50 protein-coding genes, 1 tRNA gene and 1 pseudogene (1 of these 52 cut by a window edge) are annotated in these 57,166 nt (G+C 69.9%); 23 read left to right on the top strand and 29 right to left on the bottom strand.

Going from position 1 to position 57,166, the window contains the following annotated elements:
* A protein-coding gene (locus H5411_RS25960) for an MFS transporter (protein WP_183125303.1) crosses the window boundary here: on the top strand, positions 1-192 show its end. It extends 987 nt beyond the left edge of the window; 192 of the gene's 1,179 nt are visible here — the last part of the coding sequence; its start codon lies beyond the left edge, outside the window; it ends in the stop codon at positions 190-192.
* Between the two features lie 88 nt (positions 193-280).
* On the opposite strand, the gene H5411_RS25955 is transcribed toward H5411_RS25960, so the two are convergent.
* Together H5411_RS25955 and H5411_RS25950 are read right to left on the bottom strand one after the other, a co-directional pair.
* Positions 281-778 carry a GNAT family N-acetyltransferase gene (locus H5411_RS25955; RefSeq protein ID WP_183125302.1) on the bottom strand — a complete coding sequence of 166 codons (498 nt, stop codon included), beginning with the start codon at positions 776-778 and terminating at the stop codon, positions 281-283.
* 44 nt (positions 779-822) lie between these two features.
* Positions 823-2,190, bottom strand: a complete 1,368-nt coding sequence (locus H5411_RS25950; RefSeq protein WP_183125301.1) for an aspartate aminotransferase family protein — start codon at positions 2,188-2,190, stop codon at positions 823-825.
* A gap of 1,366 nt (positions 2,191-3,556) precedes the next feature.
* Between H5411_RS25950 and H5411_RS25945 the strand changes: the two genes are divergently transcribed.
* A complete protein-coding gene (locus H5411_RS25945) occupies positions 3,557-4,234 on the top strand; it encodes a LysM peptidoglycan-binding domain-containing protein (protein WP_183125300.1) in 678 nt (225 codons plus the stop codon).
* A gap of 598 nt (positions 4,235-4,832) precedes the next feature.
* Here H5411_RS25945 and H5411_RS25940 read toward each other — a convergent pair.
* Positions 4,833-5,645 (bottom strand): helix-turn-helix transcriptional regulator, encoded by an 813-nt coding sequence (locus tag H5411_RS25940; protein WP_183125299.1) that lies wholly within the window; start codon positions 5,643-5,645, stop codon positions 4,833-4,835.
* Between the two features lie 78 nt (positions 5,646-5,723).
* Between H5411_RS25940 and H5411_RS25935 the strand changes: the two genes are divergently transcribed.
* The 7 genes and pseudogenes from H5411_RS25935 to H5411_RS25910 all read left to right on the top strand — a co-directional run bounded on the left by H5411_RS25935 (position 5,724) and on the right by H5411_RS25910 (position 10,877).
* The gene (locus H5411_RS25935) at positions 5,724-6,467 is read left to right on the top strand and encodes an SDR family NAD(P)-dependent oxidoreductase (RefSeq protein WP_183125298.1); all 744 of its coding nucleotides are present in this window, start codon (positions 5,724-5,726) and stop codon (positions 6,465-6,467) included.
* Positions 6,468-6,493: 26 nt separating this feature from the next.
* Positions 6,494-7,234 (top strand): SDR family NAD(P)-dependent oxidoreductase, encoded by a 741-nt coding sequence (locus H5411_RS25930; RefSeq protein ID WP_183125297.1) that lies wholly within the window; start codon positions 6,494-6,496, stop codon positions 7,232-7,234.
* Between the two features lie 60 nt (positions 7,235-7,294).
* Positions 7,295-7,552: pseudogene (locus tag H5411_RS49375) on the top strand (M23 family metallopeptidase); the annotation flags it as partial.
* Between the two features lie 129 nt (positions 7,553-7,681).
* On the top strand, positions 7,682-8,629 hold the full coding sequence (locus tag H5411_RS25925; RefSeq protein WP_312878612.1) for a cation diffusion facilitator family transporter: 948 nt from the start codon (positions 7,682-7,684) through the stop codon (positions 8,627-8,629).
* Between the two features lie 29 nt (positions 8,630-8,658).
* Positions 8,659-9,006: a BlaI/MecI/CopY family transcriptional regulator gene (locus H5411_RS25920; protein WP_208637509.1), complete on the top strand. Its 348-nt coding sequence runs from the start codon at positions 8,659-8,661 to the stop codon at positions 9,004-9,006.
* On the top strand, positions 9,003-9,662 hold the full coding sequence (locus H5411_RS25915) for a M48 family metalloprotease (protein ID WP_101439222.1): 660 nt from the start codon (positions 9,003-9,005) through the stop codon (positions 9,660-9,662). Before H5411_RS25920 ends, H5411_RS25915 begins: the two co-directional genes overlap by 4 nt.
* A 33-nt stretch (positions 9,663-9,695) precedes the next feature.
* The gene (locus H5411_RS25910) at positions 9,696-10,877 is read left to right on the top strand and encodes a L,D-transpeptidase (protein WP_101439223.1); all 1,182 of its coding nucleotides are present in this window, start codon (positions 9,696-9,698) and stop codon (positions 10,875-10,877) included.
* A 52-nt stretch (positions 10,878-10,929) separates the two neighbouring features.
* On the opposite strand, the gene sbnA is transcribed toward H5411_RS25910, so the two are convergent.
* The 8 genes from sbnA to H5411_RS25870 form a co-directional block, all read right to left on the bottom strand.
* The gene (sbnA, locus tag H5411_RS25905; protein WP_183125295.1) at positions 10,930-11,904 is read right to left on the bottom strand and encodes a 2,3-diaminopropionate biosynthesis protein SbnA; all 975 of its coding nucleotides are present in this window, start codon (positions 11,902-11,904) and stop codon (positions 10,930-10,932) included.
* A gap of 41 nt (positions 11,905-11,945) precedes the next feature.
* Entirely contained in the window at positions 11,946-13,013 is a 1,068-nt protein-coding gene (sbnB, locus tag H5411_RS25900; protein WP_101439225.1) for a 2,3-diaminopropionate biosynthesis protein SbnB, read from the bottom strand.
* Entirely contained in the window at positions 13,010-14,023 is a 1,014-nt protein-coding gene (locus tag H5411_RS25895; RefSeq protein ID WP_183125294.1) for a TauD/TfdA family dioxygenase, read from the bottom strand. The genes sbnB and H5411_RS25895 overlap by 4 nt, the downstream gene beginning before the upstream one ends.
* 35 nt (positions 14,024-14,058) lie before the next feature.
* Positions 14,059-16,533: a non-ribosomal peptide synthetase gene (locus H5411_RS25890; RefSeq protein WP_183125293.1), complete on the bottom strand. Its 2,475-nt coding sequence runs from the start codon at positions 16,531-16,533 to the stop codon at positions 14,059-14,061.
* Between the two features lie 32 nt (positions 16,534-16,565).
* Positions 16,566-19,067, bottom strand: a complete 2,502-nt coding sequence (locus H5411_RS25885) for a Pls/PosA family non-ribosomal peptide synthetase (RefSeq protein ID WP_220817460.1) — start codon at positions 19,065-19,067, stop codon at positions 16,566-16,568.
* A 1,172-nt stretch (positions 19,068-20,239) separates the two neighbouring features.
* A complete protein-coding gene (locus tag H5411_RS25880) occupies positions 20,240-20,827 on the bottom strand; it encodes a nitroreductase family protein (RefSeq protein ID WP_101439229.1) in 588 nt (195 codons plus the stop codon).
* A gap of 992 nt (positions 20,828-21,819) precedes the next feature.
* Positions 21,820-22,203 (bottom strand): histone-like nucleoid-structuring protein Lsr2, encoded by a 384-nt coding sequence (locus H5411_RS25875; RefSeq protein ID WP_101439230.1) that lies wholly within the window; start codon positions 22,201-22,203, stop codon positions 21,820-21,822.
* A 511-nt stretch (positions 22,204-22,714) separates the two neighbouring features.
* Positions 22,715-22,927 (bottom strand): hypothetical protein, encoded by a 213-nt coding sequence (locus H5411_RS25870; RefSeq protein WP_183125291.1) that lies wholly within the window; start codon positions 22,925-22,927, stop codon positions 22,715-22,717.
* Positions 22,928-23,001: 74 nt separating this feature from the next.
* On the opposite strand from H5411_RS25870, the gene H5411_RS25865 reads away from it, so the two are divergent.
* A complete protein-coding gene (locus H5411_RS25865) occupies positions 23,002-23,193 on the top strand; it encodes a DUF2795 domain-containing protein (protein ID WP_101439231.1) in 192 nt (63 codons plus the stop codon).
* A 3-nt stretch (positions 23,194-23,196) separates the two neighbouring features.
* Here the strand turns inward: H5411_RS25865 and H5411_RS25860 are convergent, their stop codons facing one another.
* From H5411_RS25860 to selD, 11 genes are all read right to left on the bottom strand, one after another.
* Positions 23,197-24,252: an acetate/propionate family kinase gene (locus H5411_RS25860; protein WP_312878611.1), complete on the bottom strand. Its 1,056-nt coding sequence runs from the start codon at positions 24,250-24,252 to the stop codon at positions 23,197-23,199.
* The gene (locus tag H5411_RS25855; RefSeq protein WP_183125289.1) at positions 24,249-26,504 is read right to left on the bottom strand and encodes a phosphoketolase family protein; all 2,256 of its coding nucleotides are present in this window, start codon (positions 26,502-26,504) and stop codon (positions 24,249-24,251) included. Before H5411_RS25855 ends, H5411_RS25860 begins: the two co-directional genes overlap by 4 nt.
* Positions 26,504-26,941, bottom strand: coding sequence for a TIGR03618 family F420-dependent PPOX class oxidoreductase (locus tag H5411_RS25850; RefSeq protein WP_101439234.1), 438 nt, complete (start codon positions 26,939-26,941; stop codon positions 26,504-26,506). The genes H5411_RS25855 and H5411_RS25850 overlap by 1 nt, the downstream gene beginning before the upstream one ends.
* A gap of 74 nt (positions 26,942-27,015) precedes the next feature.
* On the bottom strand, positions 27,016-28,797 hold the full coding sequence (locus tag H5411_RS25845; protein ID WP_183125288.1) for a complex I subunit 5 family protein: 1,782 nt from the start codon (positions 28,795-28,797) through the stop codon (positions 27,016-27,018).
* A gap of 2 nt (positions 28,798-28,799) precedes the next feature.
* Positions 28,800-29,144 carry a sodium:proton antiporter gene (locus tag H5411_RS25840; protein ID WP_183125287.1) on the bottom strand — a complete coding sequence of 115 codons (345 nt, stop codon included), beginning with the start codon at positions 29,142-29,144 and terminating at the stop codon, positions 28,800-28,802.
* On the bottom strand, positions 29,144-29,857 hold the full coding sequence (locus H5411_RS25835) for an MnhB domain-containing protein (RefSeq protein WP_183125286.1): 714 nt from the start codon (positions 29,855-29,857) through the stop codon (positions 29,144-29,146). Before H5411_RS25835 ends, H5411_RS25840 begins: the two co-directional genes overlap by 1 nt.
* On the bottom strand, positions 29,854-30,090 hold the full coding sequence (locus tag H5411_RS25830; RefSeq protein WP_183125285.1) for a Na(+)/H(+) antiporter subunit B: 237 nt from the start codon (positions 30,088-30,090) through the stop codon (positions 29,854-29,856). The genes H5411_RS25835 and H5411_RS25830 overlap by 4 nt, the downstream gene beginning before the upstream one ends.
* Positions 30,087-30,386, bottom strand: coding sequence for a cation:proton antiporter (locus H5411_RS25825; protein ID WP_183125284.1), 300 nt, complete (start codon positions 30,384-30,386; stop codon positions 30,087-30,089). Before H5411_RS25825 ends, H5411_RS25830 begins: the two co-directional genes overlap by 4 nt.
* Entirely contained in the window at positions 30,383-30,634 is a 252-nt protein-coding gene (locus H5411_RS25820; protein ID WP_101439240.1) for a monovalent cation/H+ antiporter complex subunit F, read from the bottom strand. The genes H5411_RS25825 and H5411_RS25820 overlap by 4 nt, the downstream gene beginning before the upstream one ends.
* Positions 30,631-31,086, bottom strand: a complete 456-nt coding sequence (locus H5411_RS25815; RefSeq protein WP_183125283.1) for a Na+/H+ antiporter subunit E — start codon at positions 31,084-31,086, stop codon at positions 30,631-30,633. The genes H5411_RS25820 and H5411_RS25815 overlap by 4 nt, the downstream gene beginning before the upstream one ends.
* 174 nt (positions 31,087-31,260) lie before the next feature.
* Entirely contained in the window at positions 31,261-32,253 is a 993-nt protein-coding gene (gene selD, locus H5411_RS25810) for a selenide, water dikinase SelD (RefSeq protein ID WP_183125282.1), read from the bottom strand.
* Positions 32,254-32,307: 54 nt separating this feature from the next.
* Between selD and H5411_RS25805 the strand changes: the two genes are divergently transcribed.
* The 6 genes from H5411_RS25805 (at position 32,308) to nrfD (ending at position 40,411) form a co-directional block, all read left to right on the top strand.
* Positions 32,308-32,402: transfer RNA gene (locus H5411_RS25805), tRNA-Sec, on the top strand.
* Positions 32,402-33,691: an L-seryl-tRNA(Sec) selenium transferase gene (selA, locus tag H5411_RS25800; RefSeq protein ID WP_183125281.1), complete on the top strand. Its 1,290-nt coding sequence runs from the start codon at positions 32,402-32,404 to the stop codon at positions 33,689-33,691. The genes H5411_RS25805 and selA overlap by 1 nt, the downstream gene beginning before the upstream one ends.
* Positions 33,682-35,436, top strand: coding sequence for a selenocysteine-specific translation elongation factor (selB, locus tag H5411_RS25795; RefSeq protein WP_183125280.1), 1,755 nt, complete (start codon positions 33,682-33,684; stop codon positions 35,434-35,436). The genes selA and selB overlap by 10 nt, the downstream gene beginning before the upstream one ends.
* A gap of 4 nt (positions 35,437-35,440) precedes the next feature.
* The gene (gene fdh, locus H5411_RS25790; protein WP_183125279.1) at positions 35,441-38,653 is read left to right on the top strand and encodes a formate dehydrogenase; all 3,213 of its coding nucleotides are present in this window, start codon (positions 35,441-35,443) and stop codon (positions 38,651-38,653) included.
* Entirely contained in the window at positions 38,646-39,479 is an 834-nt protein-coding gene (locus H5411_RS25785) for a 4Fe-4S dicluster domain-containing protein (protein ID WP_183125278.1), read from the top strand. Before fdh ends, H5411_RS25785 begins: the two co-directional genes overlap by 8 nt.
* Entirely contained in the window at positions 39,476-40,411 is a 936-nt protein-coding gene (gene nrfD, locus H5411_RS25780) for an NrfD/PsrC family molybdoenzyme membrane anchor subunit (protein ID WP_183125277.1), read from the top strand. Before H5411_RS25785 ends, nrfD begins: the two co-directional genes overlap by 4 nt.
* 33 nt (positions 40,412-40,444) lie before the next feature.
* On the opposite strand, the gene H5411_RS25775 is transcribed toward nrfD, so the two are convergent.
* Both H5411_RS25775 and H5411_RS25770 read right to left on the bottom strand, forming a co-directional pair.
* Positions 40,445-41,635: a zinc-dependent alcohol dehydrogenase gene (locus H5411_RS25775; RefSeq protein WP_101439249.1), complete on the bottom strand. Its 1,191-nt coding sequence runs from the start codon at positions 41,633-41,635 to the stop codon at positions 40,445-40,447.
* A gap of 43 nt (positions 41,636-41,678) precedes the next feature.
* Positions 41,679-42,296, bottom strand: coding sequence for a UdgX family uracil-DNA binding protein (locus tag H5411_RS25770; protein WP_183125276.1), 618 nt, complete (start codon positions 42,294-42,296; stop codon positions 41,679-41,681).
* A gap of 77 nt (positions 42,297-42,373) precedes the next feature.
* Between H5411_RS25770 and H5411_RS25765 the strand changes: the two genes are divergently transcribed.
* From H5411_RS25765 to H5411_RS25745, 5 genes are all read left to right on the top strand, one after another.
* A complete protein-coding gene (locus H5411_RS25765) occupies positions 42,374-42,952 on the top strand; it encodes a hemerythrin domain-containing protein (RefSeq protein WP_183125275.1) in 579 nt (192 codons plus the stop codon).
* The gene (locus tag H5411_RS25760) at positions 42,949-43,761 is read left to right on the top strand and encodes a family 1 encapsulin nanocompartment shell protein (RefSeq protein WP_183125274.1); all 813 of its coding nucleotides are present in this window, start codon (positions 42,949-42,951) and stop codon (positions 43,759-43,761) included. Before H5411_RS25765 ends, H5411_RS25760 begins: the two co-directional genes overlap by 4 nt.
* A 39-nt stretch (positions 43,762-43,800) precedes the next feature.
* Positions 43,801-44,925 carry an NAD(P)-dependent malic enzyme gene (locus tag H5411_RS25755; protein WP_183125273.1) on the top strand — a complete coding sequence of 375 codons (1,125 nt, stop codon included), beginning with the start codon at positions 43,801-43,803 and terminating at the stop codon, positions 44,923-44,925.
* Between the two features lie 14 nt (positions 44,926-44,939).
* Positions 44,940-46,385 (top strand): CYTH and CHAD domain-containing protein, encoded by a 1,446-nt coding sequence (locus H5411_RS25750; RefSeq protein ID WP_183125272.1) that lies wholly within the window; start codon positions 44,940-44,942, stop codon positions 46,383-46,385.
* A 247-nt stretch (positions 46,386-46,632) separates the two neighbouring features.
* Positions 46,633-47,436, top strand: a complete 804-nt coding sequence (locus H5411_RS25745; protein ID WP_183125271.1) for a SigB/SigF/SigG family RNA polymerase sigma factor — start codon at positions 46,633-46,635, stop codon at positions 47,434-47,436.
* A gap of 996 nt (positions 47,437-48,432) precedes the next feature.
* On the opposite strand, the gene H5411_RS25740 is transcribed toward H5411_RS25745, so the two are convergent.
* The 3 genes from H5411_RS25740 to H5411_RS25730 all read right to left on the bottom strand — a co-directional run bounded on the left by H5411_RS25740 (position 48,433) and on the right by H5411_RS25730 (position 51,856).
* Positions 48,433-49,152 (bottom strand): DinB family protein, encoded by a 720-nt coding sequence (locus tag H5411_RS25740; RefSeq protein WP_167442058.1) that lies wholly within the window; start codon positions 49,150-49,152, stop codon positions 48,433-48,435.
* Positions 49,153-49,230: 78 nt separating this feature from the next.
* A complete protein-coding gene (locus H5411_RS25735) occupies positions 49,231-50,574 on the bottom strand; it encodes an MFS transporter (RefSeq protein ID WP_183125270.1) in 1,344 nt (447 codons plus the stop codon).
* A gap of 16 nt (positions 50,575-50,590) precedes the next feature.
* The gene (locus H5411_RS25730; protein WP_183125315.1) at positions 50,591-51,856 is read right to left on the bottom strand and encodes a hydroxyacid-oxoacid transhydrogenase; all 1,266 of its coding nucleotides are present in this window, start codon (positions 51,854-51,856) and stop codon (positions 50,591-50,593) included.
* 129 nt (positions 51,857-51,985) lie between these two features.
* Between H5411_RS25730 and H5411_RS25725 the strand changes: the two genes are divergently transcribed.
* The gene (locus H5411_RS25725) at positions 51,986-54,850 is read left to right on the top strand and encodes an FAD-binding and (Fe-S)-binding domain-containing protein (protein ID WP_101439257.1); all 2,865 of its coding nucleotides are present in this window, start codon (positions 51,986-51,988) and stop codon (positions 54,848-54,850) included.
* On the opposite strand, the gene H5411_RS49030 is transcribed toward H5411_RS25725, so the two are convergent.
* A complete protein-coding gene (locus H5411_RS49030) occupies positions 54,837-55,628 on the bottom strand; it encodes an IclR family transcriptional regulator (protein WP_101439258.1) in 792 nt (263 codons plus the stop codon). The two genes, H5411_RS25725 and H5411_RS49030, sit on opposite strands and share 14 nt — an antisense overlap.
* Before the next feature lie 249 nt (positions 55,629-55,877).
* On the opposite strand from H5411_RS49030, the gene H5411_RS25715 reads away from it, so the two are divergent.
* Positions 55,878-56,396, top strand: coding sequence for a MarR family winged helix-turn-helix transcriptional regulator (locus H5411_RS25715; protein WP_101439259.1), 519 nt, complete (start codon positions 55,878-55,880; stop codon positions 56,394-56,396).
* Here the strand turns inward: H5411_RS25715 and H5411_RS25710 are convergent.
* Positions 56,345-57,160 (bottom strand): SDR family oxidoreductase, encoded by an 816-nt coding sequence (locus H5411_RS25710; RefSeq protein ID WP_101439260.1) that lies wholly within the window; start codon positions 57,158-57,160, stop codon positions 56,345-56,347. The genes H5411_RS25715 and H5411_RS25710 overlap by 52 nt on opposite strands.
* Positions 57,161-57,166: the final 6 nt, after the last annotated feature.

Raw genomic sequence — 57,166 nt, 5'->3', positions numbered from 1 at the left:
GCGGACCCGGTCCAGGCAATGCTCGTGACGCTGTGGAACGCCGCAATGGCCGCCGGCGGCATCGTCGGAGGGGTGCTGCTCGACGCGGCGGGCAGCGCGTCGTTTCCGTGGGCAGTGCTGGTGCTGATGGTGCCGGTGCTAGCGGTGGTCTTGGTCGCGCGACGACACGGTTTCCCGGTGCGGACCGTTTGAGGTCGCGGTCCCTGGCGTCGATTCCGTTGCCGGGCGCGGCGAGATGTACGGCGATCGGCGGGTTTGCGTTGCTGCGTAAGGCGAAACCTTAAATCTTCTTCGTCAGGAAAACCGTCCCGCGAATGTGCTTCCCGAGCGTGTTCGCGGGCGGTTCGGCCACTTCGTACCCGGCGCGCCGGTAGATCGTCAGGTTCCGCTCGCTGCCCGCTCCGGTGTACAGCACCAGACTCGTGGCCTCGGGCGGGGCCTGCTGCTCGGCGTAGCTCAGCAACCACCGCCCGACGCCCTGTCCGGCGAGATCCGGAGCCACCATCAGGCGGCCGATCTCCCAGCGGTCCTCCTTCAGGTGGGCGCGCACCGCCGCGACGAGCCGTCCGCCGATCCGGACTGTCCACACGCGACTGGCTTCGATCCAGCCGCGCACGGTGTCCAGGTCCTCGTGCAGGGCGGGGACATCGAAGGTGTCATTGACGATCGCCTCCGGTACCCAGCAGCACCGTTGCAGCACCAGGAGTTCAGCGGCGTCGCCGGGCTGGGCTTCGGACAGCTGGGCATCGTCGAGCGGCATGGCGGCGAGGTCGGTCACGTCTGGTGATCTTGCGCGCCAGGAAAGGCCCTGTCGACCGAATATCAGTGCGCCTCGCGGGTCGCGGTGTCGAGCGCGGCCAACAGGATTCCGGCGGCCGTCCGCACGACGTCCGCGGTGACGTTGAGCGGCGGCAGCAACCGCACCACGCTGTCGCCGCGTCCGCCCACTTCGACGATGAGCCCGCGCCGCAACGCGTGGTTTCGCACGGCCAGCGCGAGTTCCGACGCTGGTGCGCCGGTACGCGGGTCGGCGAGTTCGATGCCCCACATCAGCCCGGTGCCGCGCACGTCCGTCACCCACGGGTGGCTGGCCAGCGGGGAAAGCAGCTCCTCGAACTGGTGTCCGCGTTCGACGACGTTGTCCAGCACGCTGTCGCGGTTGACGACCTCGATCGCCCGCGCGCCCGCGGCGAAGGCGAGCTGATTGCCGAGGGGGGTGCCGTGCGCGCGAGGGGCCCAGTTGTCGAGGCGTTCGTCGTAGATGATCAGCGAGACTGGCGAGCCGATTCCGCTGAGTGCTTTGGACGCGACGATCACGTCGGGTTCGATGCCGTAGCGCTCGAAGGCGAACCAGGTCCCGGTCCGGCCGCAGCCGGTCCGCAGTTCGTCGACGATCAGCGGGATGCCCAGTTCCCGGGTCAGTTCGCGCACCCGGTGCACGAAATCCGCTCGCGCCGGGACCACGCCGCCGTCGCCTTGCACCAGTTCGAGCAGTACCGCGGCGGGCAGCGGGAGGCCGTCGCCGGATTCGTGCAGCGAGCGTTCGAGCAGGTCCGGGCAGGTCGCCGCGCAGGTGTCGGCATCGGGTCCGGCCGGGCAGCGGGGGCACGAGGAGTACGGCGGGTACTGGGTGCCGGGCAGGGTGCCCGGGCCAGGTCGCCGTCCGGCCGGCCCGGTCAGGCCGAGCGCGGCGTGCGCGCTGCCGTGGAACCGGCCCTGGAAGGACACGACGCCGCCGCGTCCGGTCGCGGTCTTGCACAGCTTCAGCGCGGCCTCGACCGCGTTGGTCCCGGCCGGCCCGCAGAAGTGCAGTTTCATCCTCGAGCGCAGCGCCTCGGGCAGCATCGCGAACTGGGCTTCGGAGAACTCGTCCTTGACCGGGGTCGCGAAGTCGAGCGCGTGGGTCACCTTGCTCAGCTGCGCGGTCATCGCCGCGACCAGTTCGGGATGGTTGTGCCCGAGGGAGAGCACGCCCGCCCCGGCGAGGAAGTCGATGAAGACGTTGCCGTCGGCGTCGCGCACGAAACTGCCCGAGCCCTCGGTGATCGCGATCGGCAGCCGCCGCGGGCCGCCGCGGGCGTTCGGTTCCCGGCGGTCCTGCCGGGCGAGGTACTCGGCCGAGCGCGGGCCGGGCAGATCGCAGTGGACAGCGGGACCGGTGAGCGGCGCGGGATGCGCGAGGATGGTCATCTGGCCTGTTCTCCCCTGGCAGTGGTGGTGTCGCGGCCGGACCCGGCCGCCGGGAGACCGCCCCGTGCGCGGCGGTCTTCCCTCCGAAAAGGGCGTTCGGGATGAACCGTTCCCGCTCGGTGCCGGCGGGGGCCGCCTGGCGCACTTTTTCCCAAACAAACGGAGCAGTGGTTCTCGCGTTTCCTTGCCGGGGCAGAATGCTCCGGTTCCGGCCCGGAGATGCGTTCCGCCGACGGCGCGCGGAGCGTCCGTCATGCGCTTCTCCTCCTTTTCGCAGGGATTCGCGCACCGCCGGAAAAGGGACGGCGGCGAGGAAAACGGCGGGTCGCGGGCAGAGGCGGGAGAGGGTCGCGTTCGGCGCGGCCCTCCCCGGGGTTGCCTCCCTGGAATACCGCGGGGCACAGCGTAGCGCAGCCGTCGTTGGAGGAACGACGCGTTGTCCGGCGGCGGACGGCACCCGGTTCCGGAAAGGAAAGAATCGGCCGGGATGAGGCAAGGCAATGCGCCAGGAGAGTGAACGCGGCGATTTCGCGGAGTTCGCCGTGCTGGGCTGATGGACTGAATCGGCAACGGTGTTCGCGGCGACGCGAAACGGGGCGTGAATATTCACCTTCCGTTTCCGGTGTGTGAATCAGGGGAGGAGGATCGCGGGACGCGATGGTTTCTGGGTGGTCGCGGGATATGCCGGATGAGGAAAATGCCGAGGTTTCCCATCCTTTTCGCCGTCGAGGTTGGGGTGCGGGTGCTGTTTCCGTCGAGGACGGGCGGCGGACGGCGGTTTCAGCGGCCGGACTCGGCGGGGCGGCGGCGGTGGTCCAGACCATATAGGCGGTCTGGCCCGGCGGTCCGCTGGTTCAGACCGCGGTGGCGGCGGATGGCGGGCGCGGGTGCGTCCGGGGGAGCGGGCCTGGTCTGGCGGGATCTGCGCGGCCGGACCGAGGGTCGTAATGGGGGTGAACGAGGTCCGCGGAGGCGTGTTGATCTCGACCGTAATAACGGTGACACATGAAGATACCTAACTATACCGATAGTAAGAAAGTTACCAACGTTGCTAATTTTGCCCGGGTTGACGCATCGATCTGGTGAATGAACGTTGCGGTTGAGCCGTGATCGACTCACTAAGTGTCCAGTTGTAGGCATGACGCACCGTCGCCTGACTGCTACGCGCCGAGGCGATCTGTGGCCGATCCCACTGACTCTGTACACCTGCTGTTTCCGTTTCGTAATCTTCTCGAGCTTTCGCGGTGACCTGCGATCTACCCCGAGGATCAGCGACCCGGAAGCCGCCGCGCACCGTCGCGGCTCGCTGCCCAGATCGGGCGCGAGGACGGTGGTGCGGCGTGGACAGCGAAGGAGCCCACCCACCGTGGGACGGCACAGCAAACCCAGCAAAACGAAAACAGTTCTCCAGCGCACCGGTGCGACCGCGGCTCTCGCGGGCGCCACCCTCGGCGGCATCGGCCTCGCCGGGGCCGGCACGGCCAACGCCTTCCCGGGGCAGGCCGGCATCGTCAAGTGCGAGAGCAGCGGCAACCCGACCGCGGTCAACAACACCGCGGCGGGCCAGCGCGCGGGCCGCCCCGCCGGCCTGTTCCAGATCGTCACGAAGACGTGGCTCGCGAACGGCGGCGGCCAGTTCGCCCCGACGGCCGACAAGGCCACGCCCGCGCAGCAGCAGATCGTCGCGGACCGGATCTACGCGAAGCAGGGCTCCGCCCCGTGGCAGTGCCGCGGCGGTTCCGGCCCGGCGAGCTACGCGGACTTCGGCGGCGACACCTCCGGCGGTTCCGCCGAGGTCGAGGCCGCGGCCGCGAAGCCGAAGGTCGAGGTCAAGGCCGAGGCGACGGTCAAGTCCGCGCCGAAGCACGCCGCGCCTGCCTCGAACCCGGACGGCAGCTACACCGTCGTCGCCGGCGACACGCTGTCCGGCATCGCCAAGAACCTCGACGTCGACGGCGGATGGCAGCACCTGCAGCAGCTGAACGCGAAGTACATCCCCGACGCCAACCTGATCCTGGTCGGCCAGAAGATCGTCACGAAGTAACCCGCCGAGGCCCCGGCCGGGCCCGCGCCGCTTTCCCCCGGGCGGCACGACCCCGGCCGGAGGCCGCCGGTGCACGCGCGCGCAAGTGCGCTCGGGCACCGACGCGCGCCCCCGGCGGCCGGCGTGCGGGGCGAACGGGCCCGCATCGTGGGAACACGGGCCGGTCCGCGCCGCACGCCCTGCCTCGAGGGCGCATAACGCCAGCGACGGTCGGCGGCGCGAGTTTGTCTCGCCGAGGCCGACGCGCCGGAGTTACCCGGCTCCCGCTAGGCCCGCCGAGGCGCACTTGACCAACGCCGATTGCGCGACCGAGTCTGCCTCCGAAGGCCAGCGATGGTTGATGGCGCTGGTTTGTCCTGCCGTGGACGGCGTGCTGGATTCGCCTGGCTTCCGCCAGATCCGCGGACGAGCGTTTGGTCAGCGGTGATTGCGGGATCGAGTCTGCCTGCGAACGCCAACGAGGGTCGGCGGCGGGGGTTTGTCCTGCCAAGGCCGACGCTCTGGATTCGCCAGGCCAGCCGACGCGCGCTTGGCCGACGGCGCTTGCGCGACCGCCCCTGCTTTCGGAACTCGACACGGCGCGGCCGCCGATTTGTCGCTAAGTGCGCACTCGCAGCGGAATAGTCCGCAGCAACGAGAGCGCATCAGCACTCGCACTGCCCGGCTCAGCCTGATAAATGATCAACTGCTGCCCAGGCGCGCTGCGCACGTCGAACGCCTGATAGGTCAGCGTCAGCGGCCCGACCGCCGGATGCACGAGATGCTTCGGCTCGCGAGTCTTTCCGCGTACCTGATGGGTTTCCCACAGCGCACGGAATTCCTCGCTGCCCTCGCTGAGTTCCGCGACCAACCGCGGCTGGGCGGGGTCTCCGGCTGCCGCGCGGAGGTTCGCCACGGTGGCTTGGGCGGTCCAGTCCCAGCGGGCGTAGAACTCGCGCCCCGCCGGGTCGAGGAACGTCATTCGCGCCAGGTTGTCCGCTGCGCTGAAGGGGGAGAACAGCGCGTCGGCGAGGGTGTTCGCGGCCAGGATGTCCAGGACGCGGTTGATTACGAACGCGGGCGCGTGCGGATGGCTGTCCATGAGCTGCCGGAGTTCGGGGCTCACTGTGCGGGGCGCGGGGGAAGGCACGTCAGGCGGGGCGGTGCCGGCGAGGCGGTACAGGTGTTCGCGCGCGTCGGGGTCCAGGTCCAACGCGCGGCTGAGGGCGTCGAGCACCTGCGGTGACGGCCGGGTTTCGCGGCCCTGTTCCAACCGCGCGTAGTAGTCGACGTTCACCCCGGCCAGCACGGCGACTTCCTCGCGGCGCAGCCCGTTGACCTTGCGCCTGCCGGAGTAGCGCACGTCGGCGTCCTCCGGGGTGCGTTGTGCGCGGCGTGCGCGCAGGAAGTCGCCCAGTTCCGTACTGCCCATGCGACCCAGGGTAGGCGGCGGCTGGGTGGGTGTGGCACGTCCTGTCACCAAGATCCGTAGCCGCTGAGACTGGTCGGCATGACGAAGGAATTGGCGGGAAAGACCGCGCTGGTCACGGGGGCCGCGCGCGGGGTTGGCGCGGCGACGGTCGCTTGGCTGCACGAGCACGGGGCAAGTGTGCTGGCGACCGATGTCCGGCCCGCGGTGCAGGAACTCGCCGACCGGTTCGACCGCGTGGCGACACTGGTCGGCGATGTGTCCGAAGAGGACGTCGCGGTGCGGTCGGCGGCGACGGCGCTCGAACGGTTCGGCGGTCTCGACATCCTGGTCGCCAACGCCGGTCGTTCGGTGAACAAACCGGTCACCGAGACGACCGCGGCGGACTGGGACGAGGTGATGTCCGTCAACGCCCGCGGTGCGTTTCTGCACGCGCGAGAGGCGTTTCGGGTGATGCGCGACTACGGCGGGGGAGCGATCGTCACTGTCGGCTCGTTCGCCAGCACGGTCGGGCTGGCCGAGGCAGCGGCGTACAGCGCGTCCAAAGGAGCGCTGGCGCAGTTGACAAAAGTGCTTGCGCTGGAAGGCGCTCCGCACGGAATCCGCGCGAATGTTGTTGCCCCAGGCGTGATCGAGACAGACCTGCTGGACACCTTCCGCGCCGACAGCCGGGCGTATCTGCGGTCCTTCGGCGACGCTCACCCTCTCGGCCGGGTCGCGCAACCCGAAGAAATCGCCGAGGTGATCGGCTTTTTGGCTTCGCCGCGGTCCGCGTTCGTCACCGGCGCCGTCGTCGCGGCCGACGGCGGCTACACCGCGGCGTGATTTCCCTCCGACGAAAGGAATACCCCATGCGGCTCAACGGAAAGGTCGCGTTGCTCACCGGAGCGACCGGCGGTATCGGACAAGCCACGGCGGAACTGTTCGCCCGCGAAGGCACCAGCCTGGTCGTCACCGATGTCGACCGGGAAGCCGTGGAAAAGCTCGCGGCGAGGCTGGAAACCGACGTGCTGGCCGACCGGTTGGATGTGTCGTCGCCGGAAAACTGGCGCGAAACCGTCGAACGGACCCGGCAGCGTTTCGGCCGGCTCGACATTCTCGTCAACATCGCCGGGATCGTGGACTGGCCGGGCGTCGAAGAAACCACGCCGGACGCCTGGGACCGGGTGATCGCGGTCAATCAGACCGGTACCTGGCTCGGGATGAGGACGGCCATGCCCCTGTTGCGCGCCTCCGGCAACGGATCGGTGGTCAACACTTCCTCGGTGCTGGGCCTGGTCGGCAGCGGCGCGGCCGCCGCGTACCAGGCGTCGAAGGGCGCGGTGCGGTTGCTGACCAAGACCGCCGCCGTCGAATACGCGACGCGCGGGGTCCGGGTCAATTCGGTGCATCCGGGCGTCATCGCCACGCCGATGATCCAGGACCTGCTCGACGAGCAGGGCGACCGGCAGCCCGACATCGTCCGCACGCCGATGCGCCGCGCGGGCAGCCCCGCCGAGGTCGCGCACGCGATGCTTTTCCTGGCCAGCGACGAGTCCTCCTTTGTCACCGGAACCGAACTGGTGGTGGACGGCGGGCTCACCGCGCACTGATCGCGCATCATCTACTATCCGCCGTAGTACAGCCTCCCGAGGTCCGGCGAGAGGGGCACCGTGGTGGGTGCCCGCACACGGCGTTCGAACTGCTGGAGCGAGAAGGCGCCGCTCTCCGGGACGGTGATCGAGGCCGGTCCGGCGAGCGGGTTCGGGCTGTGGGTCCGCGTCCGGCACGAGGACGGGACCGTCTCCGTGTACGGCCACCTCAAACCGCTATTCGGTCTCCGTCGGAGAGCGCGTGGCAGCCGGGCAGGTCATCGCCGAGTGGGCAACCGTGGGCAGTCGACCGGACCGCATCTGCACTTCGAGGTTTGGTCGGCCGGCGAGCGCAAGACTGATCCGCTGCGGCGGCTGTCGGACCGCGAGGGTGACCTCGGGTGGACGTGCGGACGGGGCGTGCGGGACAATGCATGCACGTTTCGCTATATGTCAGGACGGTGCGGGGTGAGCGAGCACAACACGGGGCACGGACACGGCCACGGGGTCGCGGCGGGAGCGGACCGCGGGTGGCTGGTGCGGGCTTTGGTGCTGATCGTCGGGTTCATGGCCGTCGAGCTGGTCGTCGGCCTGCTCGCCGGGTCGCTCGCGCTGATCACGGACGCGGGCCACATGCTGACCGACGCCGCGTCGATCGTTCTCGCCCTGGTCGCGATCCGGCTGGCCGCGCGTCCGGCGAAGGGCGGGTTCACCTACGGGCTCAAGCGTGCGGAAATCCTGTCCGCGCAGGCCAACGGGATCACCTTGCTGCTGCTGACCGCGTGGTTCCTCTACGAGTCGGTGACCCGGCTGATCGCACCGCCGGAAGTCCAGGGCGCGCTCGTGCTCTTCACGGCACTGGCCGGGATCGTCGTGAACGTCGCGGCCAGCTGGTGCATCAGCCGGGCGAACCGGTCGAGCCTGAACGTCGAGGGCGCGTTCCAGCACATCCTCAACGACCTGTACGCGTTCATCGCGACCGCGGTCGCCGGCGCGGTCGTGTGGGCGACGGGCTTCGCTCGCGCGGACGCGATCGCCGCGCTCGTGGTCGCCGCCCTGATGGCGAAGGCGGGGTGGGGGCTGGTCCGCGAATCGGGCCGGATCTTCCTGGAGGCCGCGCCCGCGGGGATCGATCCGGAGACGGTCGGGGACCAGGTGGCGTGCGTCCCGGACGTGGTGCAGGTGCACGACCTGCACATCTGGCAGATCACCTCGGGCGAGCCCGCGCTGTCCGCGCACGTGCTGGTGCGGCCCGCCGCCGACTGCCACGCGGTGCGCGCCGGGATCGAGGAGATCATGCGGTCCCGGCATCGGCTCGACCACACGACGTTGCAGGTGGACCACGTGGACGAGGACCGGGCGGAGCATTGCGAGCGGTCGCACGGGCCGACTTACCGGTTCACCGGACGGCGCTGATTCCGCGAGCGAACCCTAGGATGCGGAGCGTGCACGGACTGGGCGAGCTGGAATCCGCGGCGATGGACGTCTTGTGGCGCGCGGGCGAAGCGCGCACGGTCCGCGAAGTGCTGGACGAGCTGAACCGCGACCTCGCCTACACCACCGTCCTCACCGTGCTCGATCATTTGCACCGCAAAGGCTGGGTGGCACGCGAAAAACGCAGCCGCGCCTACTGCTACACGCCGACCCGCTCGCGAGAAGAAGCCGCGGCGCGCGCGATGCGGAACCTGCTCGCCGACGTCGGCGATCCCGATGGGGTGCTGCTGCATTTCGCGCAGTCGGCGTCCGAGGGGGAGCGGGAAGCGTTGCGGCGCGGGCTGCGGAAGCGCGCGTGATCGTCTCCGCGGCGCTCGTCTTGACCGCGGCGATGGCGGGCTGCTGCGGACCGTTGTTGCTGCGCTGGGCATTGCGGGCGCGGATGCCTGCGCCGGTTCGCCTTGCCGCGTGGATTCTGTTGCTGGGCAGCATGATCGCCGCCGGAACAGGTGCGGTTGCGGCGGCGTTCGGAGCGGGACACGAGGTGGCGCGGCGGTTGGTCGCGCGGCCGCGTCTCGACGTCTTGCCCCACCGCGAGGTGCTGCATCTGGACGAGGTGGTCGGCGGATCGGGCGCGCTGCTCGTGGCGGGCGCGGCCGGGGCGTTCGCGGCGGTGGTCGACCACGAACGGTCCCATCTGCGTGGACGCCATCACTGGCTGGTCGGGTTCGCGCACGCGGTGGCGGCGGCACTGCCGTTCGTCCCGCTGAGCGCGGATGCCGCGGCTGGCCGTCGGCGCGGACCGGCGACGGTCCGTGCTGCGCTGGCACGGATGCATCCAGCGCGTTCGGCGGTCACCGCACTGAGGCTGGAGCACCTCGCCCGCAGCCACGACACCGCGACAGCGGACGGCCTTCTGGCCCTCGCCGCGGCAGCGTTGCTCCCCGTCAGCATGGCCGCGACCCTGATCGTCGCCGGAGCCGGGACGGCTGCTCCCGCCCTGCTCCACGCCTGACCGGTATGACTACTATGTCCGGTAGTAAGGCGAATGGGGGCGAATCAGGTGCTGGGGCGAAAAACGCAGATCATCGCGGGGATCCTTGCCGGGCTGGCGTTGACGGCGGGGTGCACGGCCACACCGGATCCCGGCCCCGCCGCCGACCAGAAGACGAGCGCCGCGACGGTGCCCGCGACCCTCGACCTCGGGCCGAAGGACGGCGCGAAAGACGTGGCGCCCGGCGAACCCGTCACCGCGGTAGCCGGCGGGGGGACGCTGAGCGAGGTCACCCTCGCGGCCGCGGACGGCGCCGCGGTTCCCGGCGAGATGGACCCGGCGAAGCAGCGCTGGACTACCAGCAAGCCCCTCGAATACGGCACGAAGTACACGCTCACTGCACGCTCGGCCGGCGCGGACGGCAAGCCGGTGACCCGCACCAGCACCTTCGCCACCGCGACCGCCCGGGCGCGGGCGTATCCGTCGGTGATCCCGCTCGACGGCGAGACCACCGGGGTCGGCATGCCGATCACGGTCAAGTTCTCCGCGCCGGTCACGGACAAGGCCGCCGCCGAGAAGATGCTCACCGTCACCTCGGACAAGCCCGCCACCGGGGCGTGGCGCTGGTTCGGCGACGACGAGGTGCATTACCGCACCAAGGAGTACTGGCCCGCATACTCGACGATCACCCTCGACATCAAGATCGCCGGCCGCGCGCTCGGCAACGGGGTGTTCGGCAAGGCCGACCGCAAGATCACCTTCAAGACCGGGCCGTCGATCATCTCGAAGGTGTCCGACCACGAAAAGCAGATGCGGACGTACAAGGACGGCCAGCTCGTCCTGACGTCTCCGGTCAGCCTCGGCAAGCCGTCGGCGCGCAGCGTCTCCGGCACGATGCTGATCATGACCGTGCAGTCGCCGTACACAATGGACTCCAGCACGTACGGCGTCCCCACCGACTCGCCGGGCGGCTACCGCACCACGGTCAAATACGCGCTGCGGCTCACCAACTCGGGCCAGTTCCTGCACTCCGCGCCCTGGTCGGTCCGGCAGCAGGGGCGTACCAACACCTCGCACGGCTGCCTGAACGTCAGCGTCGAGAACGCGAGGTGGTTTTACGAGAACTCCCATCGCGGGGACGTCGTTGTCGTGACCGACACCGGAGTGGACGTCAAACCCGGCGACGGCTGGACCGACTGGCGCTTCAGCTGGGAGGAATGGCAGAAGAAGGTCTGATCCACCCCGGGCAGCGGCGCACCGGGGGTGCCGATGCGCCGCCGCGCGCGGATCAGACGGACTGCCGGGGCCGCGGAGAAAGCACGTCCTCTCCGTAGATGCCCCGCAGCCAGTTGGTCTGGTAGATCGTGTCGAGGTAGCGCTCGCCGAGGTCCGGGGCGACGGCCACCGCAGTCAGATGGTGCGCGTCGTGTTCGGACAGCCAGCCGGTGGCCCCGCTGACCACCGTCCCGGTCGAGCCGCCGAACAGGAACCCGTTGCGCGCCAGCCGGTGGCACGCCCGGACCGCGTCCGGTTCCTCGACCAGGACCACGTCGTCCACATAGGACTCGTCGAGGATCGGCGGGCGCACGCTGGTGCCCAGTCCCGGCAGCATCCGCCTGCCCGCCGGGCCGCCGAAGGTCACCGAGCCGACGCTGTCGATCGCGACGATCCGGACCGGCCGCCGCCACTGCCGGAAGAACCGCGCGCAGCCCATCAGGGTGCCCGTGGTGCCCGCGCCGACGAACAGCACGTCGAGATTCGGGAACGCGGCGGCGATTTCCGGTCCGGTGCGGTGGAAATGCGCTCCCCAGTTGTCCGGGTTGGTGTACTGGTTGAGCCAGACGTAGCGCTCGTCGGAATCGCACAGCATGCGCACGTGGTCGATGCGCGCCCCGAGGAAACCGCCTTCGGGAGTGGGTTCGGTGACGATGTGCACCTCGTTGCCGAGCGCCTCGATGGCGCGGCGCGTCGCCAGGTTGCACCGCGAATCGGTGACGCACAGGAATTTGTACCCCCGGCTGGCCGCGATCACGCTCAGCGCTACGCCGAGGTTGCCCGAGGACGACTCGACGATGATCGAGCCCGGCCGCAGCAGGCCGTCGCGTTGGGCCGCGTCGACCATCTCGGTCGCGGCCTTCAGCTTGATGGAGCCGGCGAAGTTGAACCCCTCGCACTTGAGGTAGAGCGAATAGCCGAAACTCCAGCGGAGGTCGACATACAGCGCCTCCTCGTTGAAGGCTTCGGGAACGGTGATGACTGGCACAGTGGTCTCCTCGTCAGGCAAAGCTCAGTGGCGGACGGCGCTCAGCCATACCGGCGCAGCTCGTGGAAAAAGTCCTCGATGACGTGCAGTCCGCCGGCGTCGGACACTCTCTCGTGGACGAAGGCCCCGACCGCGAGGTCGAGGACGCCGAGCCCGAACGGGGAGAAGATCAACGGCTGGCCGGCGGGCGGTCTGACCCGGCCGGACAGCACGTCGTCGAGGGTGCCGAGCAGGAAATCCCGGCTGCCGGTGCGTTGTTCGACCAGGTGCGGCGAGGTGTTGGCCTTGAGGCAGTGGTCGACGTCGTCGACGATGTTCGCCGAAGCCAGCAGGACTTCCGGCGCGAGGTCGCGCAAGGACACGTGCAGGACCAGCGGATTGTGCGAGAACCACGAGGGATCGTGCACGTGCGGTTCGCCGGCGATGGTCGCGAAGACCACCAGATCGCTGTCGCGGACCAGACCCTCGGCGGTCTCGTGGACGCTGATCTCGCCGGCGAACCCGGACTGCTCCAGGTAGCCGCGGAATCCGGCGGCGCTGTCCGGATGCAGGTCGTGCACGTTGATTTCGTCGAACTCCCAGCCGGTCCCGGCGAGGAAGGTGTGGATGTAGCGGGCGATCAGGCCGACGCCGAAGAATCCGGCTCGCCGGGGACGGCCGCGGGTCCGGCTGAGCCAGTCCGCGGCGAGCGCGGCGGAGGCGGCGGTCCTGGTCGCGCTGATGATGGAGCTTTCCAGGCAGGCGAACGGATAACCGGTCGCGAGGTCGTTCAGGATCAGCACCGCCGACGCCCTCGGGATCCCCGCGGCCACGTTGCCCGGGAAGCTGGAAATCCACTTCAGGCCCGCGACGTTCGTCGTGCCGCCGAGCGAGGCGGGCAGGGCGATGATCCGGTCGGCCGGGCGGTCGGGGAAGCGCAGGAAACAGGACGGCGGATTGACCGAATCGCCGGAGCCGTGCACCCGGTAGGCGGTCTCGACGAGGTCGACGATCTCGCGTTCGCGCCCGGACAGCGCCCGCTGGACCTGGGCGCCGGAGATCACCGCGAACGGCGGCACGGCGACCGGGTCCGCGGACGCGGATTCGGCGGTGAAAGAGTGTGCGGTCACTGGGTTTCCCCCTCGGAACGCAGCGAGCAGTCGGAAAGCCGTACCGGGTCGGCGAGCCCGACGAGCACCTCGCGCGGGCCCTCGTAGGCGTCCCGGCTGTGCGCGGTGCGGACGTTGTCGACCAGCAGCAGATCTCCCGCCTGCCACGGTTCGCGCACGGTGTGTTCCGCGTACACCTCGTTGAGCAGCTGCACGACGTCCTCGCCGATCGGGTCGCCGTTGCCGAAGCGGGTGGTGAACGGAAGCCCGTCCGCTCCGTAGATGTCGACGAGGTACTCGCGCACCTCGGGGGCCATCGTCCACTCGTTGAGGAAGGCGATCTGGTTGAACCAGCAGGGCCGGCCGCTGACCGGATGCCCGACGATCGCGTCACGGCGCTGCCGGGTGCGCAGGCCGCCGTCCGCTTGCCAGGCGAACTCGATCCGGTTGGCCCGGCAGTAATTCTCGATCGCGGAACGGTCGTCGGTGCCGAACGCTTCGGCGACCGAGGCTCCGATCTCGTCGTTGAAGCTGCGGGTGAGCAGCCAGCCGTCGCGCTCGAACCGCGCGCGCAGATCGGCGGGCAGCGAGGCCAGGACGGCGGTCGAATCGCCGACTCCGGTGACCCCTCCGGAGGACGGCGGGCTGACGCAGGCGAAGAGCATCAGGCCTGGGAATTCGAGGGCGTAGCTGAGTTCGTGGTGCATGCACATCGGCTGGTTCGGCGGCCATTCGGTCGAGGAGTGCACCCCGCCGGGGTACGCCGTGCGGGGCGCGAAGGCCTCCCGCTCGGTCATCAGCAGGTCGGTCAGCCTCCCGAACACGGCCGCGACGGCGGTCTGGTCGGCGAGCCCGAGACCTCGGACGAGCACCGCGCCGTGTTCGGCGACAAGTCTTCGCACCGTCTCCCGGTGCGTGCTCGCCCAGCCGGCCGGGTCGCCGCCCGCCTCGGCCCGCAGCACCGCGGGGAGGCCGGGACGGAAATCCGGCTCGGGCGGAGAAGTCTTCGGCAGGAATTTGGACAACGACATCAGGCGATCCTTCCGATTTCCGTGGCGGGAGAGGGTCAGGAGAGGCGCGACCGGCTGTCGAGCAGCGCGGCCAGGTCGGCGAGCACGGGGTGCGCGGCGACGTCCTTGATCGAGACCGCGCGGTCGAGCGCGATCGCCAGTTTCACCGCGGACAGCGAGGTGCCGCCCCGGTCGAAGAAATGGTCCCGGCGGCCGACCTGGCCGGGCCGGAGGCCGAGCACCTGCGCCCAGGCCGCGGCGAGCCGCTGTTCGGCGCCGGTGACCGGTTCGTCGTAGTCCTCTTCCGCGGCGTCGAGGTCGACAGCCAGCGCGGCGAGGTTCTTCTTGTCGATCTTTCCGTTGGCGGTCAGCGGCAAGCGCTCCCGCCAATGGAACGCCGAGGGGAGCATGTACTCCGGCAGCGCGGCCCCGAGGTGCTCCCGCATCAGTTCGTGGTCGAGCGGTTCCCGGCCGGAGTAGAACGCGACGAGCTGTTTGCCTTGCCCGCCGCGATCGGCCACGACTACGGCACCGTCGCGCACCCCGGGCACTCGCAGCAGCGTGTTCTCGATTTCGCCGATCTCGATCCGGAAACCGCGGATTTTGACCTGCGAATCGCGTCGGCCGAGGAATTCCAGCTTGCCGTCCGGAAGCCAGCGGCCGTGGTCGCCGCTGCGGTAGAGCCGCGAGTCCGGACGGTGCGGGTCGGTGGTGAACGCCCGCGCCGTGCGTTCCGGGTCGTTGACATAACCGCGGCCGACGCACACCCCGGAGAACACGATCTCGCCGGGCGCGCCGAGAGGGACCGGGTCGAGCCGCTCGTCGACGACGTACACGCGCACGTTCTGCACCGGCGGCCCGAGCGGCACCCGCTCCCGCGCCGGCGCGCGGTCCATCACCTCGTGGTTGGTGTCGTCCGAGGTTTCGGTGAGGCCGTAGGCGTTGACCAGCTTGACCTCCGGCATCGCGGCGAACCAGCGTTGCGCCAGCTCGGTCTTGAGCGCCTCGCCGGTCACCGAAACACAGCGCAGATCCGGCAGCGCGACCGGGTTCCGGTCCACCGCGGACAGGACGACCTCGAGATACGAGGGCACGACCTGCAGTACGGAGACCCGGCCGCGGGCGAGTTTGGCCACGAACCGGTCGGCGTCGAGGATCACGTCCTGTTCGATCAGCAGCGTGGTCCCGCCGACCAGCAGCGCGGAAACCAGCTGCCACAAGGAGATGTCGAAGCACTGCGGCGCGACCTGCGCCACCACCGAATCCTGGGTGATGCCGAGGTCGTTGATCTTGGCGTAGAGATGGTTGACCATTCCGGCGTGCTCGCACATCGCGCCCTTCGGCTCGCCGGTCGAGCCCGAGGTGAAGTAGATGTAGGCGAGCTGGCCGGCGTCGACGGCGAGGTCGAGATCGTCTTCGGAGTGGTCCTCCTCGTACGCGGCGTCCACGAACAAGGTGCGCACGCCGGGCAGCGATTCGACCGCCTTCCGCAGTGTGGCGGTGCTGCCCGGTTCGGTCAGCACCAGTTCGCAGTCGGCCCGGCGCAGCGTGGTCGCGATGCGGTCGGTCGGGAAATGCGGCTCGATGGGCAGGTAGACGCCGCCCGCCTTGAACACCGCGAGCACGGCGGCCATCCAGTCCAGATTGCGTTCGGTCACCACCGCGACGACGCCCTCGCGCCGCAGCCCGCGCGCGACCAGTGCCCTCGCCAGGCGGTTGGCGCGCCCGTTGAGCTCCCGGTACGTCCACTGCCGGTCGCCGTGCACCGCGGCGATCGCGTCCGGATGCCGGGCGACGCTGCGCTGGAACAGCTCGTGGCAGCGCAGGTCCGGCACTTCGACGTGCGGCCCGGCGAGCCCTTCCAGCTGCAGTTTGAGTTCCGCGGCCGAGAGCAGTGTCGTTTCGCGGTGCGGTGCGGCGACGTCGATGCGGATCAGCGTGAGCGCGCTCAGGTGGTAGCCGAGGATGCGCTCGGCGGCTTCGGAATCCAGCACCTCGGTGCGGAAGCGCAGCCGGAGTGTCTCCAGCTCCGGGGAAACGTCCAGCCGCAGCACGGTGTCCGCGGCGAGATCCCCGCCGGTGCCGGTCGGGTCGAAGACCGTCTCGAACGGCGGCTCGGCGAGACCGAGTTCGGCGCGCAGCTCCTCGACCGGGAAGTCCCGGAACTCCCGGGTCTCCGCGTCGATCCGCGCGGTGTGCTCGATCAGGTCGCGCCAGGTCTCGGCCTCGGTGCTGAGCCGGCACGGCAGTGGTGCTCCGCCCGGCTCGGCGACGTAGCCGGTGCACACCTCGGCTTCGCCGGACAACGCGGCGAGCACCTTGGCGTGCGCGGCGAGCAGCACCGAACTCAGCGGCACCCGCAGCTGGTCGGCGAGCAGCCGCAGCGCGGCCGCGAGGCCCCGGGGGACCGGCGTTTCGTGGTCGCCGATCGCGGTGCCGGCCTCCAGCGTCCAGCGCGGGACGCTGGTGCGGCCGCCCGCGGTGAGTACTTCGCGCCAGTGCTCGCGAACCGCTCCCAGTCCGGTTCTCATGGGTTGTCCTTCCCGTGGTTGTCTGTGCTCCGTCACGATTTCCCCGCCAGCTGACGGCGGCCGGCCCGGATTTCGTGCGCGGGGTTCCCGCCCCAGTGCGCGCCGTCCGGGACCTCAGTGCCCTTCATGAGGAAGGAATCGGGGGCGAGCGTCGAGCCCTCGCCCATCGTCACGCCGTAATGCACGAGCGCTCCGACGCCGACCGTGCACCCGCTGCCGAGGCAGATGCGGTCCATCTTGAAACCGCCGTCCTCCTGCGAATGGCACTGGACGACGGACCCGGCGTTGAGGGTGACGTCGTCTCCTATGCGCACCAACGTTTTTTCGATGATGCCGGCGCCGTCGTCGAACAACCGCTTGCCGACCTTGATGCCCAGCATCCGCCACAGCACGCTCTTGAACGGGGTGCCGTTGAGCGCTTGCAGGTGGGCGTTGGTCGCGGCCGCTTTCCAGAACCGTTCCTGCCGCCAGAACCGCCGGTCGTAGATCGAGCACGACACCGGGCGCAACGGCCGGACGAGGACCGTGATCCGTTCCAGCGCGACGAAATAGCCGATGCCGTATAGCAGGAAAGCCACGGTGTCGACCGCGAACAGCGGCGGGCCGATCAGGTCGTAGTAGACGTCCGAGGCCCACGTCAGCAGCAGCATCCCGTAGAAGAACAGCCACTGGGCCAGGCAGTACAGCAGCATGCCCCCGGCGTTGTGCCGCGTCTTGGCGGCCAGCCTGCGCCGGAGTTCCTCCGGGGTCTTCGGATGGTCGAACTGGCTGTCGCGCTCCACCGAGCGCGGGATCTCGAAGCTGGGGGAGCCGAGCAGCCCGACGCCCTCGCGCACCGGGCCGTCGAGCGGCACCAGGACTTTGGTGGCGAGCAGGCAGTTGTCCCCGGTCCTCGCCCCGGCGGGATAGACGACGTGGTTGCCGAGGAAGTTCCGCGCCCCGACGCGCACCCGGGAAAGCCGGAAGGAGGTGCTGGTGTACTCGGCGTTGACCACCGACAGCCCGTCGGCGACCATCGTGCCCGCCCCGGCCTCGAACAGGTACGGGTTCTCGTATTTCTCCTCGAGCCCGAAATTGGACCCGGTCTGTTCCTCCTTGGAGACCTTGCAGCCGACTGCGCGCAGGTAGTGCACGATCGCCGAGCTGTCGCCGAGGAGCGTTTTGAAGAACCGCAGGTTGGCGAGCGCGCGGATGGCGCGGTGCGCGGTGTAGCGGAGGGTGTAGAGGCGGTAGACCTCGCCGGGCTTGAGCGCGAGGTTCAGCAGCCGCGGCACCAGGGTGACGATCAGCAACCCGGCGAGGCGCAGGCCGAAGTACAGGACGAAGGAGAGGACGAGGGCCTTCCCGTAGAACTGCGGGGAGGTGAAGTCGAGGACGGCCGAGCCGAGTCCCATCGCCGGGCTGAGGTTCGGCAGCGTGGTCAGCACGAAGGCGACCAGGCCGAGCACCAGCGGGGCCAGGAAGAAGACCGCGGTCAGCGTCTGGCGCACGGCGAAGAACGCCCGCAGGACGGTGCCGCAGGCCCGCGGCTCGACTCGCCGGTAGTGCACGTCGGCGGGGACGGCGGGCACGCCGTGCCAGCTCTGCCCGCGCGGAACCGCTTGCCCGGCGTGCAGGGACGAGGCGTGGCCGAGCTGGGCGTTGTCGCCGATCCGGGTCTCGATGTCGAGGACGGACATCTCGCCGACGTAGGAGTGCGCGCCGAGCACGACCGGTCCGGTCCGGATCAACCCGTGCTGCGCGCGATAGGTGGTGAAGTAGGTGTCCTTGCAGACCACCGTGCCTTCCCCGATGGTCAGCAGATCGGTGCACACCGGGACGAAGCGCGAGAAGATCGTCACGCCCTTGCCGATGTTCGCGCCGAGCGCGCGCAGGTACAGCGAATAGAGCGGGGAGCCGACGAACAGCGGGACCAGCAGGTTCCGCTGGACGAGCGTCTTGACGACCCAGAATCGCACGTAGCCGAGGGTCCACACGCGGATTTCCGCCGGCTTCCAGCGGCCGACGAGGATCCATTTGAGCGCGATCGGAAGGGTGCACAGAATGATCAGCACCACCGCGCCGAAACCGACCGCCCGCAGGTAGTAGCCGAGCAGTCCGGCGCCGGCCAAGATCCAGTCGGTTCCCGCGCCGAGCACCTGGGCCACCAGGAAGGAATAGGCGAGGAAGATCGTCGCCTGCAGGATTCCGCAGCCGAAGTATTCGAGCCGGCTCGCCCGTCTCGGCGGCTCCGCAGGTGCGGGATCCGGCTCCGCGGCGGGGACTTCCTCCGTTTCGGCCAACGCGGAGACGAGACGGGCGATGGTCGGGTTCCGGTAAATGTCCTTGATGGAGACGGAGGGCAGATCGGCACGTTTGCGCACTCGCGCGCAGAACTGTGCCATCACGAGCGAGTTGGCCCCGAGATCGGCGAAGAAGTCGCTGTCGACCGACACGGTGTCCTGCCCGGTGACCTCGGCCATCACCTGGGCGAATGCTTCCTCGGTGTCGGGCGCCGGGCCGGAGCGGGCGGCCGGGTACTCGGTGAGATCCATATTCCTCATCATCGGTTCATGTAACGCCGGCGTAACCGACGGACGTCGGTGTTGACAATTTCGTGACCTGTTCGATGCGCCTCGCGGCTGACAAATACGGCACGGGCGAAGATTGAGGTCTAGACCACCTGAAAGACCATTATTCTGGCAAAGAGGTCTAATGCCGCTAATACCGTTTATTTTTCAACAGCCAGTGGCGGCTGTCGACGGAACCGGGACGGTCCGGCGAAGGGTTCCGGCGAAGTCTGATCGTCGTCGTGCATTTACCGCAAACGGATCCTCCGCACGGGCGATGCTACCAGGATTTCCCCTCTTTCGGGGTCAGGATTCCCCTGTTGGCGAGGCGGAACTGCTCTGCTGAGATGAAATCCGCGGCCGGGCGGTCGCTGTGCGGAGCGCGTCCCGCGGCAGCGCGGCCCGGTCAGGATCGCTTTGCTGCGGCCGTCAAGATTCGGTGGCCCTCGAATGCGCTGACATTGTGCGTCGAGTTGGAATATGCAAGTGCTGTTTCCGGGGATTGATGGCACTTTCGAGAGAATTTCCGTCTCGTCCCCGGTTTATGCCATCCAGGTGAGGCGTGCGGCGGACGGCTGGTGTCATTGCGCTGTTCGGCCGACTTCGGACTGCTCCGCCGTGTGTTCTTCGCGGACGTGGCTGCTGCGGCCCCAACGCGCAGAATCTCGCCCGGGAGGAAACGGCCAGTGCGGGTATTTTCGCGCCTGGTGGGCCGGTTGAAGCGAAGCGGCGGGAATCGTGGCGCTTCTCGCGGTTTTCCGGCCTTCTTGAAACATTTTCGCGTTGTCCCTGGTTACGTCTCCGGTGACAACGATGACCGCGGCGGATCGTCCGGACGCCGCCAGTGGCAGCGCCCTCGCCCGCATCGGGGGGGGGGGGGTCGATCTCGACGCCGAGAACGGCAGTTCACTGGGCCGAGCGGTGGCAGGTACCGGCCGGGGAAATCAGTGTCGCCGGTCCGGGGATCTGCTGCCTCCGCGAGCCAGGGGACGCATTGTCGAAGCGTTACGGGAACGCGCCTCTGACCGGTGCCGCTCGGCGAACGAGCGGCCATTGAGCGCGTCTTCACCCTCTGTCTCGACGGCGCAGGAGAGGCCGCGGGCCCCGGCGGCACCATGTGGATGCCGAAGGGGCTCGCGGTCAGAAGATGTCGCGGCCTACCACTGTCCGAAGTGGACGGTTTCGCTCTCCGGCTTTCGCTTGCGGACAGCCGGGGAAGCACCCGCGGAGATCTGGTCGTCGGCGTCGTGGCCGATGGCGATCGCGCCGATCGGCTCGTGGCTGGCGGGCACGCCGAATTCGGCACGCAGCTTGTCGAAGTCCTCCGCGCCGATGCCGAAATACACCGCGCCGAGTCCTTCGTCGACGACGGTCTGCAGGATCAGCAGGACGGCCATGCCGGTGTCGATGTACCAGAACGGCACCGGCCAGTGGTCCTCGCTGCGGTCGGTCCAGCCCTTGTCCGGCTGGGCGTAGCGGTCGAGGTAAGCGTCCTTCACCGAAAACGGGATGACGATGACCGGCGCGGCCTTGAGGCCGTCGTTCAGCGTCCAGGATTCGAGAGTGTCGGCGAAGCGGCGCACGTCGTCGCCCTGCAGCACCAGGAACGCCTGCCCCTGCGAGAACCCGGCGGACGGCCCGCGCAAGGCGTTGCGCATGATCCGGCGGAGGCTGTCCTCGGACACGGGCTCGTCGGTGAACTTGCGCACCATCCGCCTGCGCCGGACGACTTCCTGAAACTCCATCGGTGCCCCCTCGGAGAACGTTCTTCCGGGCCACTGTAGCGGGTTTCGGGGGTGTGGTTTGCCGTTTGCGGCTCGACCGGGAGAGGAGCGGAGCGACGCGGTCGAGGCACGGCCGTCCGTGGTGAACTGCACAGCCTTCGCCGCGGTTCGGAATTCCTTGGTGCCGGTGCGTGGGTCAGTTCCGGGGGCGCGCTCGCTGGTGCGGGTGGGGCTGTCGAGGACGGGGAGCACACCGCGGCTGTGGGCGAGGCAGCGGGTGCAGACAAGCGCGGCAGCGGCGGTCGTGCGCTTCGCGGACGGCCAGGGCAACCGGCCGCGGCTGAGCGGGTGTTGGGGATGAGGCAGCGGGTGCGGACGAGCGCGGTGGCGGTCGTGCGCTGCGCGAACAACTAGGAGCAGGCCGCGGCAAAGCGGGTAGGGACGGGACGGCGGGTGCGGACGAACGGGTGGTGGTCGTGCGCTGCGCGAACAACTAGGAGCAGGCCGCGGCAAAGCGGGTAGGGACGGGACGGCGGGTGCGGACGAACGGGTGGTGGTCGTGCGCTGTGCGGGCGGCCACGGCAACAGACCGCGGCTAAGGGGATTAGGAACGAGGCGGCCGTTTCGGGCGAACGGCGATGGTCACGTGCTTCGTGGCCGGGCTGCACGGGAGTGAGCCACGAGGTCGAGGGCGCGAACGCCTGCCCGGGCTGGTATCGACAGCGCCGCTGCCCGCCCCACCCCGCTCGGCGACTCCCTCGGTCCAGGCAGGCCTTTCCGCGGCCGCCGATCTTGCGGGTGTGCGGAGCCGGAAAGTCCTCGCCCCGGATCCTGATCGAAGGGAAAAGACCGCCCGGCCGGAGGCATTCGCCTGCGGCCGGGCGGCCTTTCCGTCCAGAGCGGAGGGCGCGAACTGTTCCGGTCCGCCCGGCGCTGAAACTCCGGCGGGCGACTGGACGCCTTGCCCGGCGTTTCCGGAAATGATCAATCCGGAAACCGGCCCGGGCCGCGGCCTATTTCGCCGCGCGTTTTTTCGCGGTGCGCTTGCGGGCCTTCGGCGCCGGCTTCTGGCTTTCCTCGTAGGCGGCGATCACTTCGCGCGGGATGCGGCCGCGTTCGGCGATGGCCCAGTTGTTGTCGAGGGCCCAGGTGCGGATCGCCTTCGAGCGTTCGCGTTCCTCGGCGGTCGGCGCGGCCGAGGCGCGCACGGTCGTCTTGCGTCCGCCGGTGCGGCGGGCGGCGGCGATGAACGTCGCGAGCTCCTCGCGCATGGCGGCGGCGTTTTCGTCGGACAGGTCGATTTCGTACTGGACGCCGTCGAGTCCGAAGGGGACGGTCTGCCCGGCTTCGGACCCGTCGAGGTCGTCGATCATCTCGACGAGGACTTTCTGTGCCATCGCGGCGGCTCCTCCTGGAAACGGGACGTGGTCACCGCAGACCATAACAGGAGTCCACTGTGGCTGGTCGCCGGAGACAATACGCGGCGGGCCGGCTCCGCCGCGGGGAACCGGAGTCAGGAAGTTGTCCGCTCCGGAACGGGATCGGACAACGCGCCGAAGCTGTGACCCATCCGGTCGCGTTTCGTGCGGAGGCGTCGCAGGTTCTGCGAAATTTCCACCGAGCGTGCCTCACGATCCGGAGTCCGTATTCGCCGATTCCGCGGTATTTCTCCGAGTTGTTAGTGATCACGGACTCCCAGATGTTCGAGGATCTGCGGCCGGGCACGACGTCACCAGGTTCCGGCGCTTCGCCTACCGCTCGCGCTCCGGATGGCGTTGGCCGGGCCGTCGTGCGTCGCCGTTGTTGAGAATTGCTTACGCCGGGGCGGATCGGCCGGGAGCCCCCGGATCAGCGTTTCCCGGTGAAACTGACTGACGACCGGGAATTGATGATCCGCGCGCCGTTTCCTCACCCCGGGGCGGCAAGACCGCCGATCCGGAGCCGCGCGGTCAGCGCCGCGGACACCTCCGGCACCTTGAACGGCGCGCGGGAACGCCGCCGGTGACGTCCTCCTCCGGACCGGCGAGACCGAACGTCGTGGCGTAAGAACCGCACGGCCGCGCTGACGTCGGCGACCGGGTGCAGGACGCTCCCGGGGGCGGGCTTCGGAGAGTCGCCCACGAGTCGAGCGTAACCCGCATTGAACCGGGACCGGGCGGGTATGCGGGGGAAAGAACCCCGAGGAAGGGAGCGTCATGCCTGACGTCCGCGAGTATTTAACGGAAGTCGAGTACCCGTGCGAGCGCGACGAGCTCCTCCGCCGGGCGGCCGCGAAAGGGGCGGGCGACGACGTGATCGGCCATCTCGGCAAGCTGCCCGAGCAGCGGTACGAGAACCTGGACGCGGTGAACCGGCTGCTCGGCGACGACGTCGACCCGCATTCGTGAGGGTCAGCGGACCGCCTCGGCCGCTGCCCTGGCGAGTTCGAGTTCTTCCCGGGAGCGAAGCGTCAGCACCGGCACCTTCGCCCCCGGCGGGCTGATCACCGCATCGTGGTCCCTGGTCCGCGACAGTCCGCCGGCGATGCCCAGGGCGCCGAGGCCGCCGGCGACCGCCTCGGCGGTTTCGGGCTGGTCCCAGCCGATGTCGCCGGTGAACACCAGGGCGTCGATCCGGTCCAGGCTCGCGGCGGCCGCGGCCAGTTCCCGGCGGACGCGGTGTTCGAAGACGGCCAGCGCGAACCGGGCTTCGACGGATCCGTCGCGCACCAGGTCCCGGGTGTCGTCGGAGATGCCGGACAAGCCCAGCAGGCCGGAGTGGTGGTAGAGGCCGTCTTCCAGCTCTTCGACGGTCAGCTTTCCCTCCCGCAACAGCCACAGCAGCATGCCGGGATCCACCGAGCCGGAGCGTTTGGTCATCATCGCGCCTTCGAGCGGCGTGAATCCCATTGACGTGTCAACGCTGCGTCCGTGAGATACCGCGCAGACCGAACAGCCGCCCGACAGGTGGGCGATGAGCAGGTTCAGCTCACGGGGCGGCTGGTGCAGGAGTTCGGCGGCGCGACGGGTCGCCCAGCTGAAGGACCAGCCGTGGAAGCCGTAGCGGCGCAAATCCCAGCGGGAGCGCCAGCGGCCGGGCAGCGGATAGGTCCGGGCGACGGACGGGAGCGTCTGGTGAAAGGCCGTGTCCGGGCAGACGACATGCTTCGCGTCCGGGAGAAGTTCGGTGAGCTGGTCCAGCAGGGCCTCGGTTTTCGGCACGTGTTCCGGGGCGAGCGAACGGGCGTCCGCGATCTTCGCCCGGACGCTCGCGGTTGCTTCGGCGGGCTGGACCAGGTCCGGGCCGCCGTGCACCAGCCGGTGCGCTACGACCGAGATCGAGGATTGTTTGTCCACAAAGGAGGCAACGTCATCGGTCGACGCGGAATCCAGGACCTCGTAGTCTTCGGTGCGCACGAGATGTACGCGCAGGCTGCCGGAGCCTGGGTTGACGGTCAGGACGTTCACCGCTGCCACCGCCAGCCGGTGATCTCGGCGGGGTCTTCGCCGTCACGGTAGGCGGCGGCGAGGAGTTCGTCTCGGTGCCGCTGGAAGTCGCGGGCCAGATCGCCGCCGAGGGAGGACCAGCCACGGGCCCGGCGGACGGCGTCGGCGGCCAGGTCGTGGCGGGTCATCCGGTTGCTGGCCAGCAGGTCGAACGGCGTGGTCGTGGTGCCTTCTTCCAGGTAGCCGTGCACGTGAAAGCGTTGCGTCGCAGGGCGTCCGTGCAGTACCTCGTGCACGGCGGACGGGTAGCCGTGGAAGGCGAAGATCACCGGGACGTCCTCGCCGAAGCACTCGACGAACGCTTCGTCGGAGAGGCCGTTCGGGTGCCGGTCGGGCGGACAGAGCGAGAGCAGGTCGACCACGTTCACCACTCGCACGCGCAGTTCCGGAGCCGCGTCGGCCAACAGCTGCACGGCGGCGAGAGTTTCGACGGTCGGGGTGGTCCCGGCGCAGGCGAGTACGACGTCCGGCGAACCCTCCTGGCTCGCCCAGTGCCAGACGGACGTCCCGGCGCGGCAATGGGCGCGGGCTTCGTCGGGGGACAGCCAGACTGGACTGCTTTGCTTCCCGGCGACGACGACGTTGATCAGGTCGGTCGAGGACAGGCACCGGTGCATGGTTTCCAGGAGCGTGTTGGCGTCCGGCGGGAAGAAAATCCGCGTGGTGTGGGCCTTCTTCGTGAGCATCTGGTTGATGAACCCCGGGCCCTGGTGGCTGTAGCCGTTGTGTTCCTGCCGCCAGCCGTCGCTCGTGAGCAGGTAGTTCAGGCTCGCCACCGGCGCCCGCCAGCCGACTTCGCCGGACATCTTGAGGAACTTGGCGTACTGGTTCACCATGCTGTCCACAATGGACACGAACGCCTCGTAGCAGGGGAAGAGACCGTGCCGTCCGGTGAGCAGGTAGCCCTGCAGCCAGCCTTGGCACAGGTGTTCGGACAGCACTTCCAGCACCCGCCCGCGGCGGCCGAGATGCTCGGTGTGACCGGGAACCGCGCGGTCGAACTGCCGGTCGGTGACGTCCAGCAGCGCGCCGAGTTTGTTCGACTGCAGTTCGTCCGGGCAGACGACGCGGAAGGTGTCCGGAGCCCGGCGCACCACCTCGGCGAGCCAGCCGCCGAGGACTTCCGTCGGGCTTTCCTGACGCGAGCGGTCAGCGGCGAATTTCCCGACGTCCGGCAACGGCAGGTCCTGCCGAAGCCGGCCGCCGTTGGCCTGCGGGACCCGTCCGAGCCGAAGCGCCGGTTCCGGCGGCACGGCGAGCAGATCCGGTGCGGGAACGCCGTCGGCGTCGAAAAGTTCTTCCGGCCGGTAGGACCGCAGCCACTGCTCCAGCGACTCGAGCTGGTCCGGGTCGAGCGGGACCTGGTGCGCGTGGAAGGTGCCTTCGAGCGGGGTGCCGTCCGGGGAGGTCGAAGGCAGGCCCAGGCCCTTCGTGTTGCGCAGGACGATCATCGGCGGCGGACCGGTGTCCTGGCGGTGCGCCCGCGCGAGCGCTTCGGCGAGCGGGGTGTCGGGATCGCCGGTGTCGCGGACGTCCACGAGCAGCGGGGTCCAGCCGCAGCCGGTGAAGTACGCGGTGAGTTCGTCGTCCGACATCGCTTCATAGACGGTCGGCGACGCGATCTTGTACCCGTTGAGGTGCAGGATCGGCAGCACCCGGCCGTCGCCCGGATTGGTGAACTTCGGGCTGTGCCACGCCGCCGCGGTCGGGCCGGTTTCGGCCTCGCCGTCGCCGATGACGCACGCGACCAGCAGTTCGGGATCGTCGAAGGCCGCGCCGAACGCGGTCGCGAGGGCGTAGCCGAGTTCGCCGCCTTCGTGGATGACGCCGGGGACCTCGGGGGAAAGGTGGCTGGGGAAGCCGCCCGGCCAGGAGAACCGGCGGACGAGTTCGGCGAGGCCGGAGCCGTCGAGGGACAGCTGCGGGTCGTATTCGGCGTGGGTGCCTTCGAGCCACAGGTTGGCGTGGATCGCCGGGGCGCCGTGGCCCGGCCCGGTGACCAGCAGGGTGCGCTGCCGCGTCTCGGCGACGAACCGGTTCAGCGCCGTGTAGACGAGGGTCAGTCCGGGGCAGGTGCCCCAGTGGCCGAGCGGACGCGGTTTCAGGTGTTCGGGCCGCAGCGGCTCGGCGAGCAGGACGTTGTCCTTGAGGTAGATCATCGCCGCGGCCAGGTAGTCGCAGGCCCGGCGGTAGCGGCGGAGCGCGTCGCGCATCAGTCGGCGACGCCCTTCTTCTGGTCGATGAACGTCTGCCGCTCCGGGGTCACCTGGAGGATGACGCGTTCGGACTTGATCGCGTCGGGCGGATAGTCCCCGCCGGTGTACTTGCGGGCCAGCTCGTCGACCTGCAGCCGGGCCCGTTCGCCGGTCTCGACGCCGGTCACGCGGCCGCGGACCTCCGCGTAGCGGTACGGGTCCTGCTCGTCGCGGATCAGGACGGTGATCCGGTCGTCGCGCACGACGTTGCGGTATTTCGCCCGGTGGGTCTCGGTGTTGAGCACGATCCGGCCGTTCTCGACGTGCACCCAGATCGTCTGCGTCTGCAGCCGGCCGCTCGGCAGCACCGTGGTCACCGCGGCGAAGTTCTTGCCGGTGGCCAGCTCTTCGGTTTCGGGCAGCAGCTTCGGGCCGTCGGCGGTGCGGGCGGGCACGGCAACTCCTCACGGTCGGCGTCACGGGCCGTTCCGCGGGTAACCCGGCTGATCGGCGGGTAAACCCGGCGAGGTCAGAGCCAGACCAGCCCGGCGAGGACGGCGACGCCCGCGAGCAGCCACGCCACGTAGTCGCCGACCTGGCCGGAGTGCGCGCGGTGCAGCACGGTCAGGGCTTCGTGCACTGGTTTCGGGGTCCGGTGCCGCGACCACAGCGCGAGCGCCGCTGCGCCGAGCGTGAGGACAGCGGTCACCGCCGCCGACAGCAGGCCAGGGCCGGTCCAGGTCAGCTCGGATCCGGTCGGCGGGAGCGACGTCGGCAACGTCGGCAGCACGTCGTGGAGGTAGCCCGCGCGGTCGACGGCCTGGGTCCCGGCGGCCGCGGCGACGTCGCGGATCCACGGCACGATTCCGGCGGCCAGCGCGAAACCGAGCAGGACGACAATGGCCGCGAGCATGGGGATCGGGGTGCGTTCGATCGGCCGCTCGGTCTCGGGTTCCTCGCCGGAACCGGTCGTCGTGTCCGCGGAATCGTCGGCGGGCGGCCTGCCGACTCCGAAGTAGACCCGCAGCCCCGCGCGCAGCACCGCCGCGGCGGTCAGCGCGGAAACCACCGCGAACACGACCGTCAGCCACTCCGGTCCGGCGTGTTCGGCGGCGTCTTTGCCCAAGGCCAGGCCGAACGGCGGCAGCCCGGCGAGTGCCGCTGCCGCGACGAGGAACAGCACCGCTTCTGTCCGGGAATGCGTTGCGCGGCCGAAGAGATCGTCCTCGTCGACACTGCCGTAGCGGTCCTTCAACACGCCGGTCAGGAGGAACAGCGAGCCTTTCGCTCCGGCGTGCCCGAGCACCGAGAGCACGAACGCGGCCGTCGCGTCGCCGCCAGTGGCGGCCAGTCCGCACAGGAACAGTCCAATGTGGGCGATGGTCGAGTAAGCCAGCAAACGTTTGAGATGCCGCTGGGTGAAGCACAGCACGGCGCCGAGCACCGCGCTGGCGATTCCGGCGGTGAGGTAGATCCGGCTGACGGTGGCGTCGTCCAGTACCGTCCCGAACACCGTCGTGCGGACCCGGATCACGCCGTAGAGACCGAGTTCGACCATGACGCCGGAAAACAGCACGCACACCGGCGTCGGCGCGACGGCGTGCGCGTCGGCGAGCCAGAAATGGAACGGCACGGTCGCGGCTTTGACCAGCAATCCGGTGCACACCAGGACGAACGCGGCGATGACGAGCGCGTCCGCCGGACGGCCGTCCAGCGCGACTCCCAGCTGCGCGAGGCCGAGCTGGCCGCCGCGGGCGTAGAGCAGGCCGATGCCCATCAGCGTGAAGTACGCGCCGAGGGAGTTCACCACGCCGAAGTTCAGCGCGCCCTGCACCGAGTCCGCCTCCTCGATGCGGTACCCGGTCAGCGCGTAGGCGACGCCGCTCATCAGCTCGAAGAACACGAATAGCGTGAACAGGTCGCCGGTGAACAGGAAGCCGATCATGCCGGTGAGGAAGAGCAGCATCATCGCGTGGTAGCGGGCTTCGACGGCTTCGAAGTAATGCCAGCTGTAGAGCAGCGCGCAGACCGTCAGGAACGCGGCCAGCGCGGCGAAGGTCGTGTTCAGCCCGTCCGCGACGAGCACGATGCCGACCGAGCGGGTGCCTTCCGGACCCTGCCGGCCGAGCCAGTCGACCACTCGCTCGTGGCTCGCCGCGGTCAGCAGGACTACGCACAGTACGCACGTCGCCGCCGCGGCCACCGTGGCCGTCACGTCGACGACGACGCGGGGGAGCTTGCCGCCGAGCCCGAGCAGCAGGCAGGCGGCCAGCAGCGGGACGGCGATGGCGAGTGCGGGCAGGGTCGTCATGGTCAGCCGCGCAGCGCACGCAGTTCGTCGGGGTCGACCGTGCCGTGGCGGCGGGAGATCTGCAAGGTCAGGGCGAGCAGGACCGCGGTGATGGTCGCCGAGACGACGATGTCGGTGAGCGTCATGGCCTGCACCATCGGGTCGACCACCGGCTGTGCCTGCCCTTGGGACACGATCGGCGCGCCGGCCTGGTCCTGGTAACCGATCGCCAGCAGCAGCACGTAGGTGCCGGATTGCGCGACCGACAGCGAAACCACGGTGTGCACGAGGTGCCGGCTGCGCATGATCCCGGCGCTGCCGAGCAGCAACAGCCACGCCGCCACGCCGTAGCAAGCCGCGGACACCATCACTGTTCCTCCAGCCCGTGCACGAAGAAGCGCGACAGCAGGACGACGAACCCGGCGGCGACCTCGATGCCGATCAGCACGCTCAGCACCGGAACGGTGCCCGAGGAGAGCAGCGAGCCGAATTGGCCGAGCGGCAGCACGTTCGCGAGGAATGACCCGCCCAGGGCCAGCCCCAAAAGGCCTGTCACGACATATAAGCCGGTGGCCGACGCTTCGGCGTATTCGCACCAGTCGATCGGGCGCAGCCGGGCCAGCGCGCGGTAGCTGCCGGAGAGGTAGAGCAGGTGCCAGCCGGTCGCGAGGACGACGCCGCCCTGGAAACCGCCGCCCGGCGTCAGATGCCCGTGCACGACGATGTCGATGCCCAGCAGCACCGAGACCGGCAGCAGCAGGAAACCGGCGAGCTTCACGGCGGGCAGGACGTAGCCGGTCCCGTCCGTTTCCGGCTCCTTCTCGGGCGGCTGCAGCAGCGCGAGCGTGCCGACCACCGCGGCGGCGACGATCGTTTCCTCGCCGAGGGTGTCGAGGGCGCGGAGGTCGAAGTTGATGGAGGACACCAGGTTCGGCGTGACCTCCCGGAAACCCATCGGCAGCACCAGATCGCGATAGACGTGGCTGCCGGACCCGGCGGCCGGCATCCGGGTGAACGCGGCGATGAACAGGGCGGCGACTCCGGCCAGCCCGGCGGCGCCGACGACGTCGCGGGTCCTCATCGCTTGCCCGTCTTCCGGAGGGTCAGCAGGACGAGGAGCGGGACGACGGCCGCGCCGACGGCGAGTTCGGACAACGCGACGTCCGGGGCTTGGAACACCACGAAAAGCACCGTCAGGCACAAGGAAAACACCGAGAGCGTGATCGCTTGCCGTTTCGGATCGTGCGTCGCGACCACGGCGAAACCGGCCGCCGCGACCAGCGCGAGGGCGACGAGGAGCACCGCGGCGGTCATGAGGGGAGATCCTCGTCGGCCTCGCCGCGGTGGCGGGCTTCGAGCCGGGCGGTGGCCGATTGGAGGATCGGGCCGGTGACCGCCAGCAGCACGACCGTCGCGAGGATCGCGCCGGAGCCGAGCTGGACGCCGTTGACCAGGACGAGCCCGACGCCGATGAGCGGCGCGCCGAGCGTGGTCGCCGGGGAGAGGAGGTGCAGGCGGGTCAGCAGGTCCTTGGCGCGCACCAAACCCGCGGAGGAGGCGAGGATGACGAACACCCCGGAGAATACGAGGATCTGGGCGGCGACCGTCATCGGGTCCCCAGGAGTCGTGCGAAGACGAGTGTTCCGGCGAAGGTGAGGACGGTCAGCGTCAAGGGGAGGATGATGGCGCTGGACGGTCCGTAAGCCTGGACGAGCAGCAGGAGCGTCAGGACCGTGACGGTGCCGGCGAACTGCATTCCGGCGAGGCGTTCGATCGCGGTGCCCCGGGCGGCCAGCCACAACGCGGTGCCGAGACCGCCTGCCATCAGGAGCAGCGCGGCGAGGAGCAGCCAGGTCATCGCGTCACCCGATCGAGAGCCGGGGAGCCGGGGAGCAGCCGGTGGACGACGACGTCCGTGCGGTCCGGCGGGCTCGCGACGACCATCGCGCCGGGAGTGCAGCCGACGACCACCGTCGCGACGGCGAGCCGCGCTTCGTGTTCCGCACGCGGTGCCTGGGGAACGGTGACTTTTTCGCACTTCCCGGCGGACGGGTGGCGGAAAACGGTGCGCAACGCGGCGACGGATTCGCTGACGGCGGCCTTGGGCAGCGGGGCCAGCCACGCTAGCCAGCTCGTGGGGAATCGCCACGAACCGTTCATCGCCCGGCGCGCGGTGCGGGCGGCGATCGCGCAGACCGCGGCGGCACCGGCGCCGGCGAGCAGTTCCGGCACCGCCGGGGTGGACAGCGTGAGGGTCCACAGCCCGGTCAGGGCAAGCCACCACAGCAGAATCTCGGTCGCAGCGCGCATGTCTCACCTCGGGCAGTGGCTACCCACTTCGGACACCGGCCAATCCGCCGGGCCCGGGCACCGGGCCGACCGGCCGACAGCCAGTCCGGGCCCGCAAGCTCCTTTGACCTGGGGCAGCCGCACCTCAGCCACTTGGCGGCAGCCTGGGCGTCCCCGAAAGGAACCCGAGGGACGTCAGCCCACGACGATGGTGTGCTCACCGCGCGGCACCAGCTCGCCGACCACCGGATACCCCGGCACCTCGCCCGCTACGAGCAGCCCGCCGGAGGTCTGCGCGTCGGCCAGCAACAGGGCCTCGTCCTCGGAGATCCGCGACAGGTCGGCGTGCGGCCGGACCCACTCGAGGTTGCGGCGAGTGCCGCCGCTGACGTAGCCGTCGCGCAGCGCCTCCCGCGCACCGTCGAGATACGGGACAGCTGAAGGGTCCAGCATCGCGGTGACCCCGCTCGCCCGGGCGAGTTTGTGCAGGTGGCCGAGCAAACCGAACCCAGTGACGTCGGTCGCGCACACCGCGCCCGCCTCCAGCGCGGCGGCCGACGCGGCGCGGTTGAGCGTAGTCATCGCGGCGATCGCTTCCTCGGAGCGTTCGCCGGTGGCCTTGTGCCGCGAGTTCAGCACGCCGATCCCCAGCGGCTTGGTCAGCGTCAGCGGCGTGCCCGGCTTGCCCGAATCGTTGCGCAGCAAGCGTTCCGGGTCCGCGGTGCCGGTGACCGCGAGGCCGTACTTGGGCTCCGGGTCGTCGACGCTGTGCCCGCCGGCCAGATGGCATCCGGCTTCCGCGCAGACGTCCAGGCCGCCGCGCAGCACCTCCGCGGCCAGGTCGAACGGCAGCACCTCGCGAGGCCAGCCGAGGAGATTGACCGCGACCACCGGGACGCCGCCCATCGCGTAGACGTCGGACAGCGCGTTCGCGGCGGCGATCCGGCCCCAGTCGTACGGATCGTCGACGACCGGGGTGAAGAAGTCCGTGGTCGCGATCAGGGCGACGTTCCCGGAGATGCGGACGGCCGCCGCGTCGTCGCCGTCGTCGAGGCCGACCAGGAGCTCGCCGGGCGGGTCCTGCGGCGCGGCTCCGGACAGGCCGCGGACGATCGTTTCCAGCTCTCCGGGCGGGATTTTGCACGCGCAGCCGCCGCCGTGGGCGTACTGGGTCAGCCGGACGCTCATGCTGTTCATGATGCGCGGGCGCGGTGCTCTTGGCAGGATGGCGGAATGCCCCAGGGAGGCGTATCCGGCCTGGTGACCGGCGCGGTCTTCAACACCGTTGAGCGGCAGGTCCTGCCGCTGGCGGGTTCGATTCCCGTCCGCCTCCGCCATGGGTGACCCGCGCCGGGCGATCCCGCGCACCGACGCCGTGCTCGCCGAGCCGCGGATCGCGAAAGCCGCCGAGACTCTTGGCCGCGACCTGGTGAAATCGCTGGTCGCGGCGGCGCAGCAGCGGGCACGGGCCGGGGAGATCGAACCCGGCGAGGTCGTCGCGGAGGTGGTGGCCCGGCTGCCCGCGACGGTGTCGTCGCTGCGGCCGGTGCTCAACGCGACCGGCGTCCTCGTGCACACCAACCTCGGCCGCGCGCCGCTGTCCGCTGCCGCGCTGGACGCGATCGTCGCGGCGGGCGGCGCCACCGACGTCGAGTTCTCGCTCGAAACCGGGGAACGGGCGAAACGCGGCCGCGGCACTCTGGCCGCGCTGGCGGAGGCGGTGCCGCGCGCGGCGGCGGTGCACGTGGTCAACAACAACGCGGCGGCCTTGCTGCTGTGCGCGCTGACCTTGGCTCCCGGCAAGGAAATCGTCGTCAGCCGCGGCGAACTGGTCGAGATCGGCGACGGGTTCCGCATCCCGGACCTGCTCGCCTCGACCGGTGCCCGGTTGCGCGAAGTCGGCACTACCAACCGGACTTCGGCGAGGGATTACGCGGCGGCCATCGGCCCGGACACCGGATTCGTGCTCAAAATCCACCCGTCGAACTACCGGGTCACCGGGTTCACCTCGGAAGCGGGCGTCGCCGAGTTGACGGGGCTCGGCGTGCCGGTGGTCGCCGACGTGGGTTCCGGACTGCTCGCGCCGCACCCGTTGCTGCCGGACGAACCGGACGTCACGACCGCGCTGGCCGATGGCGCGAGTCTCGTGACCGCGAGCGGCGACAAGCTTCTCGGCGGTCCGCAGGCGGGCTTGCTGTTCGGAGACGCCGAGCTGGTGCAACGGCTGCGTCGGCATCCCGCAGCCCGTGCGCTGCGGGTCGACAAGCTGACGCTCGCCGCGCTCGAAGCCACTCTTCGCGGCCCGGAAACACCGGTGCGGGCGGCGCTTTCGGCCGAGGTCGGCGACCTTCAGAAGCGCGCCGAAACGTTGGCCGCGTCGCTGCGTTCGGCCGGGGCGGACGCCAAGGCGGTGGACTCGACCGCCGTCGTGGGCGGCGGTGGCGCTCCCGGTGTCGAATTGCCCAGCGCCGCGATCGCGGTGCCCGCCCGGTACGCGGAGGCCTTGCGGTCGGGCGAGCCCGCTGTCGTCGGCCGGATCGTGCGGGACCGGTGCCTGCTCGACCTCAGGACGGTTCCCCCGGCGGACGACGCGACGCTGCGGGAGGCGGTCCGCCGATGCGGGTGATCGCCACCGCCGGCCACGTCGACCACGGGAAATCCACGCTGATCCGCCGGCTCACCGGCATGGAGCCGGACCGGTGGGCCGAGGAACGCCGCCGCGGCCTGACCCTCGACCTCGGCTTCGCCTGGACCCGGCTGGACGGCGAGGAAATCGCCTTCGTGGACGTCCCAGGGCATCAGCGATTCGTCCCGAACATGCTGGCGGGTGTCGGGCCCGTCCCGGCCGCGTTGTTCGTCGTGGCCGCGGACGAGGGGTGGATGCCGCAGTCGGCTGAGCACCTGGCGGCGCTTGACGCGTTCGGGGTCCGGCACGGTCTGCTCGCCGTCACCAAATCCGACCGCGCCGACCCAGGCCCGGCGACGGAGGCGGCGCTCGCGGAGATCGCGGCGACGGCGCTCGGCGAGGTGCCCGCGGTCAGCGTCAGCGGCACGACCGGCGAAGGGCTCGAAGAACTGCGCACCCAGCTTGCCAAGCTGGCCGGCAGGTTGCCGCCGCCGGATCTGGCAGCGGACGTCCGGCTCTGGATCGACCGGGCGTTCACGATCAAGGGCGCGGGCACCGTCGTCACCGGGACTCTCGGCGGCGGAACCCTGCGGGTCGGCGACGAGTTGACGCTCGGTTCGAACCGGGTGCAGATCCGCGGCTTGCAGGCGCTCGGCGAACCGCGCGAAAGCGTGTCCGCGATCGCTCGGGTCGCGGTGAACGTGCGCGGTGTGCCCAAGGATTCCGTGGGACGAGGCGACGTGCTGCTGACTCCGGGCGCGTGGCGTCCGGCCACGGAAATCGACGTCCGATTGCGGGGTGCACCGTCCGGCGAGCTGCACAGAAACCTCGTGCTGCACTTCGGATCCGCCGCAGTGCCGACCCGCGTACGTCCCCTCGGGCCGGACACCGCGCGGCTGCTGCTCGCGCACCCTCTGCCGCTCCGGACCGGGGATCGGGGGCTGTTGCGCGACCCGGGGGAGCACCGGATCCCCGCCGGGTTCGACGTGGTGGACGTCCGGCCGCCGCCACTCGCGCGCCGCGGCGCCGCGCGAGCCCGAGGCGAAGAGCTGAGCGTCTTGGAGCCCGGCTGGGATTACCTTCGCCGCGAGGGTTTCGTGCGCCATGAGGACTTTCGCGCACTGGGGCTGCCGGCGGTGGGCGAGCGGCTCGGCGGCTGGCACGCCGACCCGGCACACCTCAGCCGGTTGCGAGCGGAGGTCGGCGAGGTGGTCGCGGACTGGGCTCGCGAACATCCGCTGACGGCGGGAATTCCGGTCGAGGCACTCCGGCAACGGCTCGGCCTGCCGGACGCGGAACTCGTCCCGGCGGTCCTCGGCGACGGGCTGGTCCTCAAGGATGGGCTCGTCCGCAAGCCCGGCGCAGGGCTGACCCCCGAAGTGGCCAGGGCCCTCGACGTCCTCGAAGAGCGATTCGCCGAGCATCCGTTCCGCGCGCCGGAGGCGGACGAGCTGCGTGAACTCGGTCTGGGCAAACGGGAATTGGCCGCCGCCGTCCGCGTAGGCCGGTTGCGGGCGATCGCCGACGGAGTGGTGCTGGGGCCGGACGCGCCGCGGCGCGCGGTGGAGGTGCTGGCCGCGCTCGGCGAGCCGTTCACCGTGTCGCGGGCGCGGCGGGCGCTGGACAGCACCCGCCGGGTGATGATCCCGCTGCTGGAGCACCTCGACGCCGCCGGGCTCACCGAACCGCTCGGCGACGGGACCCGCCGGACATGCTGCGGGCGCTCGGAGAACGGATTACCGTGACAGCGTGGGCATGCGGCAGTGGATCGAGAGCTGGCCGGTGTACCGGCAGCTGGCCGGTCCCGACCGCACCGCGCGCGCCTCGGCGGCGAAATCCCGCGGTTCGGAGGAATGGCACGCCCGCACCGAGGACGCCGACAAGGTAGTCCGTTCGGTCTGTCCGTATTGCGCGGTCGGCTGCGGGCAGAAGGTGTACGTCAAGGACGGCGCGGTCACCCAGATCGAAGGCGACCCGGATTCGCCGATTTCCCGCGGCAGGCTGTGCCCGAAGGGGTCGGCCAGCAAGCAGCTCGTGACCAGCCCGAGCCGCGTCACCGAAGTCCTTTACCGCCGGCCGTACGGCACCGACTGGGAGCGGCTGTCCCTCGACCAGGCGATGGACATGATCGCCGACCGCGTTATGAAGACGCGCGCCGAAACGTGGCAGGACGTCGACGACCAGGGCCGCAAGCTCAACCGCACGCTCGGCTTCGCGAGTCTCGGCGGCGCGACCCTGGACAACGAAGAGAACTACCTGATGAAGAAGCTGTACACCGCGCTCGGCGCGATACAGATCGAAAATCAGGCCCGTATTTGACACTCCGCCACGGTTCCCGGTCTGGGGACCTCCTTCGGTCGTGGAGGCGCCACGACGTTCCAGCAAGACCTCGCCAACGCCGACTGCATCGTCGTCCAGGGCTCGAACATGGCCGAATGCCATCCGGTCGGGTTCCAGTGGGTGATGGAGGCGAAGGCCCGCGGCGCGAAGATCATCCACGTCGACCCGCGGTTCACCCGCACGAGCGCGGTCGCGCACGTCCACGCGTCGGTGCGGGCCGGTTCGGACATCGCGTTCCTCGGCGGGCTGATCAACTACGTCCTGCAGCACGAGCTGGACTTCCGCGAGTACGTCGTGGCCTACACGAACGCCGCGGCGATCCTCACCGAGGAGTTCGCCGACACCGAGGACCTCGACGGCCTGTTCTCCGGCTTCGACCCGGAAAACCGCCAGTACGACAACTCGACCTGGGCGTACGAGGACGCTGAGGCGGCACCGGCGGCCGGCGCCCGCGACCCGGGGCAGCCGGGCGGGCACCACAGCGGCGAGCAGCACCAGACCTCCGCGCGCGCCGAGTCGTACGGCAGCGGCGGCGCGGCGATCGAAACGAAGCCCAGGACCGACGAGACGCTGCGGCATCCGCGGTGCGTTTACCAAGTCCTCAAACGGCATTTCTCGCGGTACACGCCCGAAGTGGTCGCCGACGTCTGCGGCCTGCCGGTCGAGCAGTTCACCGAAATCGCCGAGGCGATCACCGCGAACTCCGGCCGCGACCGCACCACGGCCTGGGTGTATTCGGTCGGCTGGACGCACCACACGGTCGGCGCGCAGTACATCCGCACCGCCTCGATCCTGCAGACGCTGCTGGGCAACATCGGCCGTCCGGGCGGCGGCATCCTCGCGCTGCGCGGGCACGCCAGCATCCAGGGCTCCACCGACATCCCGACGCTGTTCAACCTGCTGCCCGGCTACATCCCGATGCCGCACGCGCACCAGCACCTGGACCTCGACGGTTTCGTCCAAGCCGACGCGGGCAAGACCGGCTTCTGGGGCAACATGCGCTCGTACACGGTGAGCCTGCTCAAGGCGTACTGGGGCGAGGCCGCCCAGCCGCACAACGACTTCCGCTTCGACTACCTGCCGCGGCTGACCGGCGACCACGGGACGTACGCGACGGTCCAGAAGCAGATCGCGGGGGAGTGCAAGGGGTACTTCCTGGTCGGCGAGAACCCGGCGGTCGGCTCGGCCAACGGCAAGTTCCAGCGGCTCGGGCTGGCGAATCTCGACTGGCTCGTGGTCCGCGACCTGCAGCTGATCGAGAGCGCGACGTTCTGGAAGAACGGCCCGGAGATCGAGACCGGCGAGCTCAAGCCCGAGGAGATCGGCACCGAGGTCTTCTTCCTGCCGGCCGCCGCGCACACGGAAAAGGACGGCAGCTTCACCAACACCCAGCGGCTGCTGCAATGGCACCACAAAGCGGTCGAACCGCCCGGCGACGCCCGCAGCGACCTGTGGTTCTACTACCACCTGGGCAGGCTGCTCCGGGAGCGCGCCGGCGCCGACGACCGCGACGCCCCGCTCCGCGACCTCACCTGGAGTTATCCGACTGAGGGGCCGACGGACGAGCCGAGCGCGGAATCCGTGCTCGCCGAGATCAACGGCCACGGCCCGGACGGCCCGCTTTCCTCCTACACCCAGCTGAAGGACGACGGCTCGACGTCCTGCGGCTGCTGGATCTACTGCGGCGTCCGGGCCGACGGCCACAACCACGCCGCCAACCGGCAGCCGGGCTCCGAACAGAACTGGATCGCGAACGGCTGGGCCTGGGCGTGGCCGGCGAACCGGCGGATCCTGTACAACCGCGCCTCGGCGGACCCGGACGGGAAACCGTGGAGCGAACGCAAAAAGCTGATCTACTGGGACGCTTCGGAGTCCCAGTGGACCGGTCCGGACGTCCCGGATTTCGAAGCCACCAAGCCTCCGGACTACGTCCCGCCCGCCGGCGCGCGCGCACAGGACGCGTTGAGCGGCCGCGATCCGTTCATCATGCAGACCGACGGCAAAGCGTGGCTGTACGTCCCCGCCGGGCTGGCCGACGGTCCGCTGCCGACGCACTACGAACCGTTCGAAAGCCCGGTCGGCAACGCGCTGTACGGCCAGCAGTCCTCGCCGGTGCGGCAAACGCTGGACAGCCCGGTGAACCAGTACAACCCGGCGCGCAGCGAGGTCTACCCGTACGTGTTCACCACCTACCGGCTCACCGAGCACCACACGGCGGGCGGGATGAGCCGGACGCTGCCGTATCTGTCCGAGCTGCAGCCCGAGTTCTTCTGCGAGGTCTCGCCCGCGCTGGCGGCCGAACGCGGGTTGAACCACCTCGGCTGGGCGACCATCGTCTCGGCCCGGACGGCGATCGAGGCCCGCGTGCTCGTCACCGACCGCGTCAAACCGCTCAAGGTGCGCGGCCGCACCGTCCACCAGGTCGGGCTGCCGTACCACTGGGGCCCGAACGGCCTGTCCCGCGGCGACGCGGCCAACGACCTGCTGTCGATCGTGCTGGACCCGAACGTGCACATCCAGGAGGCCAAGGCGGCCACCTGCGACATCCGTCCCGGACGGCGGCCGCGCGGGCCGGCGCTGCTGGAGTTCGTGGCGGAGTACCGGAGGCGAGCCCATGGCTGAGTACGGCGCCCAGCCCCGGATGGGGTTTTTCACCGACACGTCGGTGTGCATCGGGTGCAAGGCGTGCGAGGTCGCGTGCAAGGAGTGGAACGGCGTCCCGGAGGCGGGCGGGGAGGACCTGCTCGGCCTGTCGTACGACAACACCGGCGACCTCGGCTCGAACACCTGGCGGCACGTGGCGTTCATCGAGCAGCGGAAACCCGCGGTGGACCTCGGGATGCCGACGGTCGGGGCGCCGGATCAGGAGCCGGAAGAACCGGGCGTGCGCTGGCTGATGTCCAGCGACGTCTGCAAGCACTGCACGCACGCGGCCTGCCTCGACGTCTGCCCGACCGGCGCGTTGTTCCGCACCGAGTTCGACACGGTCGTGGTCCAGCAGGACATTTGCAATGGTTGTGGTTATTGCGTTCCCGCGTGTCCGTACGGGGTGATCGAAAAACGCGAGAGCGACGGACGCGCGTTCAAGTGCACTCTCTGCTACGACCGGCTCGGCGCGGGCATGGAACCGGCGTGCGCCAAGGCTTGCCCGACCGACTCCATCCAGTTCGGCGAGTTGGACGAACTCCGCGAACGCGCCGCCGCGCGGGTGTCGTCGCTGCACGACGCGGGCGTGCCCGAGGCGCGGCTCTACGGGCACGATCCCGAGGACGGAGTCGGCGGCGACGGCGCGTTTTTCCTGCTGCTGGACGAACCCGAGGTCTACGGCTTCCCTCCGGACCCGGTCGTGACGACGCGCGACCTGCCGCGGATGTGGAAGCGGGCCGCGACGACCGCCGCCGGGGTAGCCGCGGCGCTGGTCGTGTCGTTCCTGGGACGGCGCCGATGAGTCCCCGCCGCGAACGGGAGATGGTCGAGCCCGCCGAATTCCGCTCCTACTACGGCAGGCCGATCCTCAAGGAACCTGCCTGGAAGCAACCGGACGTCCCGCTGTACCTGTTCCTCGGCGGCGCGGCCGGTGCGTCGGCGTCGCTGGCCGCCCTCGCCGACGCGACCGGACGGCCGGAACTGGCGAAGGTGGGTCGGCTGGCCGCTTCCGGCGGATCGATCGCCAGCGTGGTCGCGCTGATCCACGACCTCGGCAAGCCGACGCGGTTCCTGAACATGCTGCGCGTGCTCAAGCCGACTTCGCCGCTCTCGGTGGGGTCGTGGATCCTGTCGCCGTTCTCCGGTCTCGCCGCCGGGGCTGCTTTCTCAACGCTGACCGGGCGGTTCCCGCGGCTTGGCCGGTTGGCCGGGGCGGGCGCGAGCGTGCTGGGCCCGGCCATGTGCACGTACACCGCGGTGCTGCTGGCCGACACGGCGACGCCTTCCTGGCACGAAGCGCACGGGACCCTGCCGGTGCTGTTCGCGGGCAGCGCGGTGACGAGCGGGGCGGGAATCGCGCTGATTGCGGTGCCGCGGAAGGAAAACGGGCCGGTGGTGCGCGCCGGGCTCGCTGGTGCCGCCGCGGAACTGGCGGCGGAACACCATCTGGAGACCGGTCTGGGGTTGGCTTCGGAGCCTTACCGGACCGGTCGGGCGGGGCGGTTGTTGAAGGCGGCCAAGGTGCTTACCGCGGCGGGTGCGACGTTGTCGTTGGCGGCACGGAAGAACCGCGCGGCGGGGATCGCCGCGGGGGCGGCTTACCTGGCGTCCGGGTTGTGCACCCGGTTCGGGGTTTACGCGGCGGGTGTGGAGTCCACAAAGGACCCGAAGTACGTCGTGGTCCCGCAGCGGGAACGGCTTGCGAGGCGCGCGGAGAAGCGTCCGGGCCGCTGACGCTCGGCCCGGACGCGCGGGTAACTCCTACGCCTACGCCGCCGGTTCCAGCAGGATCTTCTGCACCCCGTCGAGCTTCTTCTGGAACATCTCGTACGCCCGCGGCGCGTCCGCCAGCGGAAGTTTGTGCGTCGCGAAACCCTCGACGCCCAAGGGATCGCCGTCCGCGGTGAGCACGGGCAGGACGTCGTCGATCCACCGGCGGACGTTCGCCTGTCCGGTGTGCAGCCGGATCTGCTTGTCGAACAATTCCATCATCGGGATCGGGTCGGCCATCCCGCCGTACACGCCGGACAGCGAGATCGTGCCGCCGCGGCGGACACTGTCGATGGCGGCGTACAGCACGCTCAGCCGGTCGATCCCGGCCTTCTCCGTCACCTTCGCGCCCAGCGTCTGCGGCAGCAGCGCGACCAGGTTGTGCGCGAGTTTCCCGATCGGCGCGCCGTGCGCTTCCATGCCGACCGCGTCGATCACCGAATCCGCGCCGCGGCCGCCGGTGAGGTCGCGGATCGCGTCGCCGATCCGCCGATGGTCGCGCAGGTCCAGGGTGGTCGCGCCGTGCGCGCGGGCCCGCGCCAGGCGTTTCGGCACCAGATCGACGCCGATCACCTCGCCCGCGCCCTGGTGCAGCGCGACCCGGGCCGCCATCTGGCCGATCGGGCCGAGCCCGAAGACCACGACGGAGCCGCCGTCGGGAATGTCCGCGTACTCCACGGCCTGCCACGCCGTCGGGACCACGTCGGACAGGTAGACGAACCGTTCGTCCGGCGGGCCGTCGGGCACCTTGATCGGCCCGTACTGCGCCTGCGGGACCCGGAGGTATTCGGCCTGCCCGCCGGGCACCTGGCCGTACAGCTTCGTGTAGCCGAACAGCGCGGCGCCCTTTTCCTGGTCCTTGACCTGGGTGACCTCGCATTGCGACTGCAGCCCGCGTTCGCACATCCAGCAACGGCCGCAGGAGATGTTGAACGGCACCACCACGCGGTCGCCGGGTTTCAGCGAGCTCACGGCGCTGCCCACTTCCTCGACGATCCCCATCGGCTCGTGGCCGAGGATGTCGCCCTCGGTCATGAACGGGCCGAGGACCTCGTACAGGTGCAGGTCCGAACCGCAGATGCCGGTGGAGGTCACCCGCACGACGGCGTCGGTCGGCTCCTCGATCTTCGGGTCCGGGACGTCGTCGACTCGCACGTCCCGCTTGCCGTGCCAGGTCACTGCTTTCATGGCGGCCGGATTCCCCTCGCCGGGACGGGCAAACGTCCGCAGGTCAGAGGCCGCGCAGATCGGCGACGAACTCGTCGTACGCGGTGTCCCGGTCGGGAGCGCGCAGCACCGCGGACGGATGCACGGTGGCGACCGCCGAGGCGAACATGCCGTCGAACTCTTCCGGCGGGTCCAGCGGTTCGCCGCGATGCTGGGTCAGCCGGAAACTGCTGCCGTACACCGATTGCGCCGCCGTCGCGCCCAGCAGCAGCACGAGCCGCGGCTGAACGGCCTGGAGTTCGGCGATCAGCCACGGCCGGCACGCGACGATCTCGGACCGCGCCGGCTTTTCGTGGATCCGCCGTTTGCCGCGGAGCTTGAACTTGAAGTGCTTGACCGCGTTGGTCACGTACAGCGAATCCCGGTCCAGACCCGCGTCGGCGAGCGCGCGGTCCAGCAGCCGACCGGCCGGGCCGACGAACGGTTCGCCGCGCCGGTCCTCCTGATCGCCTGGCTGCTCGCCGAGGGCGAAGATCTCCGCGCCCTTGGCGCCCACGCCGAAAACCGTCGCCGTGGCGTCGCGGTACAGGCCGCACCCGCGGCAACCGCGGGCTGCATCACGGAGCTTGTCGAGGCTCGTGGTGTCCGGCGGTTCGGCTCCCGGTTCCTGACGCGCGACCATCGGATCTCCTTACCCGCAAGCAGCCTCGCGCAAACACGACGAGCGCGCCGCCGCCGGGAGAGCTACCGTCGGGGGCCATGACCGACATCACCAGCCTGATCCTCGACGATCACGAGCGGTTCCGGCGGGCGTTCGCGGAACTGGACGACCTCGAGCGGCCGGAGGAGCTGGCGCGGGTGTGGGAGCCGCTCGCCGACCTGCTGGACCTGCACGCGGCGGCCGAGGAAGCGGTCTTCTATCCCGAGCTGATCCAGCGCGGCGCCGACGCCGAGGACGAAACGCTCGACGCGGTCGGCGACCACAACGACATCCGCGACGCCGTCGCCGAAGCCCGCAGGCACCCGGCGGGCAGCGCGGCCTGGCACGCGGCGGTCCGGCAGGCCCGCACCGCCAACAGCGAGCACATGGCCGAGGAGGAGGACGACGCGCTCGCGGACTTCCGCAAGCACGCCGATCCGGGCCTGCGCGAGGAACTCGGACGGAAGTTCCTGGCGTTCAAGGCCGAGCACGAGGGTGCCGAAGACATCGACACCGGGGACGTCGACCCCGAGCGCTACGTCGCCGAGCAGGAGCGGAAAGCCGGGAAGAAACCGTCCGACGACGGTTCGCTGGGCATCGGCGGGCTGAAGGACTCCAGCGAGAGGGGAGCACCATGAACCACCTGATGCGCGAGCTCGCGCCGATCCCGGCCGAGGGCTGGAAGCAGATCGACGACGAGGCGCGGGAGCGGCTGGCGACACACCTCGCGGCGCGCAAGATGGTCGACGTCGAGGGCCCGCACGGCTGGTCGCATTCGGCCACGCCGCTCGGCCGGACCCAGCGCATCGATCCGCCGGAAAGCGCCCGGGACCGCGAAACGCTCGTGCAGCGGCGCCGGGTGCTGCCGCTGGTGGAGGTGCGCGTGCCGTTCACCGTCGAGCGGAAGGAACTCGAGGACGCCGAACGCGGTGCCGACGACCTGGAGTTCGACGACCTCGACCAGGCCGCCGCCCAGGTGGGCCTGCTGGAGAACCGCGCGGTGTTCCACGGCTGGCCGGACGCGGGGATCACCGGGATCGTCGAGGCGAGCCCGTACGACCACGGGACGCTGGGCGCCGACCCGGAACGCTATCCGCACGTGGTGGCCAACGCGGTGAACACGTTGCGGTGCAACGGGATCAAGGGACCGTACGCGCTGGCGATCAACCCCGAGGGCTACACCTCGATCGTGGAGAGCACCGAACACGGCGGCCTTCTCGTGCTCGACCACCTCCGCCGCGCGCTCGGCGGAGGCCGGGTGAAGCGGACGCCGGGCCTGACCGGCGCGGTCGTGCTGAGCCTGTCGGGCGGGGACTTCGTCCTGGAACTCGGCCAGGACCTTTCGGTCGGCTACCGGCACCACGACGCCGAGACGCTCACGCTGTACCTCGAGGAGAGCTTCAGCTTCCGGGTGACCGAACCGGACGCGGCGCTCGTGCTCGACTGAGCACGGTTCCTGCGCGGCGCGGCCGGGTACCCGGCCGCCATGAGCAGTCGCGGAAAGATCCAAGTCACCACCCGAGTGCGGCTCGACGACCCCGACGACCTCGCCGAGCACTACACGCCCGGGGTCGCCGAGCTGGCCAAACGCGTCGCCCAGGACCCGTCGGTGCTGGCGCGGGAAACCGTGCGCAGCAATTCCGTCGCGATCGTGTCCGACGGTTCGGCGCTGCTCGGGCTCGGCGACCAGGGCCCGGCCGCCGCGCTGCCGGTGATGGAGGGCAAAGCGGCGCTGCTGAAGCGGTTCGCCGACGTCGACGCCTGGCCGATCTGCCCGGTCAGCCGCGAGCCGGAAGACCTGGTCCGCACCGCCAAGGACCTCGCGACGTCCTTCGGCGCGATCAACCTGGAAGACATCGCCGCGCCGCGGTGCTTCACCATAGAGCGGCAGCTGCACGACGAGCTGGACGTGCCGGTTTTCCACGACGACCAGCACGGGACCGCGGTGGCCGTGCTGGCCGCGCTGCACAACGCGCTGAAGCTGACCGACCGCACGCCGGGGGACACCTCGGTGGTGATCTCCGGCGCCGGCGCGGCCGGGTCGGCCATCGCCCGGCTGCTGCTGAAGGCGGACTTCAGCGCGGAGCGGATCGTGGTCTGCGACAGCAAAGGCGCCCTGCACAGCGAGCGCGATCTGACCGGCGAGAAGCAGTGGCTCGCGGAGAACACCAACCGCGGCGACGCGGTCCGCGGGAGCCTGCAGGACGCCTTGCGGGACGCGGACGTCTTCATCGGCGTCAGCGTCGGCGGCCTGCTCAAGGGGGACGACCTCGCGCGGATGGCCGACCGGGCGATCGTGTTCGCGCTGGCCAATCCGGACCCGGAGGTCGATCCGGACGCCGCGCACGAGCACGCGGAGATCGTCGCGACCGGCCGCAGCGACCTGCCCAACCAGATCAACAACGTCCTCGTGTTCCCGGGGATGTTCCGCGGGCTGCTCGACTCCGGAGCCGCGAAAGTGACCGCCCGCATGCTGCTTGCTGCCTCGCACGCGCTGGCCGCGGCCGTTGGCGACGACTTCGACCGGGAGCACATCGTGCCCAGCGTCTTCGCCGAGGGATTGGTGCCCGCGATCGCCGAGGGCGTCGCCGGAGCGGCGGAAAACGACTGACCGAGGAGCCGGGAATGAAAAGCGCCGAGTCCGGACGCAAATACGAGCTGAGCTTGAAAGCCCGGGTGCCGCAGCTGGCGGGCAAGGGGATCGCGCAGGAAGCCCCCGCCGAGCGGACGCTGGAGACCGTTTATTACGACACCAAGGATTTCCGGTTGTCCAGAGCCGGAATCACGCTGCGAAGAAGCAGAGACACCGGGTGGTGCCTGAGACTGCCCTCCGACCAGGAGCTGCGATTTCCGCTCGACGAGGATCCGAAGGTGCCGGATTCGATCGCGACGCTGGTGCGCGCGTACACGCTGGACCGGAAGCTGCGGCCGGTCGCGCAGGTGCGGACCGACCGGTTCACCCACCGCTTGGCCGACGCGTCGGGCCGGACGCTCGCGACGCTGGAGGACGACCACGTCACCGGCGAATTCCTGGGGGCACAAGCACTTCGGCTGGACCGCTGGCGGGAGCTGGATGTCGAGCTGGCCGATGATTCCGCGCCCGGGCTTCTCGACCGGCTTGATCGCACCTTGCGGAAGCGCGGGGCCGAGAACGCTTGGTGGCCGTCGAAACTGCAGCGGCTGCTCGGAGACGAGACCGAGAAGGCGCGTGGCTCGGACGATGTCCTGCATGCGTATCTGAGCGAGCAATTCGACCGGCTGCGTCGCGCTGACGTGGGCTTCCGCGTCGGGGCGGACGATTCGGTGCACCAGCTGCGGGTCGCGGCGCGGAAGCTCCGGAGCGCGCTCCAGACGTTCAAATCCTTGGTGGGCAAGAAAAAAGCCGATTCGCTGGCGGCGGAGCTGAAGTGGCTGGGTGCCGAACTCGCCCCCGCGCGTGACGCCGAAGTCAGCCAAGCCCGCCTCGAAGCCTGTCTCGACGAGGTCCCGTCGGAGCTGGTTTTCGGGCCGTTGCGGCAATACCTTACCCGCGACTTCGCCCACACCTCCCAAACGGAACTGGCCCGCGCGACGGAAGCGTTGTCCAGCACCCGATACCTGGACTTGGTGGGCTCGATCGCCACGCTGCTTGCCACGATGCGCCCGGCGGGCAAGAAAGCGTTACGGAAGCCCCTGCGCAAGACGGCGCGCAAGCTCTATCGAGCCACCGCGGCGACGGAGGGGCTGACCGGTACAGAACTGGAGAAGGCTCTGCACAACGTCCGGAAGAAGGCCAAGCGCGCCCGTTATGCCGCGGACGCCGTCCGGCCGGTGTTCGGCAAGAAGCTGCGCACGTGGCGTAAGCACGTCAAGGCAGTGCAGCAGACCCTCGGCAAGCATCAGGACACCGTGGTCGACCGCACGACGTTACGGCACTTCGCGATCGACGGCTTCGGCCAGCACCAGAACACGTTCACCTTCGGTCTCCTCTACGGCCGGGACGAAGCCGCGGCGAAGATGCTGCGGGACAGGTTCGCCGACGAATGGCGCACCCTGCGGAAGGGCGTTCGCCCGGGCTGGCTGAAAATGTGAGGCGGGAGCGAACCCGCTGTACGCCACGTTACTGGGAGGACCCCATTCGGGTGGCCGACTGAGTGATCTTGCCCTCGGACGGGTATCACCCGATCGTGACGCTTCGGATGGCTGGCATCCGGGCGAGCGCGAGGATCTCGCCTTGCGGTGCCGGGCACTGTCCACTAAGGATGATGAGCGTCGGCAACGCGAGGCGCACCATGGCACTACCCGAGTCACGTTCCCCTCGGCTGTCAGGAGGATTTACATGACCGCGGCGACCATGACCCGCGCCCGGCGCGACGACTACCGGCACTGCGCGGTGCTGTTCGAGGAAATCAGCCACCTCGCCGAGGACACCGACGAGCACTCCCGGCTGCGCCGCCGCCTCATCGAGGAACATCTCCCGCTGGCCGAACACATCGCGCGGCGTTTCGCCCGGCGCGGCCAGCCGTCCGAAGACCTCCTGCAGGTGGCGCGGATCGGCCTCATCAACGCCGTCGACCGCTACGACCCGGCGCGGCAGACGGATTTCGTCGCGTTCGCCGTCCCGACCGTGATGGGCGAGGTCCGCCGGTACTTCCGCGACCACGCCTGGTCGGTCCGGGTCCCGCGGCGGCTCAAAGAACTCCATGCGAGGATCGGCCAAACCGCCGCCGACCTGGGCCAGCGCCTCGGCCGCGCGCCCACCGCGCGCGAGCTCGCCGATCATCTCGACCTCGATGTCGACGAGGTCGCCGAAGCCCTGCACGCCGGGAACGCCTACCAGGCCGCGTCCCTCGACTACCCGGCGCACGACGACGCCGGCTCGATCTCGCTGGCCGACACGCTCGGCGAGAACGATCCCGAAATCGACAAGCTCGAGGACCGGGAAACGCTGAAGCCGCTTTTGCGGAGCTTGCCGGAACGGGAACGCGCGATCGTCCTCATGCGGTTTTTCTCGAACCTGACGCAGAGCCAGATCGCCGAACGGGTCGGGCTGTCGCAGATGCAAGTTTCGCGCTTGCTGGCGCGGACGCTGAGCACATTGCGAGAACAGCTGACCGAGGCGGCTCAGTCTTCGGCCGAGTGAGGTGATCGCGGCAAGACCGCCTGGAGGAAAGCGGTTGTGCCGGTGACCGGACGGGTGGCTTCAGCGGTTTGATACGGCCCCGCCGGACGGTTTTGCGTCGCCCAATCGGTCCGGATGCCGAAACGCGTCGCGTGTTTCCAAGCGGCACCCCTCTGCCAGCCCGCCTGGCGACGGCTGCTCGCCCGGCCAGGACCTAGGTCGGGCTTGGGAGTTCCGGCACCGCGCAGACGGTGTGTTTTGCCTGATCGGTCGGGGTGCCGGAAGACGGGCGGCATCGTCTGTCTCCGGGCGGCACCCCGCCGCCAGCTCGCCTGCCGACGGCTGCTCGCCCGGCCTGCACCTAGGTCGGGCTTGGGAGTTCCGGCACCGCGCAGACGGTGTGTTTTGCCTGATCGGTCGGGGTGCCGGAAGACGGACCGCATCGGGCGACACCCCTCCACCACCCCGCCACCCGACGGCTGCTCGCCGGGCCAGGACCTAGGTCGGGCTTGGGAGTTCCGGCACCGCGCAGACGGTCTGCGTCGCGCAATCGGTCGGTGTGCCGGAAGACGGACTGCATCGTCTGCTTCCGGGTGGTGCGACTTCGCCTGCTCGCCTGGCGACGGCTGCTCGCCGGAACAGGACCTAGGCCCGGCTCAGCAACTCCGGTACCGCGCAGACCGTGTGCTTCGCCCAATCCGTCAGGGTGCCGAAACCGCATCGCGTGTCTCCGGGCGGTGCGTCTCTGCCAGCTCGCCTGCCGACGGCTGCTCGCCCGGCCTGCACCTAGGTCCGGCTCGGCAACTCCGGCACCGCGCACGCAGACGGTGTGCGTCGCCCGATCGGTCGGGGCACCGAAAGCCGGACCGCATCACCTGTCTCCGGGCGACACCCCTCCGCCAGCCCGCCACCCGACAGCCGCTCGCCCGGCCAGCACCTAGGCCAGGCTCAGCAACTCCGGCACCGCGCAGACCACTCGCGCTGTCCGCGTCCGCACGATGCCGGATCCGCAGGGCCCTACTCAGCGCCTTGTGCCTCGATCAAATCGAGGTCGCGAACGCAGAAGCCGTGGTGCTCGAAGGTCTCGTTGAGCACCGTGCGGACGCACTGGCGCACCGTGCGGCCTCGGGCATACGGCGGCCAGACATCGTCTTCGGGCACCGGTGCCGGTGCGGCGAGCTGGGCCGCAGTGACGTCGTCGAGCCAGGACTCGAGTTCCGCGGCTTGTGCGGCACGCACGCTGACGACCTCGTCGAGGGCCGGATCGAGCGAGCGGTCGAGTCCGTGCGCTTCGCGGTAGGGCTCGACGTCCGGCCCGATGCCCATCGGAGTGAACAGCTCCGTCGAGCCCAGGCAGCAGCGGCGGAACCATGAGTCGTGGACGAAGACCAGGTGGCGCATCGTCTGCATCGCCGACCATTCGTCGTTCACGCTGCGGCGCTCGATGCCGGGTGCACGGCGGATCCGCTCGACCGTGGCGGCCCAGGCGGCATTAAGCTGGCGCGCCGCCTCCCGCAGATCGGCGAGGTCCTCAGAGCGGATCAGCACCCGCACCGGATGAAGCCGGTCGAGCTCCGCCTCGACGTACCCGGTGACCTCGACCCCGTTCACCACCAGGTTGGAGACGAGCCCGTCGATCACGGCGTCCTGCATGACGACGCCGATCAGGCGCGCCCCGGTCAGATCGCACTCGCGGAACTCCGCGTGGTGCAGGTCCTCGTCGACATATCGTGTCATGCTCCGCATCCTAGGCAGGAGCACCGACAATTCCGCCTCGCGTTCCGGGCGACGGTCAGCCGCCCGGAACGCGGCCGCTCAGGTGAAGCGGGGAGCCTCCTTGGCCGGCGCGGAAGCCCGCACCTCGTCGTCGAACAGATCGCGCTGCCGGATCGCCAGCGTGCAGACGACGCTCACCACGGTGGTCGCCGCGAGGTAGACGAGGATGCCGGTCGTCCCGGTCCTCCCGGCGAGGTAGGCGAGGACCAGCGGGGTGAGTCCCGAGGCCACGACGCCGGAAAGCTGGTACACGACCGAAATCCCGGTGCACCGCCGCGAAATCGGGAACAGTTCGGCATAGAACGCCGCCTGCGGGCCGTACATCACCGGGTAGCTGATGCCCAGCACCGCCACCAGAGAGAGCGTGATCAACACCGGATTGCCGCTGTGCAGGGCCGCCAGCGCGGGGATAGCCAGCAGCAGCGTCGTCACGGCTCCGGTCGTGAAGGTCCGCCGCCTGCCGAGCCGGTCGGACACCCTGCCGAACACCGGGATGAACACCACCATCACCGCGGCCGCGATCATCACTCCGATCAGCAGCGGCTGCCGGTCCAGTTTCAGCGTTCCGCTGCCGTAGGAGATCACGAAGACCGCCCAGGCGTTGAAAGCCACGCCCTCGGTGAAGCGGCTGCCCATACCGAGCAGCAGATGCCGCCGGGAGAGCCGGTCGCGGACCAGTTCGACGGCAGGGACGGTGGCGGTGCCTTCCTCGGCAGCCATGGTGCGGAAGGCCGGGGTTTCCATGACCTTGACCCGGATCAGCAGGCCCGCCACCACCAGCACGGCGGAGAGCAGGAAGCCGATTCGCCAGCCCCACACCAGGAATGCCTCGTCGCTGGTGACCGCGTTCAGCAGCGCCAGCACGCCGGTGCCCAGCGTGAGCCCGATGGCGAGGCCGATTTGCGGGAAACTGCCGTAGAGACCGCGTTTCCCGGCCGGGGCGTATTCGGTGGCCATCAGCACGGCGCCGCCCCATTCGCCGCCGACCGCGACGCCTTGGGCCAACCGGAGGACGACGAGGATGATCGGCGCGGCCGGTCCGATCATCCGGTAGTCGGGCAGCAGCCCGATGAGACAGGTCGCGACGCCCATGATGAGCATCGTCGCGACGAGGATCTTCTTGCGCCCGAACCGGTCGCCGAGGTGGCCGAACACGAATCCGCCGATCGGGCGGGCGAGGAAGCCGAGCGCGAAGGTCGCGAAGGCCAGCACGGTCCCGACCAGGGGATCGGAGCCGGGGAAATACAGTTTGTTGAAGACGAGTCCCGCGGCGGTGCCGTACAGGAAGAAGTCGTACCACTCGACGGTCGTGCCGAACACGCTGGACGCGACGACAAGGCGGACGTCGGTCTCGCCGGTGCGCGGGGAAGGAGTTGTCGCCATTGATAACTCCCGGTGGTCAGAGCGAACGGCGGAAGATGTCTTCGAGCGCGGTCCGGGTGACCGGACGGGGCACGACAGCCAGCTGGCGGGTCTGCTTGAGCGTGCCGTCGACGAGGGTGTCGATGTCCTCGTCGCCGTAACCGAACGCGTGCAGGCCCTTCGGCATCTGGATGTCGGCCATCAGCTCGGTGAGCACGTGCGGGAGAGCGTCGGCGCCGTCGGTAGCGGTGAACGTCTGCCCGCCGGACAGCAGATGCGCGGCGTGGAGATGCCGTTCGGGTGACGCGGGATAGGTCCAGCGGAACACCTCCGCGGCGGTCGCGGACACGGCCTGGCCGTGCGGGACCATCGGCATTTCCGGGTAACCCGCGGCGCGATACTGCTTCACCGCCCCGGCGATCGGGTACGCGTTGGCGTGCGGCAGGTGGGTGCCGGCGTTGCCGAAACCGGTTCCGGCGTAGGTGGACGCGAGCGCCATCTGGGTGCGCGCGGTCAGGTCGCGTCCATTGAGGACAGCGGCGCGCAAATGCTTGCCCACCAACGTCAACGCCATCTCGCACCAGACGTCGCTGATCGGGTTGGAGCCGCAGAACGCCGGTCGTTTCATCGGGTCTTCCGGCGCGGGCTTCGCGTCGAACGCGACGCTCGTGTAGCTCTCCAGCGCGTGCGAGAGCACGTCCATGCCGCTGGCCGCGGTCACCGCGGAGGGCAGGCTGATCGTCGTGCGCGGGTCGACGACCGCCAGCGACGGGCGCAGCGACGGGTGGCTCACCCCGGCCTTGAGGTGCAGGCCGAGCAGGTCGACGACGCAGATCGTGGTCGATTCGGACCCGGTGCCCGCGGTGGTCGGCACGGCGATCAGCGGCTTCAGCGGCAGCCACGGCGCCTTGCCGGATCCAATGGGTGGAGTCACGAAGTCGAGCAGTTCGCCGGGGTGGGTGGTCAGCAGGTTGACGGCCTTGGCGGTGTCGATCGCCGAACCGCCGCCGATCGCGACGAAGCAGTCCCATTCCTGCTGCCGGGCGTAGGCGACCGCCTCGTCGATGCTGGCGTCGGTCGGTTCGACGCCGACGCCGTCGAAGATCTCGCTCTTCACCCCGGCCGCGCGGATCGAGTCGAGTGCCCGGTCCGGGATGCCGGTGCCGCGGACGCCGGGGTCGGTGAGGATCAGGCACGACCGGGCCTGCCGGGCGGCCACCTCCGCGCCCAGCTCGTCGAGCGCTCCGGCGCCGAACTTCAACGGGGGCGCGGCCCAGGTGAAGACGCTTTCGTTGCGGGGCATGTCGGTCAAGGAGACCACTCCTCACGGCGAAGTTGACAACATGTGGAAGCTGTATCCACTATGTGGCGAGCCTTCACGGTAGCCCGGGGACCGCGGCGCTGTGAACCCCCGATTTCCCAGGAGACGCCCATGCCGGCCCGAGACCGTCCGCCTTCGGCACTGCAGGAAGCACTCGCGCGGGCGGTGTCCGGCGAGGTCGCCGGCGACCCGGCCACGCTCGCCACGCACTCCACCGACGCGTCGAACTACCGGCATGTCCCGTTGCTCGTGGTGCGGCCGCGCGGCGCCGACGACGTGGTGGCCGCGCTGAAGGTGTGCGCGGAGCACGGCGCGCCCGTCCTCCCGCGCGGCGCGGCGACCAGCATCGGCGGGCAGGCCGCGAACCGCGCGGTGATCCTGGACTTCACGCGGCATCTCAACCGCGTGCTGGACCTCGACCCCGCCGCCCGCACCGCGCGCGTCGAACCGGGACTGGTGCTCGACCGGTTGCGCGAACGGGCCGCCGAGCACGGGCTCACCTTCGGGCCCGATCCGTCGACGCACAGCCGCTGCACGATCGGCGGCATGATCGGCAACAACGCCTGCGGTTCGCATTCGGTGGCGTGGGGGAAGACGGTCGACAACGTGCGCGCGCTGGAAATCGCCCTCCTCGACGGGACGCGGCTCGAGGTCGGCCCGACCTCGCCGGCCGAGCTGGAAGAGTTCTGTGCGCGCGAGGATCCGGTCGGCGCGCTGTACCGCCGCCTGCGGGACCTGCGCGACGAATACCTGGCCGACATCCGGCTCGGCTACCCGAAACTGCCGCGGCGCGTCTCCGGGTACAACCTCGAATACCTGTTGCCGGAGAACGGTTTCGACGTCGCCAAGGCCTTGGTCGGCTCCGAGGGCACGTGCGCGACCATGCTCAGCGCGGTCGTCGACCTGGCCCCGATCCCGGCGACCCGCGCCCTCGCCGTGCTGGGCTTCGAGAACAGCATCGCCGCCGCCGACGCGGTTCCGTCGCTGCTTGATCTTCCGGTGCTGACCATGGAAGGCATCGAAGCCGGTCTCGTCGCCGCTCTCGACGCCCGGAAGCCGGGTGACCGCAGCACGTTGCCGGACGGATCGGCATGGCTGTACCTGGAAACCGGCGGCGATAACGCAGCGGAGGCTGTTGCTGCCGCACAACAGGTTGCTGCCCGAGCCCCGCAGGTCGGCGCTAGTGCTTTGGTAGTGCAAGATCCCGCGGCCCAACGGAAGCTCTGGCGGATCCGCGAGGAAGGCGCAGGTCTCGCGACCCGGCTCGCCGACGGATCCGAGGCGTGGTCCGGCTGGGAAGACTCCGCGGTCCCGCCGGACCGGCTCGGCGCGTACCTGCGCGAATTCGACCTGCTGCTGGCCAAGCACGGCCGCAAGGGCGTGGTCTACGGCCATTTCGGCGACGGCTGTCTGCACGTGCGGATCGATTTCCCGATGGCCGCCCCGGAAGCGAAGGAAGCGTATCGGTCGTTCATGGTCGAGGCGGCGGAACTTGTCGTCTCCCACGGCGGCTCGCTGTCCGGCGAACACGGCGACGGCCAAGCGCGCGCCGAACTTCTCCCGCTCATGTTCCCGCCCCGGCTGATGCGGGCCTTCGCCGATTTCAAGGCCGCCTTCGACCCTTCGAACGGCATGAACCCTGGCCGGGTCGTCGATCCCGCACCGCTGGACGCCGATTTGCGCACAGTCATCGCCCCTCCAGTGCTGCCGACCCGCGCGCGGCTCGCCCTGCACGCCGACGACGGCGATCTGGCCGCGGCGTCCCGTCGGTGCGTCGGGGTGGGCAAGTGCGTCTCCGCGTCCGGCGGGATGATGTGCCCGAGCTACCGCGCCACCGGCAAGGAGGAACATTCGACCCGCGGCCGGGCGCGGCTGTTGTTCGAAATGCTCGCCGGGGACGTCATCGAGGACGGCTGGCGTTCGCCCGAGGTCCGCGACGCGCTCGACTTCTGCCTCGGCTGCAAGGCGTGCAAATCCGATTGCCCGGTCGGCGTGGACATGGCGTCGTACCGGGCCGAATTCCTCAGCCGCCACTACGAGCGGCGGATCCGGCCGATGTCGCACTACACCATGGGTGCGTTGCCGCGATGGCTCCGGCTGGGCGCGCCCTTCGCGCGGGCGATCAACACCGTGGCGTCGGGCCCGCTTCGACCAGCTCTGAACCGGCTGGGCGGAATCGCCGCCGAACGCGAACTGCCGCGGCTCGCTTCGCCGACTTTCGTTTCGTGGTTCCGTCGCCGGGAACAGCGGGCCTCGTCGTCGAAGGTCGTGCTGTGGACCGACACCTTCACGAACTTCTTCGACCCGCAGGTCGGCCGCGACGCGGTGGCGGTGCTGGAGGCGCTCGGGCACGAGGTGCTCATCCCGGACCGGACTGTCTGTTGTGGACTGACCTGGCACAGCACCGGCCAGCTGCCCGCGGCCCGCCGGGTCCTGCGCCGTTCGCTGGACGCGCTCGATCCGTGGCTGCGGCAGGGGATTCCGGTGATCGGCCTCGAACCGAGCTGCACCGCGACCCTGCGGGAGGACGGCTCAGAGCTGCTGCCGGAGGACCCGCGGACTGCCTTGCTGAAGCGCCAGGTGCGGACTTTCGCCGAACACGTCGGCGAGAGCGAGCTTCCCGCACTGAAGAAGTCCGAGGCCCCGGTGCTCACTCAGGTCCACTGCCACCAGCACGCCGATCTCGGCTATGACGCCGACGCGCAACTGCTCGGCCGGTTGTCCGAGCATTCGCAAGTGCTGCGCGAGGGATGCTGCGGTTTGGCCGGGAACTTCGGTTTCCAACGGGGCCATTACGACGTTTCCGTCGCTGTCGCCGAGCACCAGCTGATGCCCGCGTTGCGCGCGGCTCCGGAGGGCACGGTGGTGCACGCGGACGGTTTCAGCTGCCGGACTCAGATCCGGCAGTTGTCTGAGCACCGGCCCGCGCATCTCGCGTCGCTGACGGCGCGCGCGTTGGGAGTCAGTAGCGAGTGAGCCGATCCGGCGGGAGGAAGGGGGCGATTTCCTTGGCCGCGTCGATCGCGAGGGCGCCCAGCTCGGGAATCCGGTCCTCGGGAAGCCGGACGGTCGGCACCTGGATGACCACCGCCGCCCGGGCGAGGCCGCGTTCGTCCAGAACGCCCGCGCCGACGCAGCGCACTCCGGCGACGTTTTCCTCGTTGTCGATGCTGTACCCGCGGTCGCGCGTCTCGGCCAGCTCCAGAGCGAGGTCGTCGCGGGTGGCGAGGGTGTGCGACGTCAGCGCGGGCAACTGCTCCGGAAGGCTCGCGAGGTAGGACTCCGCGTCGAGCGAATTGGCCAGCATCGCCTTGCCGGAAGCCGTGGCGTACAACGGAAAACGCGCGCCCGGATGCTGCTCGAACCGCAACGGGAGCGTCGACTGGGCGCGCAGCAGCACCACCGATTCGTTGCCTTCGCGGATCGTGATGTTGACCGATTCGCCGGTGTCCGCGTTGATCCGCTGGATGACCGGCAGCGCGAGCTGGAGGCCGTGGACCCGCTGGGCGGCCTGGCCGAGCAGGATCGCGCCGGGGCCGAGGTGGTAGCTGTCGGTGCGCGGGTTGTGCGCGACGAGCCCGTCCGCGCTCAGCGCGCGCACGACCCGGTGCGTCGTACCCGGCGTGAGATCCAGTTTGCGGGCGATCGCGGACAGCGTGAGCTCCCCGTCCTCGTCCATCAGCAGCCGCAGGATGCCGAGCGCCCGGCGGATCGCCTGGGTTCCGGCTGGCGGCTGTGCTCCGGTCTGGTTCACCTGGGTCCTCGCGCTGTCGGTTCAAGCCCAGGTTAACGCGTGCGGGTCGCGGGAAACGCTGCGACCCGCCAAGGTGCCGCCGGGTGGCGTTTGCACTGGCCCGGCATACGCGCCGCCAGCCGTGGTTTCGACGCCGCGCCGCTCGACGCGCTGCTCAGCGAGGTTGCCTTCGCCGCCATGGACGGCAGCCCGCGGGCATAGCCGTATCATCGGATTCGTACGGTCCGCTAACGATGGGCAGGGGAAACGATGTCAGGTCCGCTGGTGCCGGGCGGGATCGGGGAGCACACGAGCTGTCTGCTGGTCAAGCTCGGCCAGGTCGTGTTCCGGCTCGCCGAGGACCGGCTGCACGAGCTGGGCCTGCGGGTGCGGCACTACAGCGTCCTGCAGGCGCTGGCCGACAACGGGCCGATGTCGCAGCTGTCGCTGGGCGCGTACCTGCGGATCGACCCGGCGACCATGGTCAGCAGCCTGGACGACCTGGAGACGCTCGGGCTCGCCGCGCGCGCCCGCGATCCCGAGGACCGGCGGCGCTACGTCGTGGATCTCAGCGACGCGGGACGGAAGACGCTGCGGAAGGCGAACGCGCTGCTGGCCGACCTCGACCAGTACGCGCTCAGCGACCTCCCGCAGCGCTCCCACGATTCCCTGCACAAGCTGCTGGCCAAGATGAACGAGGGCGCCGTGCTGCCCGGGGAGTTCGACCGGATGCGGGATCAGGCCGGGTCGACGAAGATGTCCAGCGCCAGTTCGCCGTCACCGCGCTGATAGCCGGACAGGTCCGTGACGCCTTCGGCGGCGAGCACCTCGTCGTCGATGAAGAGGTTCCCGGTGCACTCGCGCGACGGCCGGGTGAGGATCGCGTACGCGGCGTCGGCGATGATCGACGGCGTACGCGCTTGGCTCGCGCCGCCGATGATGTTGCGCACCGCCGCGGTGTCGATGAGGGTGCGCGGCCACAGGGAATTCGCGGCGATTCCGTCCGTTTTCAGCTCTTCCGCGAGGCCGACTGTGCACAGGCTCATGCCGTACTTGGAGAGCGTGTAGCCCAGGTGTGCGCCGATCCACGCGGGGGAGAGGTTCAGCGGCGGCGACAGCGTCAGGATGTGCGGGTTCGCGGCCTCGCGCAGGTGCGGGATCGCCGCTTTGCTGAGCAGGAACGTGCCTCGGGTGTTGATGTTCTGCATGAGGTCGTAGCGCTTCATCGAGAGTTCTTCGGTGCGCGACAGGTTGAGCGCGCTGGCGTTGTTCACGACGATGTCGATGCCGCCGAACTGCTTCACCGCCGCTTCGGCCGCGGCGAAGACGTCGTCCTCCGACCGCACGTCGCCGACGATCGGCAGCGCCTGCCCGCCTGCGGCTTCGATGTCCTTGGCGGCGGTGTAGACGGTGCCTTCCAGCTTCGGGTGCGGTTCGGCGGTCTTCGCCAGCAGGACGACGTTCGCCCCGTCCCGCGCCGCGCGGGTCGCGATGGCCAGGCCGATGCCGCGGCTGCCGCCGGACATCAGGACGGTCTTTCCGGCGAGAGTCATGGCCGG

The organism is Amycolatopsis echigonensis, assembly GCF_014174495.1.
Lineage (GTDB): Bacteria > Actinomycetota > Actinomycetes > Mycobacteriales > Pseudonocardiaceae > Amycolatopsis > Amycolatopsis echigonensis.
This window is presented reverse-complemented; position numbering and strand designations above follow the sequence as displayed.

Coding starts and splice junctions, on each gene's coding strand:
- H5411_RS25880 (WP_101439229.1), bottom strand. CDS start 20,827: ATGGAGTTTCAGGAAGTCGTCCGGCGCAGGCGGATGGTGCGCAAGTTC.
- H5411_RS25845 (WP_183125288.1), bottom strand. CDS start 28,797: ATGACGACCCTGCCCGCACTCGCCATCGCCGTCCCGCTGCTGGCCGCC.
- H5411_RS25825 (WP_183125284.1), bottom strand. CDS start 30,386: ATGACGGTCGCCGCCCAGATCCTCGTATTCTCCGGGGTGTTCGTCATC.
- H5411_RS25740 (WP_167442058.1), bottom strand. CDS start 49,152: ATGACACGATATGTCGACGAGGACCTGCACCACGCGGAGTTCCGCGAG.
- H5411_RS25840 (WP_183125287.1), bottom strand. CDS start 29,144: ATGGTGTCCGCGGCTTGCTACGGCGTGGCGGCGTGGCTGTTGCTGCTC.
- H5411_RS25735 (WP_183125270.1), bottom strand. CDS start 50,574: ATGGCGACAACTCCTTCCCCGCGCACCGGCGAGACCGACGTCCGCCTT.
- H5411_RS25775 (WP_101439249.1), bottom strand. CDS start 41,635: ATGAAAGCAGTGACCTGGCACGGCAAGCGGGACGTGCGAGTCGACGAC.
- H5411_RS25935 (WP_183125298.1), top strand. CDS start 5,724: ATGACGAAGGAATTGGCGGGAAAGACCGCGCTGGTCACGGGGGCCGCG.
- H5411_RS25890 (WP_183125293.1), bottom strand. CDS start 16,533: ATGAGAACCGGACTGGGAGCGGTTCGCGAGCACTGGCGCGAAGTACTC.
- H5411_RS25865 (WP_101439231.1), top strand. CDS start 23,002: ATGCCTGACGTCCGCGAGTATTTAACGGAAGTCGAGTACCCGTGCGAG.
- H5411_RS25885 (WP_220817460.1), bottom strand. CDS start 19,067: ATGGATCTCACCGAGTACCCGGCCGCCCGCTCCGGCCCGGCGCCCGAC.
- H5411_RS25820 (WP_101439240.1), bottom strand. CDS start 30,634: ATGACCTGGCTGCTCCTCGCCGCGCTGCTCCTGATGGCAGGCGGTCTC.
- H5411_RS25910 (WP_101439223.1), top strand. CDS start 9,696: ATGGGGGCGAATCAGGTGCTGGGGCGAAAAACGCAGATCATCGCGGGG.
- H5411_RS25940 (WP_183125299.1), bottom strand. CDS start 5,645: ATGGGCAGTACGGAACTGGGCGACTTCCTGCGCGCACGCCGCGCACAA.
- H5411_RS25815 (WP_183125283.1), bottom strand. CDS start 31,086: ATGCGCGCTGCGACCGAGATTCTGCTGTGGTGGCTTGCCCTGACCGGG.
- H5411_RS25855 (WP_183125289.1), bottom strand. CDS start 26,504: ATGCGCGACGCGCTCCGCCGCTACCGCCGGGCCTGCGACTACCTGGCC.
- H5411_RS25770 (WP_183125276.1), bottom strand. CDS start 42,296: ATGGTCGCGCGTCAGGAACCGGGAGCCGAACCGCCGGACACCACGAGC.
- H5411_RS25830 (WP_183125285.1), bottom strand. CDS start 30,090: ATGACCGCCGCGGTGCTCCTCGTCGCCCTCGCGCTGGTCGCGGCGGCC.
- nrfD (WP_183125277.1), top strand. CDS start 39,476: ATGAGTCCCCGCCGCGAACGGGAGATGGTCGAGCCCGCCGAATTCCGC.
- selD (WP_183125282.1), bottom strand. CDS start 32,253: ATGAGCGTCCGGCTGACCCAGTACGCCCACGGCGGCGGCTGCGCGTGC.
- H5411_RS25725 (WP_101439257.1), top strand. CDS start 51,986: ATGCCGGCCCGAGACCGTCCGCCTTCGGCACTGCAGGAAGCACTCGCG.
- H5411_RS25745 (WP_183125271.1), top strand. CDS start 46,633: ATGACCGCGGCGACCATGACCCGCGCCCGGCGCGACGACTACCGGCAC.
- H5411_RS25875 (WP_101439230.1), bottom strand. CDS start 22,203: ATGGCACAGAAAGTCCTCGTCGAGATGATCGACGACCTCGACGGGTCC.
- H5411_RS25950 (WP_183125301.1), bottom strand. CDS start 2,190: ATGACCATCCTCGCGCATCCCGCGCCGCTCACCGGTCCCGCTGTCCAC.
- selB (WP_183125280.1), top strand. CDS start 33,682: ATGCGGGTGATCGCCACCGCCGGCCACGTCGACCACGGGAAATCCACG.
- H5411_RS25755 (WP_183125273.1), top strand. CDS start 43,801: ATGAGCAGTCGCGGAAAGATCCAAGTCACCACCCGAGTGCGGCTCGAC.
- H5411_RS25930 (WP_183125297.1), top strand. CDS start 6,494: ATGCGGCTCAACGGAAAGGTCGCGTTGCTCACCGGAGCGACCGGCGGT.
- H5411_RS25750 (WP_183125272.1), top strand. CDS start 44,940: ATGAAAAGCGCCGAGTCCGGACGCAAATACGAGCTGAGCTTGAAAGCC.
- H5411_RS25835 (WP_183125286.1), bottom strand. CDS start 29,857: ATGAGGACCCGCGACGTCGTCGGCGCCGCCGGGCTGGCCGGAGTCGCC.
- H5411_RS25715 (WP_101439259.1), top strand. CDS start 55,878: ATGTCAGGTCCGCTGGTGCCGGGCGGGATCGGGGAGCACACGAGCTGT.
- H5411_RS25710 (WP_101439260.1), bottom strand. CDS start 57,160: ATGACTCTCGCCGGAAAGACCGTCCTGATGTCCGGCGGCAGCCGCGGC.
- H5411_RS25785 (WP_183125278.1), top strand. CDS start 38,646: ATGGCTGAGTACGGCGCCCAGCCCCGGATGGGGTTTTTCACCGACACG.
- H5411_RS25760 (WP_183125274.1), top strand. CDS start 42,949: ATGAACCACCTGATGCGCGAGCTCGCGCCGATCCCGGCCGAGGGCTGG.
- H5411_RS25895 (WP_183125294.1), bottom strand. CDS start 14,023: ATGTCGTTGTCCAAATTCCTGCCGAAGACTTCTCCGCCCGAGCCGGAT.
- H5411_RS25730 (WP_183125315.1), bottom strand. CDS start 51,856: ATGCCCCGCAACGAAAGCGTCTTCACCTGGGCCGCGCCCCCGTTGAAG.
- selA (WP_183125281.1), top strand. CDS start 32,402: ATGGGTGACCCGCGCCGGGCGATCCCGCGCACCGACGCCGTGCTCGCC.
- H5411_RS25765 (WP_183125275.1), top strand. CDS start 42,374: ATGACCGACATCACCAGCCTGATCCTCGACGATCACGAGCGGTTCCGG.